At 50.7% G+C, this 57,671-nt stretch carries 53 protein-coding genes (2 of these 53 running past the window's edge); 15 read left to right on the top strand and 38 right to left on the bottom strand.

What is annotated here, in order from left to right; genetic code table 11:
* Positions 1-273, top strand: the 3' portion of a protein-coding gene (locus tag P2W70_RS12465) for an outer membrane protein assembly factor BamB family protein (RefSeq protein ID WP_276481795.1). It extends 48 nt beyond the left edge of the window; the window shows 273 of its 321 coding nt (coding positions 49-321); its start codon lies off the left edge, out of view; it ends in the stop codon at positions 271-273.
* A 21-nt stretch (positions 274-294) separates the two neighbouring features.
* Here P2W70_RS12465 and P2W70_RS12460 read toward each other — a convergent pair whose 3' ends face one another.
* The 16 genes from P2W70_RS12460 to P2W70_RS12385 all read right to left on the bottom strand — a co-directional run bounded on the left by P2W70_RS12460 (position 295) and on the right by P2W70_RS12385 (position 21,712).
* Positions 295-537 (bottom strand): hypothetical protein, encoded by a 243-nt coding sequence (locus P2W70_RS12460; protein WP_276481794.1) that lies wholly within the window; start codon positions 535-537, stop codon positions 295-297.
* Between the two features lie 839 nt (positions 538-1,376).
* The gene (locus P2W70_RS12455; RefSeq protein ID WP_276481793.1) at positions 1,377-2,480 is read right to left on the bottom strand and encodes a TlpA disulfide reductase family protein; all 1,104 of its coding nucleotides are present in this window, start codon (positions 2,478-2,480) and stop codon (positions 1,377-1,379) included.
* A 20-nt stretch (positions 2,481-2,500) separates the two neighbouring features.
* The gene (locus tag P2W70_RS12450) at positions 2,501-3,922 is read right to left on the bottom strand and encodes a PKD-like family lipoprotein (RefSeq protein WP_276481792.1); all 1,422 of its coding nucleotides are present in this window, start codon (positions 3,920-3,922) and stop codon (positions 2,501-2,503) included.
* Between the two features lie 18 nt (positions 3,923-3,940).
* Positions 3,941-4,744: a DUF4843 domain-containing protein gene (locus P2W70_RS12445; RefSeq protein WP_276481791.1), complete on the bottom strand. Its 804-nt coding sequence runs from the start codon at positions 4,742-4,744 to the stop codon at positions 3,941-3,943.
* Between the two features lie 11 nt (positions 4,745-4,755).
* The gene (locus P2W70_RS12440) at positions 4,756-6,216 is read right to left on the bottom strand and encodes a RagB/SusD family nutrient uptake outer membrane protein (RefSeq protein WP_276481790.1); all 1,461 of its coding nucleotides are present in this window, start codon (positions 6,214-6,216) and stop codon (positions 4,756-4,758) included.
* A 10-nt stretch (positions 6,217-6,226) separates the two neighbouring features.
* Entirely contained in the window at positions 6,227-9,583 is a 3,357-nt protein-coding gene (locus P2W70_RS12435) for a SusC/RagA family TonB-linked outer membrane protein (RefSeq protein WP_276481789.1), read from the bottom strand.
* A gap of 317 nt (positions 9,584-9,900) precedes the next feature.
* A complete protein-coding gene (locus P2W70_RS12430) occupies positions 9,901-11,094 on the bottom strand; it encodes a FecR family protein (protein ID WP_276481788.1) in 1,194 nt (397 codons plus the stop codon).
* Between the two features lie 78 nt (positions 11,095-11,172).
* A complete protein-coding gene (locus P2W70_RS12425) occupies positions 11,173-11,796 on the bottom strand; it encodes an RNA polymerase sigma-70 factor (protein WP_276481787.1) in 624 nt (207 codons plus the stop codon).
* Between the two features lie 188 nt (positions 11,797-11,984).
* Positions 11,985-13,082, bottom strand: a complete 1,098-nt coding sequence (gene ychF / locus P2W70_RS12420; RefSeq protein ID WP_276481786.1) for a redox-regulated ATPase YchF — start codon at positions 13,080-13,082, stop codon at positions 11,985-11,987.
* Positions 13,083-13,372: 290 nt separating this feature from the next.
* Positions 13,373-13,822, bottom strand: coding sequence for a hypothetical protein (locus P2W70_RS12415; RefSeq protein WP_276481785.1), 450 nt, complete (start codon positions 13,820-13,822; stop codon positions 13,373-13,375).
* A gap of 90 nt (positions 13,823-13,912) precedes the next feature.
* A complete protein-coding gene (locus tag P2W70_RS12410) occupies positions 13,913-14,254 on the bottom strand; it encodes a hypothetical protein (protein ID WP_276481784.1) in 342 nt (113 codons plus the stop codon).
* 120 nt (positions 14,255-14,374) lie between these two features.
* The gene (locus P2W70_RS12405) at positions 14,375-15,304 is read right to left on the bottom strand and encodes a M28 family peptidase (protein WP_276481783.1); all 930 of its coding nucleotides are present in this window, start codon (positions 15,302-15,304) and stop codon (positions 14,375-14,377) included.
* A gap of 23 nt (positions 15,305-15,327) precedes the next feature.
* Positions 15,328-15,903 carry a peptide deformylase gene (gene def, locus P2W70_RS12400; protein WP_276481782.1) on the bottom strand — a complete coding sequence of 192 codons (576 nt, stop codon included), beginning with the start codon at positions 15,901-15,903 and terminating at the stop codon, positions 15,328-15,330.
* A gap of 112 nt (positions 15,904-16,015) precedes the next feature.
* Positions 16,016-16,681, bottom strand: coding sequence for a gluconate 2-dehydrogenase subunit 3 family protein (locus P2W70_RS12395; RefSeq protein ID WP_276481781.1), 666 nt, complete (start codon positions 16,679-16,681; stop codon positions 16,016-16,018).
* 58 nt (positions 16,682-16,739) lie between these two features.
* On the bottom strand, positions 16,740-18,488 hold the full coding sequence (locus P2W70_RS12390; RefSeq protein WP_276481780.1) for a GMC oxidoreductase: 1,749 nt from the start codon (positions 18,486-18,488) through the stop codon (positions 16,740-16,742).
* A 332-nt stretch (positions 18,489-18,820) separates the two neighbouring features.
* Positions 18,821-21,712: a cation-translocating P-type ATPase gene (locus P2W70_RS12385; RefSeq protein ID WP_276481779.1), complete on the bottom strand. Its 2,892-nt coding sequence runs from the start codon at positions 21,710-21,712 to the stop codon at positions 18,821-18,823.
* A 176-nt stretch (positions 21,713-21,888) separates the two neighbouring features.
* On the opposite strand from P2W70_RS12385, the gene P2W70_RS12380 reads away from it, so the two are divergent.
* On the top strand, positions 21,889-22,143 hold the full coding sequence (locus P2W70_RS12380) for a hypothetical protein (protein WP_276481778.1): 255 nt from the start codon (positions 21,889-21,891) through the stop codon (positions 22,141-22,143).
* A 63-nt stretch (positions 22,144-22,206) separates the two neighbouring features.
* On the opposite strand, the gene P2W70_RS12375 is transcribed toward P2W70_RS12380, so the two are convergent.
* The 3 genes from P2W70_RS12375 to P2W70_RS12365 all read right to left on the bottom strand — a co-directional run bounded on the left by P2W70_RS12375 (position 22,207) and on the right by P2W70_RS12365 (position 23,856).
* Positions 22,207-22,473 carry a hypothetical protein gene (locus P2W70_RS12375; RefSeq protein ID WP_276481777.1) on the bottom strand — a complete coding sequence of 89 codons (267 nt, stop codon included), beginning with the start codon at positions 22,471-22,473 and terminating at the stop codon, positions 22,207-22,209.
* Positions 22,474-22,581: 108 nt separating this feature from the next.
* On the bottom strand, positions 22,582-23,610 hold the full coding sequence (locus tag P2W70_RS12370; RefSeq protein WP_276481776.1) for a S41 family peptidase: 1,029 nt from the start codon (positions 23,608-23,610) through the stop codon (positions 22,582-22,584).
* Positions 23,611-23,694: 84 nt separating this feature from the next.
* Entirely contained in the window at positions 23,695-23,856 is a 162-nt protein-coding gene (locus tag P2W70_RS12365; RefSeq protein ID WP_276481775.1) for a hypothetical protein, read from the bottom strand.
* Between the two features lie 132 nt (positions 23,857-23,988).
* Between P2W70_RS12365 and P2W70_RS12360 the strand changes: the two genes are divergently transcribed.
* From P2W70_RS12360 to P2W70_RS12350, 3 genes are all read left to right on the top strand, one after another.
* A complete protein-coding gene (locus P2W70_RS12360) occupies positions 23,989-24,726 on the top strand; it encodes an SRPBCC family protein (protein WP_276481774.1) in 738 nt (245 codons plus the stop codon).
* A gap of 431 nt (positions 24,727-25,157) precedes the next feature.
* Positions 25,158-26,339 carry an acetyl-CoA C-acyltransferase gene (locus P2W70_RS12355; RefSeq protein WP_276481773.1) on the top strand — a complete coding sequence of 394 codons (1,182 nt, stop codon included), beginning with the start codon at positions 25,158-25,160 and terminating at the stop codon, positions 26,337-26,339.
* Positions 26,336-26,854, top strand: coding sequence for a GNAT family N-acetyltransferase (locus P2W70_RS12350; RefSeq protein ID WP_276481772.1), 519 nt, complete (start codon positions 26,336-26,338; stop codon positions 26,852-26,854). The genes P2W70_RS12355 and P2W70_RS12350 overlap by 4 nt, the downstream gene beginning before the upstream one ends.
* An 8-nt stretch (positions 26,855-26,862) precedes the next feature.
* Here the strand turns inward: P2W70_RS12350 and P2W70_RS12345 are convergent, their stop codons facing one another.
* Positions 26,863-28,281: a PA2928 family protein gene (locus P2W70_RS12345; protein ID WP_276481771.1), complete on the bottom strand. Its 1,419-nt coding sequence runs from the start codon at positions 28,279-28,281 to the stop codon at positions 26,863-26,865.
* 421 nt (positions 28,282-28,702) lie between these two features.
* A complete protein-coding gene (locus P2W70_RS12340) occupies positions 28,703-29,098 on the bottom strand; it encodes a single-stranded DNA-binding protein (RefSeq protein ID WP_276481770.1) in 396 nt (131 codons plus the stop codon).
* Between the two features lie 234 nt (positions 29,099-29,332).
* Between P2W70_RS12340 and P2W70_RS12335 the strand changes: the two genes are divergently transcribed.
* The gene (locus P2W70_RS12335) at positions 29,333-29,725 is read left to right on the top strand and encodes a hypothetical protein (protein ID WP_276481769.1); all 393 of its coding nucleotides are present in this window, start codon (positions 29,333-29,335) and stop codon (positions 29,723-29,725) included.
* Between the two features lie 512 nt (positions 29,726-30,237).
* Here P2W70_RS12335 and P2W70_RS12330 read toward each other — a convergent pair.
* The 5 genes from P2W70_RS12330 to P2W70_RS12310 all read right to left on the bottom strand — a co-directional run bounded on the left by P2W70_RS12330 (position 30,238) and on the right by P2W70_RS12310 (position 35,064).
* Positions 30,238-30,954 carry a LytR/AlgR family response regulator transcription factor gene (locus tag P2W70_RS12330; RefSeq protein ID WP_276481768.1) on the bottom strand — a complete coding sequence of 239 codons (717 nt, stop codon included), beginning with the start codon at positions 30,952-30,954 and terminating at the stop codon, positions 30,238-30,240.
* Positions 30,926-32,002: a sensor histidine kinase gene (locus tag P2W70_RS12325; protein WP_276481767.1), complete on the bottom strand. Its 1,077-nt coding sequence runs from the start codon at positions 32,000-32,002 to the stop codon at positions 30,926-30,928. Before P2W70_RS12325 ends, P2W70_RS12330 begins: the two co-directional genes overlap by 29 nt.
* A gap of 107 nt (positions 32,003-32,109) precedes the next feature.
* Entirely contained in the window at positions 32,110-32,805 is a 696-nt protein-coding gene (locus P2W70_RS12320; protein WP_276481766.1) for a LytR/AlgR family response regulator transcription factor, read from the bottom strand.
* Positions 32,802-33,830: a sensor histidine kinase gene (locus tag P2W70_RS12315; RefSeq protein ID WP_276481765.1), complete on the bottom strand. Its 1,029-nt coding sequence runs from the start codon at positions 33,828-33,830 to the stop codon at positions 32,802-32,804. The genes P2W70_RS12320 and P2W70_RS12315 overlap by 4 nt, the downstream gene beginning before the upstream one ends.
* A gap of 16 nt (positions 33,831-33,846) precedes the next feature.
* Entirely contained in the window at positions 33,847-35,064 is a 1,218-nt protein-coding gene (locus P2W70_RS12310) for an acyltransferase family protein (protein ID WP_276481764.1), read from the bottom strand.
* Positions 35,065-35,255: 191 nt separating this feature from the next.
* Between P2W70_RS12310 and P2W70_RS12305 the strand changes: the two genes are divergently transcribed.
* Complete coding sequence (locus P2W70_RS12305; RefSeq protein WP_276481763.1) at positions 35,256-36,242, top strand: pyruvate dehydrogenase complex E1 component subunit beta; 987 nt, start codon at positions 35,256-35,258, stop codon at positions 36,240-36,242.
* Positions 36,243-36,562: 320 nt separating this feature from the next.
* Entirely contained in the window at positions 36,563-37,891 is a 1,329-nt protein-coding gene (locus tag P2W70_RS12300; RefSeq protein ID WP_276481762.1) for an alpha-L-fucosidase, read from the top strand.
* Positions 37,892-38,215: 324 nt separating this feature from the next.
* Here P2W70_RS12300 and P2W70_RS12295 read toward each other — a convergent pair whose 3' ends face one another.
* On the bottom strand, positions 38,216-38,944 hold the full coding sequence (locus P2W70_RS12295; RefSeq protein WP_276481761.1) for a DUF4846 domain-containing protein: 729 nt from the start codon (positions 38,942-38,944) through the stop codon (positions 38,216-38,218).
* 179 nt (positions 38,945-39,123) lie between these two features.
* On the opposite strand from P2W70_RS12295, the gene P2W70_RS12290 reads away from it, so the two are divergent.
* Positions 39,124-40,287: a sigma-54-dependent transcriptional regulator gene (locus P2W70_RS12290; RefSeq protein WP_276481760.1), complete on the top strand. Its 1,164-nt coding sequence runs from the start codon at positions 39,124-39,126 to the stop codon at positions 40,285-40,287.
* Between the two features lie 180 nt (positions 40,288-40,467).
* Positions 40,468-40,935 carry a CYTH domain-containing protein gene (locus P2W70_RS12285; RefSeq protein ID WP_276481759.1) on the top strand — a complete coding sequence of 156 codons (468 nt, stop codon included), beginning with the start codon at positions 40,468-40,470 and terminating at the stop codon, positions 40,933-40,935.
* 42 nt (positions 40,936-40,977) lie between these two features.
* Here the strand turns inward: P2W70_RS12285 and P2W70_RS12280 are convergent, their stop codons facing one another.
* From P2W70_RS12280 to P2W70_RS12265, 4 genes are all read right to left on the bottom strand, one after another.
* On the bottom strand, positions 40,978-42,003 hold the full coding sequence (locus tag P2W70_RS12280; protein WP_276481758.1) for a hypothetical protein: 1,026 nt from the start codon (positions 42,001-42,003) through the stop codon (positions 40,978-40,980).
* Positions 42,004-42,164: 161 nt separating this feature from the next.
* Entirely contained in the window at positions 42,165-42,677 is a 513-nt protein-coding gene (locus P2W70_RS12275) for a hypothetical protein (protein ID WP_276481757.1), read from the bottom strand.
* Positions 42,667-44,043 (bottom strand): oligosaccharide flippase family protein, encoded by a 1,377-nt coding sequence (locus P2W70_RS12270; RefSeq protein WP_276481756.1) that lies wholly within the window; start codon positions 44,041-44,043, stop codon positions 42,667-42,669. The genes P2W70_RS12275 and P2W70_RS12270 overlap by 11 nt, the downstream gene beginning before the upstream one ends.
* Positions 44,044-44,126: 83 nt before the next feature.
* Positions 44,127-44,435, bottom strand: a complete 309-nt coding sequence (locus P2W70_RS12265; protein ID WP_276481755.1) for a hypothetical protein — start codon at positions 44,433-44,435, stop codon at positions 44,127-44,129.
* A 51-nt stretch (positions 44,436-44,486) separates the two neighbouring features.
* On the opposite strand from P2W70_RS12265, the gene P2W70_RS12260 reads away from it, so the two are divergent.
* From P2W70_RS12260 to P2W70_RS12240, 5 genes are all read left to right on the top strand, one after another.
* Positions 44,487-45,404: an SAM hydrolase/SAM-dependent halogenase family protein gene (locus tag P2W70_RS12260; RefSeq protein ID WP_276481754.1), complete on the top strand. Its 918-nt coding sequence runs from the start codon at positions 44,487-44,489 to the stop codon at positions 45,402-45,404.
* 172 nt (positions 45,405-45,576) lie between these two features.
* Positions 45,577-48,240, top strand: a complete 2,664-nt coding sequence (gene gyrA, locus P2W70_RS12255) for a DNA gyrase subunit A (protein ID WP_276481753.1) — start codon at positions 45,577-45,579, stop codon at positions 48,238-48,240.
* A gap of 32 nt (positions 48,241-48,272) precedes the next feature.
* Positions 48,273-49,655: a hypothetical protein gene (locus tag P2W70_RS12250; protein WP_276481752.1), complete on the top strand. Its 1,383-nt coding sequence runs from the start codon at positions 48,273-48,275 to the stop codon at positions 49,653-49,655.
* A 136-nt stretch (positions 49,656-49,791) separates the two neighbouring features.
* Complete coding sequence (locus P2W70_RS12245) at positions 49,792-49,971, top strand: hypothetical protein (protein WP_276481751.1); 180 nt, start codon at positions 49,792-49,794, stop codon at positions 49,969-49,971.
* 520 nt (positions 49,972-50,491) lie between these two features.
* Positions 50,492-50,653 carry a hypothetical protein gene (locus P2W70_RS12240; RefSeq protein ID WP_276481750.1) on the top strand — a complete coding sequence of 54 codons (162 nt, stop codon included), beginning with the start codon at positions 50,492-50,494 and terminating at the stop codon, positions 50,651-50,653.
* 159 nt (positions 50,654-50,812) lie between these two features.
* Here the strand turns inward: P2W70_RS12240 and P2W70_RS12235 are convergent, their stop codons facing one another.
* The 7 genes from P2W70_RS12235 to P2W70_RS12205 form a co-directional block, all read right to left on the bottom strand.
* The gene (locus P2W70_RS12235) at positions 50,813-51,658 is read right to left on the bottom strand and encodes a hypothetical protein (RefSeq protein ID WP_276481749.1); all 846 of its coding nucleotides are present in this window, start codon (positions 51,656-51,658) and stop codon (positions 50,813-50,815) included.
* Between the two features lie 238 nt (positions 51,659-51,896).
* On the bottom strand, positions 51,897-52,817 hold the full coding sequence (locus P2W70_RS12230) for a bestrophin family protein (protein WP_276481748.1): 921 nt from the start codon (positions 52,815-52,817) through the stop codon (positions 51,897-51,899).
* Positions 52,762-53,325 carry a universal stress protein gene (locus P2W70_RS12225; protein WP_276481747.1) on the bottom strand — a complete coding sequence of 188 codons (564 nt, stop codon included), beginning with the start codon at positions 53,323-53,325 and terminating at the stop codon, positions 52,762-52,764. Before P2W70_RS12225 ends, P2W70_RS12230 begins: the two co-directional genes overlap by 56 nt.
* A gap of 468 nt (positions 53,326-53,793) precedes the next feature.
* On the bottom strand, positions 53,794-55,167 hold the full coding sequence (locus P2W70_RS12220) for a HAMP domain-containing sensor histidine kinase (RefSeq protein WP_276481746.1): 1,374 nt from the start codon (positions 55,165-55,167) through the stop codon (positions 53,794-53,796).
* A 6-nt stretch (positions 55,168-55,173) separates the two neighbouring features.
* The gene (locus tag P2W70_RS12215) at positions 55,174-55,848 is read right to left on the bottom strand and encodes a response regulator transcription factor (protein WP_276481745.1); all 675 of its coding nucleotides are present in this window, start codon (positions 55,846-55,848) and stop codon (positions 55,174-55,176) included.
* Positions 55,849-56,032: 184 nt separating this feature from the next.
* Positions 56,033-56,608 (bottom strand): hypothetical protein, encoded by a 576-nt coding sequence (locus tag P2W70_RS12210; RefSeq protein ID WP_276481744.1) that lies wholly within the window; start codon positions 56,606-56,608, stop codon positions 56,033-56,035.
* A gap of 274 nt (positions 56,609-56,882) precedes the next feature.
* Positions 56,883-57,671, bottom strand: partial view of a TonB-dependent receptor gene (locus tag P2W70_RS12205; RefSeq protein ID WP_276481743.1) — the 3' end only. The gene runs 1,581 nt beyond the window's last position; 789 of the gene's 2,370 nt are visible here — the last part of the coding sequence; its start codon lies beyond the right edge, outside the window; its stop codon occupies positions 56,883-56,885.

Below are 57,671 nucleotides of genomic sequence, written 5' to 3'. Positions count from 1 at the left end.
GTTAGGGCCAATTCAGGAGAAGAAATTTGGCGTACCAAGTTAAGAGAAGGCACTTTTGGAGGCTCCCGCGGCAACGATGTCAGTGTACTGATGGACGGTGACAAGATTTTCGCCGGCTGCTTTGGGCGAATCTACTGCCTCCGTGTGTCCGACGGAGAGATACAATGGTCTAACGATCTCAAGGGAATGGGCTACAACGAAGTGGCGCTTGCCCGCCAGGGTAACAATACGCAGTTCATCACCCGGGTAGAACATAGCCAATCCAATACCTGATCAGGTCAATAACGCCTGATACTAGTCACCCAACACCAAAAAGGCGAATAAAAATACCAGTGCGGTATTCAAGGCAAAAAGCGCTGTGATCGATAGCCTATACAAAACAGGGGTTGTGGCCTTGCTATTCTTCATCCATTGATCGACAGACGATACCTGGTGCAAGACATAGAGCACGACAAAATGAAAAGCAACAGATAACAATAGCAGGGCCGCCAGTATAAGGCATACTACAGCTCCCAAATTGCCTGTGAGTAACAACATACCTGCACAAGATACGACCTATCCAGGTAGATCGGAAGCGTGCCGACGAAAGGGTGAACCACAGATAAACGATTACCAGCAAGACAATGGTCGCAACAATCGCCCCTATCCCCGTAGGAAGCTTGTTTCCAGTCGTAAGAAATCATGAAAAAAAATTTGTGAAGAAGAAGCCTGCTCGAGTGTATAGTAGGGTGTTTCACACGCACTTCAACCACAAAGGACGGCTATGCGAAAGTTGCGCTATAAACGGGTTTATATAACTTTTATTGTCAGGCACTCCGCTTATTTCCCTCCTTTTTGACGTATATCAAAGAAAATCACCTGAACGTGAAAACCACGCCTGTATTGTGGTTCCCCGTGGAACACTCAATATTTACAGGTTTCACAGACATTCCACGCACAGCACACGCTAAAAATCCCGGTGCACATGGCATACATAAATATCTCTCCATGAAGGAACTTATCCGTTAGTAATCCCTAACCTATAAAGGAGTTAGTGGGAGGCTGGCAAGCTTCTCTCAGCCAGATGCTTCCAGCAGGTCGGCTTTGGGGCGACGGTGTCGCAGTGAACGCGCCATTCCCATAGGAAGCCTATTTTACAACCACTTGACTGCGGGGGGATATGCAGAAGGCAGTGGCCGCTTTAAAGTCAACAAGGAGGCCGTCAGCGCTCCAAACAGCCGATCGCAACCAAAGAGCCAGCAGCCCCAGCAAAGCTATTTATGGGGCATTTACGCACTTCAGAACAGCAAGCCAGTCCATCCCCCCAACAAAAAGGCCCGCCGCAGCTATCGCTTTGGTAGGCCTGAACGGGGAAGGGGGAAAAACTATCTTAAAGGCTATTTGAAGATCTCAGCCAGTTTCTTATTGAGTGCCTCACCACGCAGGTCCTGCGCAATGATCTTGCCCGAAGGGTCGACGAGGAAGTTCGCCGGTACGGCCTTGACGCCATACAATACAGCGATCTCGTTGTTCCAGCCTTTCAGGTCAGATACCTGGGGCCAGGTCAGGCCGTCTTTTTCGATCGCCTGTACCCAGGGCGCCTTGGCTTTGTCAAGCGAAATGCCCAGTACATTGAAACCCTTCGCACCGAAGATCTCTACCTGTTTGCGCAGGTTGGGATTCTCTGCCCGGCAGGGACCGCACCAGGAAGCCCAGAATTCGAGCAATACATACTTGCCCTTGTAATTGGCCAGACTGATCTTTTTGCCGTCTACATTGGCCTGAGAAAAGGGCAGGGCAGGTTTGCCGGTAACGATCGTGTTCAGCAACGCCATGCGTTTCGTCAGCTCCTGACCTTGTGCCGAAGCCTTCACCTCCGCCGTCAGCGCTTCATACATCGGGGTGCATTCTGCCAGCGTCTTGTTATTTACATACATCAGCAATTCGCGCGCAGCAATGGGGCTGGAAGGGTGATTGCGGATATAAGCCTTGCGGATATCGTACTCGTAGGCATACCACTTGTTGCCATCTGCTTCCAGCAGTCGCGCACGGGTTGTATCGCCCGCCTGCTTGGCATTGTACGCCTCCTGGAAGATACCGTTTACCCATTTGCGGTTGCCCATCACCTGGCGGTTGAATACCTCGTACTCGTTCACCACGGGGGTCCCAGTCACTTTCATATCATCGATGGTACCGGCTACATTCACCGCTCCTTTATCTACAAAGAGATCGAGGCGCAGGCGGTAGTTGCGGGAAAACAACATGCCCTGCACGGGTTCGGACACCAGCCCTTTGAACACAAATTTGCCATCAAGCACCTTCGCACTGTCGATCTTCGTATCATCGAAGGTGCCATAGGTCAGGAATACAATGCTGTCTTTGAAATCGCTGACATTGCCATTGACCGTGAAGGTCTCCGGAGCTGTTGGCTGTTGCCAGCCGATTGCGGTAGCGGCGCCTGCCAGCAGCAGGGCGAAAACGGAATTTCTCTTGGTTATCATTATTGTGGTTTAATAAGTTATTATCGGTCGTTACGGATCACGGCATCGATGGTATTACCTGGAATGCCGTCTTGTTTCTTGATGATCTCGCCAAATTTGCCGGTGCTGACATCGAGTTGATATAAACTGCCAGCCGTGCCTGCCAGCAGGGTATTGCCGCCATCGATAAACTTGAGCATCGTTACTGCTTTGCCACCAAAATCGGTGACCAGCGCACGGATATCCTGGTTCAGCGGGTTGTAGCGGTAGATCTTGTCACCCGAGGTGAAGTAGAAGATCTCCGCTGGTGCAAAAGCCCATTTGGTGTCAGGTTTGATCAGCGCCGGCTGGGCAAACGTGCGGATGTATTCGGCACGCAATTGAATAAAGCCCATGAAAGCGGCGCCAAACTTGATCTCCTTCAGCGTTCCGGAAGCATCTTTGCCCAACGCAAAGCAGTTGCCATTGTTGACTTGTGTAAAGTACAAGAGGTCGAGGCCCACTTTACGCAGATCGAAGGTGTCACCCACCGCTGTATAAGTGGTACCGATATAAGCCGGTGTACCAAAATTGGTAAACGCTACCACCTGCTTACGCACCTTATCGTAGCCCAGGAAATAGGGCATCACCGAATTAAACGCTGCCTGGTCAAACAGGTTGTAATCACCTTCTGCCGGCAATCCAAACATGTTGTACAGCGGGTTCAGGTTCCAGGTCTGCGTAGTACCTGCGTAGAGCTTTCCGCTGATCACGCCATTCAACGATTCCATCGACGTGCCGATGAGATCACCAGGCGTAATAGTCGCGGGTGGTGTAAAGAAGTTGCCAGCGAGGTCCTTCTTTTTCTTCATCGTATTGGAGCTGATCTGCACACCCTTGTTGCCACCATCGGTAAACACCCAATAGCTGGATATGTGCTTGGGGGCAATGTTGTCGTGGCGCAGGCCGATCAGTTGACGCGGATGGTCGCCCAGCTTTTCGCCGGGATTGGCCGCTTCGTAAATATTAGGAACCACCGTACCGTCTGCCTTGATAAAAGAGAGGATGGTAGCGCGTTTGTCTTCGCTCAGCACGGTCGTACCCTGGAAGAAATCGGTCTTGCCACTCACAATGAACGTATAAAAATACTTCATGCCATTGCTGCTGTCGGTGATCGTCAGGCGCGCATTGTAGCGATTGGCGCCAATACCGAATACGGTACGGATTGCAGGGCCTTTGAACGTCAGGTCGGATAAGATCTCCGGCACGGCGATCTTCCAATCGTAGCGAAGCGCTTCCGGATGACTGTAATTCACCGTTGGCTTTACAATCAGGCTATCCCCTACAAATACCGAGTAAACAGTATCGAGGTTGGTGACCAACGGCGCTTCGGGCACACTATACTCATAGTTGCCTTTGTCTTTGTAACAGCCTGCCAGGATCAACAGGCCGGCAGCTACTATCATGATGAATATCTTACGCATGAGAAATAAGTTGGTTGGTTAGTTGATGTCGAGCCCGGCTTCGTCTACGAAGTAAAACCGGCCCGTCGTATTGTTCTTGCGCACCAGGATCGTTTTGGCAGGGTTGGAGGGATGGTAGAAATCGTAATTACCATCCGCCTTCTGCGTGGCCACATACCCTTTTTCCGGGTTGTTCTTTACCCAGGCCAGCGGATCGGCCAGCATTACGGTCAGCCTGCCCGTGAGGTACAGGTTGCGTGGCGCATCAAGTCCCTCGGTGGTCATCGAGGTAACACCGGTAGCGATCATAAACAGCTGGTGCTTGGTTTGCGAATACGCACCCAATGGCCAGGTACCCCACCAGGATGGCTTCTCCAGTTTGTTACTGAGCAAGATCTTCACTTTGATCAGTTTATTCATCGCCGTGTCGATACCGTTACCCGGTCTCAGTTGCAACGTGAGTTTCACGGACTCACGTTCCAGCAACGGATCGGTGTTGAGCAGGATCACCGGCAGGCGAAACAGGCCGGTATCGGCCGGCAGGTCGTACCAGTTTTTGAAAGCCTCGTAATGCAACCCTGCTTTGGCCGTGGTATTGCTGTCGACCACCGTGATGCCGAACTGACGGGCACCATTCGACCGCAGGCCGTTCAACTTTACAGGCAGATAGATCGTGTCTTTGGCCAGCGTTGGCTCATAGGCAAAGGTGAACACCACGCTATCCTTCGGGTTCAGGTCGAAATACACATTTTGTTTGGCCGCCTGGTACGTGAAATCAGGCGTCTTTTTGCAGGCAATCAGTGCCAGTGCACATATCGTAGAAAAGACAAATACTTGTTTCATGTTCGGAGCTTTTAGCGTTGACCGTATTCTAATTCATCGTTGGGCAGCGGCAGTACAAACACCTTATTGGATGGCGTCAGCACGGCGCCCGATTCCTGCACGATACCGCGGTTGAGGCGCTTGTACAGGTAGAAGATTTGTCCTTCGGCATAGGTTTCTTTCCGTACTTCCTTTACCAGTTCATTCACGAATACCTGTTTATCGGCCGTATTGATATCGGAGATGATACCACGTTGCCTGCGTACGGTATTCAGGTAGGAAAGGGCTTTGGCAGGATCGGTATCCCAGGTCGTTTCTGCCGCGATATAATACATCTCGCTCAGGCGGATGGCCGGCAATACCAGCGGATGCCGGTTGGTCTCCTTATCGCGTTTGTATTTCACCAGTTCGTACCGGGAGATGGAGTTGTCTTTGACCATCGTGAACCAGTGTTTGAGGCGCAGGTCCTCACCACCCACACCACCTGTTTCATACAGGTTGTCGCCGGCAGCCAGGGCGATAAACAAACCCGCTGCGCCGGATTCAAACCGCGACAGGTAGGAGTTTTCGTACCGATCGGCAAACCAGCCGAATAAGATCTCCGGATAAAGAATCCTGTCTTTGAGCGTTATATCCGATTGGATAAAATCTGCCGCTTTGGTCCAGGGAAATTTGCCGGCTGTGATCACTTCCTGTGCATTCGCCAGGGCTTCGGCCTTTTTATCGAGGTACAGGTAAACCCGGGCCAGCGTACCACAAACGGCGTAGTAATTCAAGCGGTGCCTTCTGTTCTGCTGGAACAATACCTGCGATTGCTGCTCTTTGGAAGCCGTATCGCCGGGATAGCCTACTTTATACCCTTCGGTAAGGATCGGGTCGTATCGTTTCAGGATCTCCTTGGCCTTGATGAGGTCCGTCACCATGAGGTTCAGGGCTTCTGTGACCGTCGACAAAGGGGTTACCTTGTTGGAGTAGGAGGTAACGTAAGGAATGGATTTGCCGGCAGGTGCGGTGGCAAAGGATGGGCCGAATAAACGTAACATATCGAAATGCAGGTAGGCCCGCAATGCCAGCGCTTCCCCTTCTACGAGTGCCTTGTTCACCGGCAGCATCGGCGTACTGTTGTTGATGTTCTCCAGGATCAGATTACAATTGGCGATGGCATTGTAGGTCTTGCCCCAGATGCTGGAAATACGGGACATCGCATGCCCATCCTGGTAGTTGTACTGGGCTGCCTGGTAGTACCCATTCCGGTCATTGGGCTCCAGGTGGAAGCTTTGCGCCAGCGCATCCGGCAGTCCGGCAGAAAGCTCTACGCCGTACAGTTGCTCGTTTGCCGCAGCGGTATACACGCCATTGATCGCTTCCAGGAAGCCGGATTCCGTTTTAAACAACTCTTCCTTGCTAATCGCGTCTTCCGGCTTTACGTCCAGCCATTTGTTACAGGAACCGGAGAACGCGGCAAGTGTTATGATGAATAAGTATTTTTTCATACCTAAGTAATTAAAAGCTTGTTTGAAGAGAGAGTGTGAAGGCACGGGCAAATGGATAGTCGAGACCTCTTTCTATCGCCATCGAAGAGGACCTGAACACATCGTTCATCGTGAAAGAAGCGCGCAGCATATTCATGCCCAAACGTTTTACCAGCGACTTGTTGAAGTCGTATGAGGCGTACACCGAGCGCAACTCCAGTACATTGTCTCGCTGTACAAAGCGATCAGAAACCCGTGTGGAACCAATATCGGAGATGTCCTTGTATTTGGCAATATCACCTGGTTGCTTCCAGCGCTCGGCCAGTACCCGGCGGTCTACGTTGTAGCGAGGATCTGCATTCTCTACCCGGTCAACCAGCGTCTGGTTGTAATCTTCTCCACCAAACCTGGTGTAGAATTGCACCTGTACCTGGAATCCTTTGTATTGCGCAGAAGCGCCAAAGAAGCCATCGGCGAAAGGTGTGTTATCGCCCACAGCAACGATGTCTTTCACATCCCAGTCATAGGTATACGTGCCATCTTTCTTCAGAAATACCTCGCGGCCATTCTCCGGGTCGATACCCAGCGAACGTACGGCATAGATCGTATTGAGCGACTGGCCCTCGTTGTAGCGTACCAGGGGCTGCGATGCAAAACTGTTGTTTTGCGCATCATCCACCTTATCGTTATAAGCTTTCAGCGCATTGGAGATACGCACGATCTTGTTGGTATTACGCGCCATATTCGCGAACACGTTTACAAACCAGTCTTTCCGCTTCACGATTACCGCCTTCAGGTTCAGCTCAAAACCTTCATTGAGCATGTCACCCAGGTTGTCCTTGTAAAACCCAAAGCCGGTAGAAGGCGCGAGGGTGATATCAGACAACAAATCGGTGGTGAGCTTGTGGTAATAGCGGGGCGAGATCATGATCCGGTCGTTAAAGAGGCCCAGATCGACGCCTGCATCGTAGTTACGCGTTTGCTGCCATTTGAGGGCAGGATTGCCGTAACTAGATACAATAGCGCCCACACCCGTGGAATACCAACTGGCGTAGTAGCTAAAGAGCGTCTTAGCCATATGCTGACCGAAGTTGACGGCGCCGGTGATACCGGTACTACCACGCAGCCTCAGTTGACTGATGATCTTGCTCTTGAAGTTGGCTTCCTTGTGTACATTCCAGCCAACACCCAGTGACCAGAAGGTCGCCATCTTGTTGTCGGTGCCAAATAGGGAAGAGCCATCGGTGCGAACGGTACCGTCGAACAGGTACTTGTTCTTGTACGTATAGTTGCCACTCAGGAAGCTACCGAACAAACGCGAGCGGGAGAAAGAACCACCAGGCGTAGCGCCTTCCAGGTATCCTTGTGCAAAACCAATATTGGTAAAGCGGTCGTTGGGGAATCCTACTGCCGTAAACGAGTTCTGGTCGAGCGTGGAAGTACGGATATTGGCACCCAGCGTGGCGTTGAAGAAGTGATCGCCTAGCTGTTTGTTGTAACCCAACGTCAGGTTACCATCAACTGTTGTTTCATCAACATTGGTATAAGAGTAACTGCCGCGTTCATCCATTTTATCTGCCGGCTGGAAGAAGTAATAGTTGGCCAGTGGCGACGTGTACACATCATAGGTCGTCTTCCTTTTGAAGAGGCTGACAAGGCCACGGGCACGCAGACCTGGCGCAATGTTCCATTCACCGGAAAACACATCGAGGATCTCCAGGTATTTGTTCTTGTTGAAAGAGCTCAGTGTGCTATTGTACATCGGGTTCAGTACATAATTCGTCACAAACTGATCGGGCCCCGAGCGGCCGGTATTGATCAACCAATCATCAACATTCTGAATGATATTGCCCAAAGAATCTGTTTTCGGATAGTAGGGGTTCATCCTGGAATAATCGCCAAAACTACCCCAGGGAGACTCCGTAGCATTTACCTGGGTAAAGGTCAGTTCGTTCTTGAACAGGAAGGTGGTGCTGGGATTATAATTCAGGTTTACGCCGAGGCTATACCGGTCGCGGGTAGATCCTTTCATCACCCCGGGCTGTGCCTGGTAGCGCATGTCTACCCCATAACGGATACCGTTGCCACCACCTTCCAGGTACAGGGAGTGTTTTTGCCCGAGCGATACACGAAGCGGCTGTGAGAGCCAATAGGTATTGATACCCGACAGCACACTTCGTTTCTTTTGGTAGTAGAGAGCTTCCTGCATGTCGGAACTACGGGAGCCCACAGTGGTATACAGGCCGGCAAGTCTTTCATATTCCAGCTTTTCTGCAGCATCGAGCAGGTTATAATCGGTAAGATCGGGCGCGTTGACGGTGTAGTCGCCATTGTAGAAAACCTGCAGCTTGCCCGACTTGGGTTGTTTGGTAGTAATTACCACTACGCCGTTGGCAGCGCGGGAGCCATACACGGCGGTCGCTGCTGCATCTTTCAAGAGCGTGATGCTGGCGATACGGGAGTTGTCGAGGTCAACGATCTTCTGCACCGACACTTCATAGCCATCGAGGATGAAGGTGGGCATATTGGCGCTGCTCTGGAGGTTGGCGCGGCTGATCACATCGCCCGTACCAGTGGGCAGGGCAGTGGTACCACGCAGGTTGATATTGGGTAACTGATTGGGATTGGACCCCATCAGGTTGTTATCGGCAATACGGAAGGAAGGGTCGAATGCCTGAATGCTTTGCAGCACATTCACCGGGTTTACCTTGCGCAACTCTTCGCCGGTTACGACGACGGCATTACCCGTGAAACTCTCTTTGTTAATGAGTGAATAACCGGTTACAACGATATTGGCCAGGGGATCTTTGCTGGCACCCTGCCGGAGGCGGATGGTAATGGGGTTGCCATTACGGATCACGAACGTCTGTCCTTCATAACCCACAAAGCTGATCAACACCGTAGCACCTTTTTTTCCGGTGATGGAGAAGTAACCACCGGCGCTGGTAGGCACACCGTTCTTGGTACCTTTTACCATGACGCTGGCGCCTTCGATGGCACGGCCGGTACTGTCATCGATGACGGTGCCCTTGATGGTGTACTCACCGGGAATGGTGTCGACGGCCAACGGAGCCACTTTGTTGTCGATGACCACGGGGCGGGGACTCACCACGATGGTTTTATTGACGATCCGGTAGATCAATGATTGATTGCTGAAGATCTTGTCGAGCACTTCTTTCATGTCGACGTTTTTCGCCGAAACGGAAACTGGCGCTGCATTGTCGAGCAGCCGGGCATTGTAAAAAAAGGTGTAGCCGGTCTGCTTACGGATGTCGGCAAAGACTTTCTTCAGCGAAGCATTTTCGCGGGAGATATTCACTTGCTGGGCATTGCCCGTAGCGGAAACCTGCAAACAGCCAATCAAAAGCAATACAGCTGTCAATCTCATAACCAGGATGGTTTTGGGCTTCACAAAACGCCGTAGGTGCGCGCTTTTGCGAAGAATGATAAAAATCATACTTTTAATCAATTGGGTTAAACAATTTGGTTCCATTAGCCTGAGAACTGGTTTTGCCCATCATTGGCCGTCAACGTTGGCGCGTTGGCGGCTTTTTATTGGGTAAACCTTCGTACTGATACGTTCAGTACAACGATGACATCGGTTTTGGTGCTTTCATGCAGGATAGCGGTTAGCTTGGTTGAGCGTCTGCTTTCGCAGGATAAGGTTGGGAGGCAGGAAAGGTTTATACAATCAATGGCGATACATCAGGGCATTACGGTGACCTTACGGCCCTCGACCTTGAAATGCACCGCACTTAATTCCAGGATTTTGAATACTTCGGTCAGTGTACTGTTCCGTGGTATCTCCCCTTCAAACAATTCGTTGGAGAGCGGTCCTTCATACACCACTTCTACATTGTACCAGCGTGCCAGCTGGCGCATAACCGTTCTGATATCGGCATGGTTAAAATTGAAAATGCCGTTCTTCCAGGCAATCACTTCATCGGCATCCACCGTATTGACAGTGATGGACGCAGGGCGGCCAACGCCATAGGCAAAGGCCGCCTGCTTGCCGGGTGCGAGGGTGACAGGTGTACCGGGAGCCGCCATGGCAGCTACTGTCACCTTGCCTTCGAGTAACGTGGTCTTCACCAGCGGCTCGTCTTCGTAGGCATTTACATTGAAGTGTGTACCCAATACTTCCACGACGCCGTTGTCCTGGTGCTGCCGGTCGGCTGTATACACACGGAAAGGCATGGCGGCATTTTTGGCCACTTCAAAATAAGCCTCACCGGTGAGCTGAACTTTTCGTTCACCACCGGTGAAGGCTGTAGGAAAGCGCAGGGAGGAAGCTGCATTCAACCACACATGGCTTCCGTCGGGTAAAATGATTTCGTATTGACCTCCATTGGGCGTAGCAATGGTATTGAACAGCGGTTGGGCACCAGCCGTTGCTTTGTTCGCATCCTGGTAGGCCAGTTGACCATTGTTGAGTTTGATGATCCTGGTGGTACCCTGTTGAGCGAGGGTGGTATTGCCAGCGGTATCCAATATGATCTGCTGTCCATTGGCCAAGGTGAGTACCGCTTTGTTGCCACCAGGCAGGAGTGGAGCGGCTTCGTTGGCAGTTACAGTGGGCGCGGTTGTCGACGTGTTGTTGCCATTGAACCAGATGGCGGCTCCAATGCCCATCAACACCAGCACGGCTGCTGCGACCTGCAAACCGCGTCGGCGATAAAAGGGCACGACACGCGCCTGGGCGGCCGGATGAATAGCTTGCTGCATATTGCGCAGCATTCGATCTTTCAATGCGGTCACTTCTTCGGCATTGGCCACTGGCCATTCCACGCTGCGCTCATTGGTGGCATTGTACCAGGCGGTCAATTCCTGTTCTTCTTCGGGAGAAGCTGTATTACTGAGGTATTTATCGATAAGTTGCTGGAGCCTTTCGGGGGTCATGCGTTAGTTTTTGGCAGGAGCTGATGGGCAGCCCCTATAACTATGTACCCACGAACCAACGAGTACCCTGAGTGCTCGTTATATTTTTTTTAAGAAAATATTAATAAAAAGTGAAGCGAGGGTGAAAAAACGATAGTTGCCCAGCAGGTGGCGTAGGGTTTTGAGGGCTTTGGTGAGGTGAGATTCGACCGTTTTGGGCGATAGGTTGAGGGTTTCTGCGATCTCCCTGGTAGAAAGCTGGTGATCGCGGCTATAGACAAATACGAGGCGGCATTGCTCGGGCAATCCTGCCACTAAGCCATCAACATATTCTTTCAGGAATTTGGCCTGGATGAGCTCTTCGTCGAAAGTAGCGACGGGCAAATCGGTGTTGGTGGCGGTATGATCCTGGAGCAGGTCTTTGCGGCGATTCTCGCGGGAGATGGATTTGAAGACGGAAAACTTCACGGCAGTGGCCAGCCAGGCGGCCAGGCGGTCGATCTCCATATCGTGCCTGCGATTCCACAGACTGAGCAGTACATCCTGTACAATTTCTTCAGCGACTTCCTTATTACGGGCGTGGTTGTACCCGATCGCCAGTAGCTTGTCCCAGTAACGATGGTAGATCTCCACAAAAGCTTCCTCATCATTATCCCGCAACAAGGCTACCAATCGTTCGTCACTGAAATCCCCGTACAAAGCAGTTCGCGTAGTCTGTGACACGGCCTCAAGATAACAAAAAAAACGTTTTAGCGGGGTAGATTTACCCGCTACCCCGCGAGAAATATTTGCTGTAGTAGTAATTGCTTAGCAGGGCCGGTGGCCAGAGAATAGCCAACAAAAAAAGGGAAACACTGGTAGTGCTTCCCTTATAATGTGGTGTATTGACCCAGGTCAATAGTGTAAAATACTTATACGTTAAAACGGAAGTGCATGATGTCGCCATCTTTCACGACATACTCTTTGCCCTCGATGCGCAGCTTACCTACTTCACGGGCAGCCGCTTCAGAACCGAGCGCCACGTAATCCCCGTAGCCAATCACTTCCGCCTTGATGAATCCTTTTTCGAAATCGGTATGGATCACGCCAGCAGCTTGTGGCGCCTTCCAGCCCTGGTGAATAGTCCAGGCACGTACTTCCTGTACGCCGGCGGTAAAATAAGTAAACAGGTTCAGCAACTTGTAAGCGCTGGTGATCAGACGGTTCAGAGCAGGCTCCGTCATTTTGTATTCCTCCATGAACAGCTCCCGGTCGGCGGGATCTTCCATTTCGGCGATCTGCGCTTCGATGTTGTTGTTCATCACGATGATCTCGGCGCCTTCTTCTTTGGCAGCCTTGGCCAGCGCTTCGGAAAACTTGTTGCCGGTATGCATGGAAGGCTCATCTACGTTGGCTACATACAACACGGGCTTTTCAGTCAGCAGGAACATATCGGCGATGGCTGCCTTGTCTTCTTTCGACAGGTTCAGTCCACGAATGCTTTTACCTTGCTCCAGGTGCGCTTTGCAACGCTGCAGAACGTCGAGTTCCAATTTCATCTTGGGATCCGTACGGGCAGCCTTCTCTACGCGACCGATCTTGCGGTCTACGCTATCGAGGTCTTTCAGTTGCAGTTCGGTATCGATGATCTCTTTATCACTTACAGGGTTGATGGCGCCTTCGTCACGCAGTACATTCTCATCTTCGAAACAACGGATTACGTGGATGATGGCGTCTACTTCCCGGATATTACCCAGGAACTGGTTGCCCAATCCTTCGCCTTTGCTGGCGCCACGCACCAGGCCGGCGATGTCCACGATCTCGATCTGTGTAGGCACTACCCGGTTGGGCACTACCAGTTCGGCCAGTTTACTCAGGCGGGCATCCGGTACATCTACCAGGCCAACATTGGGCTCGATGGTACAGAAACGGTAATTGCTGGCCTGCGCCTTGGCGCTGTTGCTCACAGCGTTGAACAAAGTTGATTTTCCTACATTCGGCAATCCTACGATGCCTGCTTGTAAAGCCATAATAGATTAGTTTTCATTGATGGTGGCAACCTGCCACCGCCCTTTTCAGGCGCGCAAAGATACGCCGAAACACGGAATTTGGCGTGATGAAATAAGTCTTTGGCAGTCAATTCGTGGGATGTATAAGCCCCATTTTTGAAAATCGGGTCCGCAACCGGTTGGACGCGGGGAAATGACACCTCGGAAGACGGGCAGAATGGGCTTAAAATAACGAGCCCCCAGGTACTGATGCAGCAGCACAAGGGGGACCCGTACAAGCAGACCTTCGTGGTCTCGCCAACCGTCTGCTATTATTTAACAGCCGCTACAGGCTTCTTCAGTTCCTGCAGCTCTTTTTTCAATTGTTCGATCTCCTGTTGTTGTTCTTTGATGGAGGCCACCAATAACGGGATCAGGCTTTCCATGTCTACCGTTTTCACTGTGGCGGTACGATAGGTGTTCTTACCATACATATAGGTGCGGGTGGTATGCTTGATCAGCTGCGGAAAAACAGCTTCTACTTCGGCTACGGTAAAACCATAGCGCTTGCCCTGGGGCAATTGCAGGGTTTTCGATTGCTGCTGATCATATTCAAATACGCCGGGCTCCAGTTTCTCCAGGCTTTGCACGGGGTGATCGATGGTACCCACTTTCTTCTGCACTACACCATCCTTGCTCTCCTGAGCTATCGACACGGCCGTTACCAACATGAAAAGAGCAATAAAAAACGATTTTACGATATATTGATTTTTAGTAAGCATTGTGTATTATTTATATTGAAAAAAAGAACCCCAGGATAGTATCACTACTACCTGCAAAAAGCAAATCGGATCAAATTCCTGACGGATCGATTACAGGATCGTTATATCGGGCGGGGGAGTAGGTACCGGAATGCACACGGCATCAGTAAAGGAAATATTCCTGGGAATGATGTGATCGGCCGAAAAGAAGGCCATCACCGGATCAATATAAAAAGTGGAAGGAGCGTCTGGCAGGTTTTCAGCACGGGGATCGGCTTGTTTCTCTTCCGTATTGCGTTCAGATTTTGTTTTATCCTGCCCGGTCATGGTTTCTTCCACCAGTTGCTGGTTGACATGTCCCGACAGAATCATCACATCCGGCACAATTCCATTGAACAGGAACGCGACGATCAAAAAACAGCCAATGATATATTTAGTCCAGCTTCTCTTCATAACCAATAATATACACTTCGTCTGATCTTTTGTTCTGCGGTGCAAATGTACGACGCATTGGTTATTTGATAAAATGCATCGGGTATTATTAACATACGTATAAGTCAAAAATGTTAAAAATTAACCAGTCGCCATGGCCAGCATGGCCGACAATACACCATCTACCACCTTCGACAGGCGTGTGATATCCAGTGTTTCCAGTTTGTCGCCTGCCTGGTGATAATGATGATTGCGAAAGAAAGACGTATCCGTAATCATTAAAGCGGAAATGCCCATTTGCCAATAGTTCATATGATCCGAATAATCGACACCGGTCACCGCCGCAGGAGCGGCAAAGGGAACGGAGCGGATCGTATTGGCAGCCTGGAAATGCTGCGTAAAGCCATCCACAAAAGCATCCTGGCGCGACAGTCGCACCAGTGAGATGAAATCACCTTTGTCTCCATACTGATCTTTCAGCGCGGGATGAGGATATTGCTGACTACCTGGCTCATCCCGGAAATAGCCGATCATTTCCAGGCTGATCATGCCCACCACATCGGCCTTCATGGATTTCAGCGATTGCGCGTGCACATAACTTCCCATCTGTTTGGTACGAAAGAAAGGAGGCTCTTCCAGTGTATAGGCCACCAGGTCGATCCGTTTGTGGAGCGGCCTGCCCTTGAACTGGCGCGCCAATTCCAATAGCCCCGCCACACCACTGGCATTGTCATCGGCCCCCTCCTGCTTGCCACATACATCGTAGTGGGCGCCCACGATGATGCGTTTGGCATGCCTGACGCCAAAGGACGCAATCACGTTCCTGTACGTACGACCTTCCACCTGGTAGGTCTGTTCGTACACCGTATCAGCATGTTGAAGCAATACCTGCCGGATATAACCGGCCGTTTTGTTGAGGGCTTGTGTATCCTCGTAATTCCGGTAGCCGTTTTGCTTTGTCAAGGCGACCAGGTGCTGGCGCACGAGCATCGTGTCGGTGACCGTATGGCCGGCTGTAGCAGCCTGCATCACAACAATCAGCGAAGAGAGCAGTAAAAAATGTTTCAGCATAAGGGATGCGTGTGAGTCAAGGGTTAGAACTTCATGGGGTATTTTACGGTCACTTTGCCGTCCCTGATCTTCTGCAATTTGCTCTTGAGCAAAGTGCGTTTCAGTGGCTTGAGGTAATCGAGGTACAGGATGCCTTCCGTATGGTCGTATTCATGCTGTATCATACGTGCGGTGGTACCGCTGAACGTCTGTTCCCGTGGCGTAAAATTGCGGTCGAGGTACTCGACGGTGACCGACCAGGAACGCTCTACGGCACCCTCGATGGAGGGAATGCTGAGGCAGCCTTCTTCCTCTACCCAGGTGGTCGCCGAGCGGCTGGTGATCCGGGCATTGATAAAAGTTTCCTGTATACCCCCATGGGTATCGAAATAACGCTTGCGATCGCGCTGGTCCATTTTGCTATAGGTCTGCGCACTGTCTACGATAAACAATCGCCAGGGTTTGTCGACCTGTGGTGCTGCCAATCCGCAGCCACTGGCCACGTACATCGTTTGCCACATATTTTCAATGAAGGTATCGATACCGGGAAGATCCGGGGGCACTTCGGCGCAGGATTGCCGCAGGATATCATGGCCGTAGGCAACAATAGGTATGATCATGGCTGTACAGGTTTTCTGAAGCGTTGCGTTGGGGTAAAATACAAAGATCCCGGCAACTGCGCAAAGCAGCAGGCCGGGATCTCCTTAGTATTTTGTTAAAGAGGTACGCTGACTAGGTGTAGCTCGCGCACTCCTTATTTTCCTTGTCTGTATACGCGAGGTTGTACTGTTTCAGCACATCGTCGGGCACCCCATTCCATTTGTTGGGGGTGTTGCCTTTGTAGCCGATGTCTTTTACCCCGATCTCGGAGGTATAGAAACCAGTCACCGTCAGGTTACGGATCAGGTTGAAGAACGCTACGCCCTGCGCCATTTCAGGCTTGGCCTTGGCGGGCCAGGCGATCTCGTCTACCATTTCCATCTGTTGTTGCTGGGTGCAACCCTTGAACGCCTTTTCGTAACGGCGCAGGCATTGCATATCGAGCCAGCGCAGGCCGCCACGCATGGGCACCTGGTGCTCGGGCATATCCTTCACAATGAATTCGATCCACTCGGGCACTTTCGCATCGGAGGCACTGCCGCTCACATCGTCCTTGGGGATGATGATATCGCCCAGGATGGTGATGGTGGCCAGTTCTTCGGGGGTAAAGAAGGTGCTGGAAGTAACTTGTTTATAGTGTGCCTCTTCTTCCTTCATACGGTCGATGGTACCGGCAGGCTGCGAAGCTTTCGCGGCATCATCGGCTGCCTTTTTATCGCCGTCGCCACAGGCTTCGAGCAATACACCGGCAGAAAGGGTTCCTAAGGCTAATGCTTTAAGGGATTTTCTCCTGTCCATAATAGTTGTTTGTATGGATGATCCTAAATATTGTTACGACAAAAGCGTGGTACGCGGTTTAGAGATTCTGTTTCTTCATCTCATCGATGATGTACTCACTCGCACGCATCGATAAAGCAAGAATGGTCCAGGTGATGTTCTTATCAGCTTGTGATACGAACTGACCACCGTCCACATTGAACAGGTTCGGACAATCATGCGCCTGGCTCCATTTGTTGAGTGCCGACTTTTTGGAATCGTCACCCATCCGGATGGTGCCTGCTTCGTGAATGATCTTACCGGGTGTATCGATACCGTAGTTGTTCTCTTTGGTACCGTCATCGCCCCAGGTAATGATCGCGCCCATATTGTGCATGATCTCGCGGAAGGTTTCCTTCATGTGCTTGGCCTGGTTGATCTCATGCTCGGACCACTTCACATTGAACTTCAATACAGGAATACCGTATTTGTCGACAACGTTCGGATCGATCGCGCAGTAGTTGCTTTCGAGCGAGAGGGCTTCACCACGGCCGGCCATACCCACGCTGGCGCCGTAGAAGTAACGAACGTCCTCTTTCAGCGAAGCACCGTAACCACCGGCTTCTTTCTTCTGGCCATTCACGGTGTATTTACCGTTCATGCCTTCGGTACCCCAACCTACACCGTAGGCTGGCTGGCCCATGCCACCCCAATACTCGATGTGGTAACCGCGGGGGAAGTCGAGCTTCTTGTTGTCGCCCCACCAGGGTGAATATACGTGCATACCGCCTACACCGTCTTCGTTGTAGCGTTTGCGGCCAAAAAGTTGTGGCAATACACCACCCATGGCAGTACCGGTCGAGTCGTGCAGGTATTTACCTACGACATTGCTGCTGTTGGCCAGGCCGTTGGGGTGACGTTGAGATTTGGAGTTGAGCAGGATACGGGCGCTTTCGCAGGCACTGGCAGCGAGGATCACCACACGGCCATTCACCTGGTATTCGTTCATATCGTCTTTGCTCACATAAGATACGCCGGTTGCCTTTCCTTCGCGATCGGTCATTACTTCACGCACCATGGCATTCACCACGAGGTCTACGTTGCCGGTTTTGAGGGCAGGATTCACCAATACGGAAGAAGAAGAGAAATCCGCATAAGCGTACGAACAGGCACGTCCGCACTGGGCGCAGAACATACACTCGCCACGGTCTTTATTGCCAGGTAATGCTTTTGTCAGGATCGACAGGCGGGAAGGGATCACGGGTACGCCGGAAGCGATGCCCGCTTTCTTGATCATCAATTCATGCAAACGGGGCTTGGGGGGAGGCAGGAAGAATCCATCGGGATCATTTTCCAGGCCTTCATTGGTACCAAACACACCGATCATTTTATCTACGCGATCGTAAAAAGGCTTGATATCATCATAACCGATGGGCCAGTTTTCACCCAGACCATCGATGCTTCTGCGTTTGAAGTCTTTGGGTCCAAAACGGAGCGAGATACGGCCCCAGTGGTTGGTACGGCCACCGAGCATACGGGCGCGCCACCAATCCCATTGCGTACCGGATTCCTTGGTATACGGCTCACCATCGATCTCCCAGCCCCAGTAGCAGGCATCAAAATCGCCAAATGGACGGTACTTGGTGCTCGCACCACGACGGGGCGACTCCCAGGGATTCTTAAATTGGGTAACGTTTGTCCTTGGGTCATACATAGGTCCTGCTTCTACCAGGCACACTTTCAATCCTGCATTGGCCAGGATATAAGCTGCCATGCCGCCGCCGGCTCCGGAACCTACAATTACCGCGTCATACTGCTTTGCACTTTTTTTGATTTGCAGATCGCCCATATGGCAAGTTTAATATTTAAGGTAAAAAGGTGGCGTAAATGTAAAAGATTTAAAGCGTACGCCATAAATCCGATCCCGTTTTTTTATAAGTGGAAGGACGTGGGTAACTTTCTAATCTTATTTTCCAATAAGGGGCCAAGATAGCCAACTAAAAGCATTTAGCAAAAAATCAACTTTTAATCATAATACTTTTTTAACCCGCGGTGGTGGATTTTGAACCGGGTAGCAGAATTGTACCCGCTGCAGTAGGTGTGCGGTGAGAAATACGCCACGGGAGGCGTATGACGAAGGGGCGGCAGGCTAAAAAAACTGTCCGGTCTTGCTGGCGTGCGTCAGGCCGTTTTCCGTGTACGCAGTTGGCGCCGCTTGAAGAACTTGAAAACTTCCATCACGAGCACAATGGTGCAAGAGAGGCCTAATAAGACCAGCCATTCGTTCATCCGCACCGGTTCCAGCTGCAGGGTATCATTGAGCCCGGGAATATAGGCGGCCAGGATATGAATACCCTGCGCCAGCAGCACGCCCACCACGATGAGTTTGTTGTTGGAGAAAGGCATTTTGAACAGGGAGCGGGTTTCAGACCGGCAGTTGAGCACATGAAAATTTTGCAACAGCACCATCAGCATCATGATATCTGTACGCGCGTGGCGTGCTTCCATACCCATGATCTCGATGAGGTAATACCAGGCACCAAAGGTGATGACCGTCATCACCGCCGCCGAAATGAATACCTCCTGCAACATCAGGGGATCGAAGATGCTTTCTTCGGGCTTACGGGGCGGCTTTTTCATCACGGCCATATCACCTTTTTCGAAGGCGAGGGCGATCTCCTGGATGCCGTTGGTGACCAGGTTGAGCCACAACAGCTGTACCGGCACAAAGGGGATGGGCATACCAAGGATCAGCGGAATGGCCACCAGTAATATCTCGGCCACGCCGGTAGAGATTAGCAGGTAAATGATCTTGCGCAGGTTGTCGTACGTAAAACGACCTTCTTCCACCCCCGCGGCGATCGAAGCAAAATTGTTGTCGGTAACGATGATGGAGGCGGTCTCTTTGGTGAGGTCGGTGCCGCTGCCCATGGCAATACCGATATGGGCCGAGCGCAGGGCAGGCGCGTCGTTGGCGCCGTCGCCTGTCACGGCCACGAAATGACCTTCCCGTTTCAGTCCTTCCACGATCAGTTTTTTCTGCAAAGGGGTTACGCGGGCAAATACTTTTTTACCTGCCAGCCGCTCGTCGAACCCGGCGTCTACGGGCGTTGGCTCCGGCTCAGTTGATTTGTCTTCTTTGGAAGCGCTGTCGCGCTTGCTTGTTGCCCGGGGAGCTGGGCTGGACGTTTCCCCGGTGGTGGGGTTATTGTTCGTATCCGCAGTGGTTGATGCTGCCTGATCACTTTTCGTTTTCTGAACTACCGGTGTCGCCGCTTTATCGGCTAGGGGAGTGGCGGCCTTTTCTTGCTGCTCGCCCCGTTGCTCCTTGCTTTCTTTGGCGCCGCCGAGTTCGCGGCCCGTGATCACTTCCTTTTTATCGCTGGCAATGCCCAGCTCTTTGGCGATGAACAAGGCAGTGGCAGGGTGATCGCCAGTTACCATCACGACCGAAACACCGGCTTCCTGGCATTCTTTCACTGATTTGATAGCCTCGGGTCTCAGCGGATCGATCAGTCCGGCCAGGCCTGCCCATGTCAAGGTTGGCAGCTGATCCAGTTTCGTATCGTTCACTTGCTCCCTGGCAAAGGCCAGCACGCGGTATCCATCGGCAGCGAGTTTCTCCGACTCTTCATGGGCCTGCTTGCGCTGGTCTTCCGGCAATTTTTCAGCAATGATCTCCAGCGCTCCTTTCATCGCGAAGTGCAACGTGCCGTCTTGCTTGAAGAACACGCCCGAGAATTTGTTTTCCGACTCGTACGGAACCATCTGCACGACCTCTACTGCTTCCTTGAATGCATCAGGCGTTTTGCCACTTTTATGCGCCATGGCGAGCAGTGCCACGTCCATGGCATCGCCGGTATGCTCCCAGTGATCACCTTCCTGTCGCAGTTCGCCTTCATTCGACAATACCGCTATTTGTATAAACGATTGCAGGGCAGGTGGCAATTCAGACAGTTCCTGATCGCCTTGTTTAATCTTGCCCTCTCCATCATATCCTTCGCCATCTACGGCGAACGTCTGATTGTCGGGCAACACAATTTTCTTCACCGATTGCTGGTCCATGGTAAGCGTGCCTGTTTTGTCGGAAGCGATCATTGTGCAGCTACCCAGGCCTTCTACGGCCGGCAGCCGCCTGACGATCACGTTGCGTTTTGCCATGCGGCGTGTTCCGATCGATAGCCCAACTGTTAAGGCTACCGGCAACCCTTCGGGAATGGCGGATACCCCCACAGCGATCATCAGGAAAAAGATCTCCATGATGGGCATGCCCCGGTACCAGCCAATGAGTCCCAGCAATACGCATACGATCAACACGGCAATGCTGATCTTCTTCGAGAATACGTCCATACGACGGATGAGTGGTGGCTTTTCCGCTTTGCCTTCCGTCAGTGATCCGGCGATGCGTCCGATCTCTGTTTCTTTCGCAGTTGCTACCACATACCCCCATCCGCGGCCTTTTACGACAGTAGTCGCTGTAAAAGCCATGTTAATTTGGTCGCCGGGTGGCAGTTCCGTATCGGATAAAACATCCGTTGATTTGGTCACCGGTTGTGACTCACCTGTCAACAGAGCTTCTTCAACATGAAGATCTTGCGCCTCCGCCAGTCGCAGATCAGCAGGCACCTTCACACCTGATTCAAGTAGTACCACGTCGCCTGGCACCAGTTCGGTTGCATCCTTTTCTATTACTTTGCCGTCTCTTTTAATACGCGCTTTTACGGTAACCAGGTTCTTGAGCGCTGCTGCACTGTTTTCCGCCTGCCATTCCTGCCAGGCACCCAACACCGCATTGATCACAATGATGGCAGCTATAAAGATCGCGTCGCTGATCTCCCTGGCTACTACAGACAGGATGGCTGCACCGATCAGGACATAGATCAGCGGACTGAGGAATTGGGAAAAGAAGATGGCCCAAAGACTTTTCACTGTGGGTGGCGGTAACGCATTAGGTCCATGTTCCTGTCGTCGCTTATCCGCTTCAGCCGATGATAAGCCATTGGGATCTACAGAAAAATGGGTCGCTATTTCTTCTTTCGATTGATTGTACCAGGCTGTGGAAACTTTGTTCATATGAATGGGTTACTGATAACAATAAATACAATGCCTGCCTATGTAAAAAAGCCGCGGAAACCTGCTATGATGGCGGGTGGTTTCTGCATCGTAAATTTCTTGTAGAACAACACAATTTCCGAATTACCCCATCGTTAATTAAACACAAGTCTATTGACTAAAAGCAATTATCCCCTATGAACCCCAATATCCAGAATGACCAGGATTACCTGGCCGAGAAATTCAAGCTGATGGAAAATCATACCATCCATGCGAGTAAGATTGCAATTCTGAAGATACAAAGCTGGAAATTCGCTTTGAAGACACCGGAAGTAGGCACCCGCTACCAGCAGGCTGCCGAGGACATGGTGCGGGAATCGTTGTTGCGCTTTATACCCAATGAACATGTACTGAGTGAAGAAGGTTTCTTCTTCTCGGCATTAGATAACTAAACGTTTGCTTGCCCTGCTTTGTTAATGTTTGAGTGATACCTTGTGAAGGGGGTGTCACTTTTTTTATTTGGTAGCCGCCCTGGTTGCCCGGTCCATACTTCTTCCCACAAAATAGCCGCCTACCACGCCCAACAGTGCACCTGCGATGAGCCATAGCAGCTCGGGCCCTGCAGAAATATAAGCTACAAAAACACCCAATGTACCGAGGAAGATCATCATGATCCGTGAACCCTTGCCGCGTGCAGCCTGACGACGAACCTGATGGTTTGAAGGAGGGTGGGGATGTGCATGGTGATGCCCATGTTTGTGCCGGTGCCTGCTTTGTGCCATATGGAAAGATTTTACCATAAGGTACGAATAAAACAGCGGTCTGGATCGACCGGTTTTGCAGGCCCCCGCGTGCCTGCCAAGGCACCGGACGGAGCAACTATGGGATGCCTACAGACTCTGGAGCCACATGAGGGCGCGCCCCTTGACGGTATCTTCCGACGGATTGCCGGCGCGCACCAATTCATCGGGAGCGATCTTCCCCTCATAAATGCGGCCTGTGCGATCGGCCTCCTGGCTAATCGACATCACCAGGGTGGAGCCATCCAGCAGGCTATAGGTGGTATTGGCAGTAGTAAAACCCGCAGTGGGTTCTCCGATGTGTTTGGCGTTGGGCATTCCTTTAAACGCGAGGGCAAGAATTTCGCCTGAGCTCGACGTTTTGGGGCCGGTCAGGACGACGATCTGTTTGCGCTGTACGGCGGTCAAAGCGATGGGCTGACTCACCCGGCACATCAGGTTGGTACCATAGAGTGCGGCGCCCGCTTCATACTTAAATCCTGTTGCTTTACCACTGCGTACAAAAAATCCGCAAACGCCGTCACCCAGCAGCGGTCCCATACCTGCCAGCATGGGCCAGCAATTACCGCCCGAATTACGACGTAGGTCTATTACCCAGCGGGTAGCGCCGCGGTCGGCCAGCTGACCAATGAGCGTTTGCAGGCTATCGGCGATGCGTGTACAAATGGCTTTGTCGGTAGTACTGATCCAGGGCACTTCGAGGTAGCCGATATTGCCGTCTTCGAGACGGGCCGTAATGGTACCCATCACTTCGTGCAGGGCAGATGAGCGTTTGAGCGAAGTGGTATCGTTGTGGTACAAGGCCGCGCGTTTGGCGGGCATCAGGAAACTATGTCCACCGCGCACCTGTTGCAGGCATTGGTTGATCGCGGCATAAGCGTCGCGTACCGTGCTGGCATCCGACAATTGTTCCCGGGCATTGCAGACGAGCGAGTCCCAGGCCAGTTCTTTTTTGAAGGGATTGCGTTGAATGTAGGTGAGTGCCTGTTCGAAAAGCTGCAGGGCACTGTCTTGCCCGGAAAGCAGGGTAGTCGTCATGCCGGCAGCAGACGCACGGCCAGACTGACCATTCGCGAAGGAACCCATTAAAAGCAAACCAAACAGTAGATAACGCTGCATATCGGTCTTTGAAAGTTTTGAATGTCACCGGCTATACTTCCCCGGAGGGTATAGATGCAAACCGGGTAAAATTCCATAATCCAATCAGGATTTGATACCTTTTTTCTTCATTTCCTCCGCCAGTTTAGCTGGGATGGGCCGGCAGGAACAATGTTGCTGGTGCCCCAGGTGCCATTTAACCCGTTGCTCAAAGCTGGGATTTTTAGGCATGCGGTGTTGTTCGTGCCAGGCTTTGTTGATTTTCATCCATCTAAATATACCGAAACAAACTGGCTTGCTGAAATCGGGAAATTGTTGCCCATCTTCCACACAACGATCTAGCGACGGCATACGGGAGCAGAGGCAGGATTTTGGTAGTCAATCACTAAAACAAGGACTATGCAAGACTATGATGCAATGGAAAGCTGGATGGACGATCCGGTTTTGCCCAATATAAAAACCAATAATGTGATCAATGTCGGCTGGCCCGAAAGGCTGTTGTCGGCAACGACCGGCGTGGCACTCATTGGAAGTGGGGTCCGCAATTTTACCAAACATCCTGTCAGAAGTTTTATGCAGAGTGTGATCGGTGGTTTCCTGTTGTACAGAGGTGCATCGGGTAGCTGTCCGGCCTATGCAGCGATGGGAAAAACGAATAATGTACACCGGACACCGGCGATCAACGTACGGGAGACGATCGTTGTCAATAAACCGAGACATGAGGTATACCGCTTCTGGCGTAACCTCGAAAACCTGCCATCATTCATGCACCACCTGGCGAAAGTAAGGGAGGTAGATCCGGTGCACTCGCGTTGGGAAGCGATCGTGCCCGCTAACCTGGGCCGTGTACGCTGGAATGCAGAGATCGTAAAAGATGAATACGGAGTCCTGATCGGCTGGCAGTCGATTGCCGGGTCGGCCATCGAGAATGCGGGGAAAGTAGAGTTTCGCGATTACGACGATGGTACGGAGGTGCGCGTGGTGATCACCTATCGTCCACCTGCGGGCGATATCGGTGTGGTACTGGCGAAGTTGTTGAATCCCGCCTTCGCGCGCATCGTATCAAACGACATCAAACAGTTTAAGGAATACATTGAAGGCATCACGCCTGCCGAATATGAACTGACCACCAGATAGCTATCTTCAATCCGTACGCTATGAGTAGAAGCTGATCACGCAAGTGGTCAGCTTTTTTGATTAGTCGAAAGGAATGAGCTAAAACAGGGAGTTTTCTGTTGTAAATCCATCGGGTAGGGATTACGTTCATTGCTATACCAAAACTGGCAATGAATGAATTTGGACAGGAAAAATAGCAACTGCAACAGCATATCGACCCGCATCGACCATGCGGGTTTTCTTTTGCCCGTATATCGATTTGCCCTGATATACGTCGCCTACAGGAAACTCCGCAAAGTTCCCGAAACACTATGATCGCACAGCTAACCAAGCATAATTATTGAGGCTGCTTTCCCAATCAAGCATACCCCACTTCCAAATCAAACTAACAATCGTTATCTTTACGAACCCAAATTTAGCACTAAAGCCATAATCCATTAAAGATCAGCTGTATGAATAAACGTGAGGTCTATATTATATCCGCCGTCCGTACCCCCCTCGGCAGTTTTGGCGGTGCGCTGAAAGACTTCAGCGCCACCCAACTGGGCGCCATTGCCATCAAAGGTGCAGTAGAAAAAGCAGGCATCAAACCCGAACAGGTTCAGGACGTACTCATGGGCTGTGTGATACAGGCCAACCTCGGCCAGGCACCCGCCCGCCAGGCCGCGAAATTCGCTGGTCTGCCCAATGAAGTGAATTGCACGACGGTCAATAAAGTATGCGCCAGCGGTATGAAAGCCATCGCCCAGGCAGCACAAAGTATTGCGCTTGGCGACGCCGATATTGTCGTAGCTGGTGGTATGGAAAGCATGAGCAATGTGCCTTTTTATGTTGATCAGCTACGCTGGGGCAACAAATACGGCAATACCAACCTCATCGATGGATTGGCTAAAGACGGTCTCACCGATGTGTACGACGGCAAGGCCATGGGCAATGCTGCCGAGCTGTGTGCGAAGGAATGTGGCATCAGCCGCGAGGACCAGGACGCATTTGCCATCGAAAGTTACAAGCGCAGCCAGGCTGCTTGGGCAGGCAGTAAGTTCGATGACGAAATCGTTCCCGTTTCGATCCCCCAACGCAAAGGCGATCCCATACTTTTTGCCAAAGACGAAGAACCTTTCAACGTTAAGTTTGATAAGATCCCCGAGTTGAAGCCTGCCTTCCAGAAGGACGGCACCGTTACAGCTGCCAATGCTTCCACCATGAATGACGGCGCCGCGGCACTCGTACTCATGAGCAAAGAGAAGGCGGATGAACTTGGCCTGAAACCAATTGCGAAAGTGGTATCGTATGCAGATGCCGAACAGGCGCCCGAGTGGTTCACCACTACACCGGCGATAGCCCTGCCCAAAGCGGTAGCCAAGGCAGGTCTTTCGATCGACCAGATCGATTATTTCGAACTCAATGAAGCGTTTTCCGTAGTGGGTATCGAAAATACGCGCCGCATGAAACTCGACCCTGCGAAAGTGAATGCCCACGGCGGCGCGGTGAGTATCGGCCACCCATTGGGAGCCAGTGGTGCCCGTATCATCGTTACGCTGATCAATATCCTGCAACAAAACAACGGAAAATATGGAGCTGCCGGTATTTGCAACGGTGGCGGAGGAGCCAGCGCCATGGTCATCAGTCTATGAGTACCGTTACCATAAGATTAGCGTCTACGGCTGATGCGGCCCTTGTTGCCGATATCAGCCGTGCTACTTTTTATGAAACCTTTGCTGCCGACAATACTCCGGAGAACATGGAGAAATTCATGAACGATCAGTTCTCCCGGGAAAAGCTGATGGCAGAGTTATACGATCCCAATAGCATTTTTTTATTGGCCGAAATCGAAGGCGAAGTGGTCGGTTATACACGCCTGCGCGAATCGCCCAACCCAACCGCCCTTGGCGAAGCGCCTTCCATCGAAATCGCCCGCATTTATACCATCAGCAAAATGATCGGCAGGGGAGTGGGTAGTATCCTGATCGAACATTGCATCGAAGTGGCCCGCAAACTGGGCATGCAAATCATCTGGCTGGGCGTATGGGAACACAACCAACGCGCCATCGACTTCTATACCAAATGGGGCTTTACCAAATTCGACGACCATATCTTCGCCCTCGGAGATGACCCGCAAACGGATTGGCTGATGAAGAAAGAACTATAAATGCCAATCTATTTCCCCCGATCCTCGAAGTAATCATAACTACTCACCTTGCCGGTCGCCAGATCGACCACCTGCAACAGATTCGCCTGCGTGCCCGACAGCTCCGGATTACTCACGCCCAGGAGAAATAATTGCCGGCCCGTGTAGAGCCAATCTACCCAATCAGCAAGCCCCGAAGATAATTTCCAGATCGCCTTCCCATCCAGCCCAATCCGCGTCACCTGGATCAACCCTTCGCGACCGATCTTATCCTTGTGTATTACCAGGTAACCCGCAGGTCCGGATAACCGGATGGGCAATGCCGTCTTTTTGTCGACCAGAAAACCAGCCTCCAGGAAATAGACATCAGGCACCTGTACACGTGCCTTCTCTTTATCAATCAGCAAGTCGCCATTCCGCCCCGTCGACCATTCTCCCACATACAACTGTCGGCGTGCCGCCTCTTCATACGCCGGTCGCCACGCCACCCGGTCATACAATTGCTCAAACTCCTCACGATCATATAATCCCATCCATCGTCCGTCGATGGTGTCCTGGTTCACCTTGATCTGCGAAAAAGAAGGGTGCGATCGTTGCAGAGACGCAATGGCCGACTCCAGTTGCCTCGACTGCGACTCCTCGGTGCGCAGCACCGATTGCACCTGGTACAGGCTATCCCGTTCCCGGTAAAGCGCTTTTTGATGGGCCGCAAAAGCTATCTGGCGACGCTGGTATTCCGACGCGCTGATCTTACCCTGGCTATATAATTTGCCAGGGTATTCGTTTTTATACAGCGAATCCTGCTGGCCGCGATTCAATACGATCGCTTGCTCTACCGACTCTTTGGCTGCAGTAAAAGCGTTTTTATCGGGATCACGGTCACTGGCAACTGCCGCCAGCGTTGTGGTATTCAATTGCCATTTCGAGCCATCACTGGCTGTAAAATAGAGCTGCCCATCAGCCGGATCAAATTGATAGTACCGCCGCTCGGCGGGAAACTTTCCTTTCAGCGATGGGTTACTGCGCTCCAGTATCGATACATCGGCTTTTACCTTCAGCGTAAAGGGATCGAAAGCCATCAATTCACCCATAAATACCCAGGCCAATTGCCCCGACGCACCCAGCACATCCACCGGGAAATTCTTAATATCACGGTGTTCTTTTATTTCCCGCATTGCCTGCCGCGCACCTGTTACGCCATCCTGCTGTTGTACCAGGTAGCTGGTGGTGACCGATTTATTGACCATGCCACCATTCCGCGAATAATTATTCGTTTCATCATATTGCACCAGGCTAAACAATACACTACGGCCATCCCGCTCGAAATACAATACGGGCGCCAGTGCAAAACGTTCGTCAAACTGGGCCAGGCAACTCCTGAGTAACAGGATGAACCCGGCGATCAACAACCCCAGAAAAAGAAACCCGCCTATAAATAGCTTGCTCAAACGCATCAGCAAAAAGTTTAATTAAAAATAGAATAGTCAATGATCTCCGGCAAATCAAGCCATTCATGTACGCCTGATCTCTCCTTGAAACGTGGCAAAACAATGACCAGGCGTGATGGCAGGATCGATCATGGGCCCAACCCGCAAGCCTTATCTGCCGCTGAACAACATCAAAAAGCAAAGTACACAAGCCGTGTTGCCTTTACCCAGGGCACCGGTTGCGCACTTTGCCAGTTTTCAAGCGTACGGATGCGCCGCCTGGCGCCGCTATGTTGAACCATGAAACAAACCAACAAGGGGAGTATACAGTCGGCTTCAATTGATTACCCAAGAGCTAACTAATCAGGCCTCAACCACCCAACCTACCCATGGCCACCGGAACTAACCCCGCCACGTAGTAATACATTTATCAAGTAACTGATCAGGCTGTAACCTCCATCAACTGCACCTCGGCAGGTACAGCCCGCTCCGAGTCGCCTGGCCGGGCACTGCCCAGCAGCAACAGCTCGCTGACCAATATCTCCGTGGTGTACCGTTTGATGCCTTCTTTATCAGTATAGCTCCGGTTCACCAGTTTTCCCTCGATGGCAATCTCTTTGCCCTTCGTCAGAAACTTCTCGACAATATCAGCCACCTTACCCCAGGCCACCAATTGGTGCCATTGCGTTTCTGTGACCTTCTCACCCAGCATATTTTTATAACGCTCGTGTGTCGCCAAAGAAATACGCGCCCATTTTTTACCCTTTTCTGTAGTCCTTATTTCAGGCATATTACCCAGGTGACCGATCAACTGAACTTTGTTTCTTAAAGCGTACATAATTGACATGTTTAATTTATGATGGAAACTTTTTGATACCGCCGTTCACAACCTCCCGGCGACACCACAAATGTGCACCCCGCCGAAATCCGTAGTCGGTTATTTGTCGTTTATAGTCGGATGTAAGTGTTTGTAAACGTTTGTAAGCGCTTACAAACGGCTACTCCCCACCCCAATTCCTGAAAAGCTGGCGTATTGCCAGGAAGAACCCATTCTGTGCATAAAAAATTAATCATGAACGAAGAAACCAGGACCTGCCTTGCTTGTGGAAGAAATATCAAAGGAAGGATCGATAAGAAGTTTTGCGACGACGCCTGCCGCAACCAGTACAATAACCAGCTCAACAGCGACTCCATCAATTACGTACGCAATGTCAACAACATACTCCGGCGCAACAGGCGTATCCTGGAGGAGGCCATGACTGGTGTAGAAAAAGCGACTGCCCGCTCAAAATCCGAGCTGGCCAAAATGGGATACCGGTTCGATTTCTTCACCAGCTCGTTTACCAATAAAGACAAGGAAACTTACTACTACTGCTATGAGTACGGGCTGAAAGAAGTAGGCGAAGATAAATGCATCATCGTGCGAAACAGGACACAAAAGTTGGCGGGCAGCGCCAATCAATAACGACGCCACAAAACCGGCCCGTCACCAGTAGACGGCCGGTTTCCATGAACAGGTCCCGAGACCTGTTCCCCGTACACCAACAAAACCCGGTGCTTCGCCGGCCGCAATGGCTTTACAAAGCGCCGGAACGCCACCACAACAGCTCGACCGGCAAGGGTTCCCGCTCTGGTGGCTGGTGCCTGTGTGCACAAGGCAACGTCCAGTGCCCCACATGCCCTCGTACCGGGGCCAGGCACAACATGCCCGTCACCAGCACGAGGGGGGATCATCATTTTTTTCATGGCTATACTGCTATACTTTGATAAGATACTTGAACCCATCTTGTTGTTGCACGGCCTTCGGCACTAATCAACGAGTATCGCTGATCCGTCCACCAGACACCTTTTCCGTTTGCATTATGTCACCGGGTATTGCGCGACCGTCATTCATCCGCCCCAATCCGTCATTCAGAGCAACTACCTGCTGCTGTACCAGCAACCCACAACGCGGCCGCCACAGTCCTTCACACACCCTCATCCCGTGCTTTTCTCCAGCACCGCCTGCACCAATTCTTTATAGCTGCGGCCAATCGGGATCTGCTTGCCATTGATCTCCACATCCGTGGCAGTAAACGCATCCACCTTGTCCTTGGCCACGATAAACGACCGGTGGATCCGTACGAAATTGTTTTTCGCCAGCATCTCTTCGATCTGGCCCAACTGAAACTTGGTTAGGATATTCTTGGTCTTCGTGTAAATACGGATATACTCCTTCAGGCTCTCGATGTACAGGATCTCATCCAGGTAGACCTTCACCTTTTTCTTGCTCACATTGAAGAACAGGTAAGCACGTTCAGCCGGTGCCAGCAGCGTATGAATGCTGACCGCCGGTACAGGCGATTGCTTCAGCTTGTTGACTGCCATCAGAAAACGGCTGAACTCGATCGGCTTCAGCAGGTAATCCACCACATTGTATTCATAGCCCTGTAATGCATACTCGTGGTAAGCCGAGGTGATGATGATATGAGGCGGCTGCTTCAGCGTACGGATAAAATCGAACCCTTTCAGCTTCGGTAAATGAATATCGAGGAAGATCAGGTCCACCGGTTGCTGCTGCATGAGTTCCATGGCATAGATTGCATCACTGGCCACGCCCTTCAATTCCAGGAAAGGTACCTGCCGGATATAATCCTGCAGCACCTCCGCTGCCAGCGGCTCGTCTTCAATAATGAGACAATGATATCGTTGCATCGTTGTTAAGGTTAATGGTTAAGTGAACCCGGAATTCCTCCCGGTGATTCGCTACCTGCAGGTCGTGCTCCTGGTACATCAGTTCCAACTGCCGCCGCACATTGCTCAACCCGATGTTTTCCGTCACCGAAGTATCCCCATTTTCTTCCTTCGAGTTATCGATACTAAAATCCAGCACTCCTTCCTGCAAAGCCACTTTGATATGGATAAAGGAATCGAAGCGCGTTTCACTCGCCCCATGCTTGAAAGCATTCTCGATAAAGGGCAGCAACAGCAATGGTGCAATAGGGTGGGAGGCATCGTCGATCTCTTTTTCGAACCGGATCGTCAGCCGGTCGCTGTACCGGATCTTTTCCAATTCCAGGTAATCTTCGATCATCCGGATCTCCACACTCAACGGTATCCGTTGCTTACGCGACTCGTACAGCATAAACCGCAGCAACTTTGCCAGTTTCATCACCACATCTGCTGTATCGTCCGATTTCTTACGCGCCAGCGCATAAATATTGTTCAGCGTATTGAACAGAAAATGGGGGTTCGTTTGCGTGCGCAGAAACTTCAGTTCCGCCTCTAGCTTTTCCTGCATCAGCTTCTTTTCCCGCATGCGACTTAGCCAGCTCAACCGGAGAAACTTCATCGCCACCGCACAGGCAGCTACCAGGCTGATATCGATAAAGGCATTCAGCACCCTGCCGAGCGCAAACAGACTGATCTCCTTCCACGCATTGTTCAACATCAACGGCACCGCATAGTAATATAAGATCGCCCGGTAAAAGGTCACGGCAGCGGCCAGCGCCAGGGTGGTGGCGGGAATCAACCACGGTATATCCCTGCTGCGGTTGAGACCACGTCCTACCGCCCACAACAGAAAATAAGCAAATAAGACCTTCGGCGGCAGAATACATAAGACCGTTTTAAAGGCCAACCAGGCGCGCGCTCCCGGTTCCAGCGAAGGAAAATAAGATTGGAACCAGGCATACTCGAGGATATTCTCGTGCACGATGTAAGCCAGCCAAAAAAGCAAGTGTAATCGCAGTCTGTTCTTCACTGTATAAAAATCGTAAAAAAGCCGATCACAACCGGTAAAATTGTACTAACCGCAGCTTGGTCCCCATGAACAACCAATTACCTGCCAACCTACTCGCTACCAATCGCTTACTTACGATACCCGATCTTTCCCATCACCTCATCCTTCTGGTATTTTGAGATCGGGACCTGGTAACGGCCCACATGCAGGATATTTCCTTCCACGGCACCAATGGCCTCCAGATTGACCAGGTACGACTTATGCGGCTGGATAAACCGCCCCGGCGGCAGGCTATCCTGCAAACCCTTTAAGGTAGAATGGGTGATCAGCTTTTTATCGCCCACGTAGATGGCGACATAGTTTTCCATGGCCTCCACCAACAGGATGTCGGCAAAACGAACCTTTTCCAACCGGCTATCGGTCTTCACAAACAGGTGGTCCCGCTCACCCGACGTCGATGGCTGGAAATAATCATACGCTTTATTGGCCGCCTTCAAAAACCGTTCAAAGGGGATGGGTTTCAGCAGGTAATCCAGTACATCCAATTCATACCCCCGGATGGCATACTGCTCATACGCTGTCGTGAAGATGACTTTCGGTGGATGGGAGGTTTGCTGCAAAAATTCAATGCCTGTGATATAAGGCATTTCAATATCGAGGAACAGCAGGTCGACCGGTTGCTGACGTAACAGGCTATTCAATTGCAGGGCATCTTCGCAAACACCCGCCAGCTGCAGGAAATCGATCTTCTCCACATAACCCTGCAGCCCTTTACGGGCCAGTGGTTCGTCGTCAGTAATGATACAACTGATTGTTCTTGTCATCGTTCCAGGTTTATGTGCAATTCAGCATGAAAAACATCGCCTTTTTTTGCTGTCGTCAAGGTACTCTTACCCGCATACAACAGTTCCAGCCTGCGCTTCAAGTTTTCGAGGCCTATGCCGCTATCCACTTTCACCGGTATATGTTCCGGCACATTGTTCTCCACGGCAAACACCAGTTTGTCGTGGACCAACCGGGCATCGATGCGCAACTGGTAACGGCCACCTACATATTTAAAAGCATTTTCTACCAGGGGCAACAACAGCAGGGGATAGATCTGCTGACCATTCAGCCCGCTGTCGAAGTGAACATTCAGCTGCAGTTTATCCGACGTACGTACCTGTTGTAGTTCGATGAAGTTCTGCAGGTATTGTATTTCCTGGCTCAGGGGCACCGTTTGCTGCTGGTCGTACAGCTGGTAACGCAGCAACCCTGAGAATTTTTCAATGCTGCGCTTCGCCGCCTGGATATCGTCATCCATTTGAAAATACACGGTATTGAGCGCATTGAACAGGAAATGCGGATGGTATTGGGCCTTCAGGAATTTCAGTTCGGTTTGCAATTGGTCATTGGTGATCTTCTCCAGCTGCATTTGCTTGTCGATATAAGCCTTCAGCAGCTTGTTGGCCCGCACGACAGTATAGTAGATCAGGTTGTACATTACCGGGATGACATTGATGATCGCCGCGTCGCCGATCGATAACCCATCGTCTGTCAGCGCAGCCATCGGCGTCATCAACAGGTTGACGCTCACCTCCGTCACGATAAACACCCACAGCAATTCATGCAGCACCGTTTTGTAGCCCACGCCGGTAGCCAATGACCGGTCGAAATACCGGAACAGCCGTTGCAGGGCATACACCATGATATACGCCATAACTACGCTGCAAAACATTTCAAAGGCATTCAGCTTCCACGAACGATCCCAAAACGGATCATATGACAAGGTATCATTGATGAGCCGGATGGTGAAGTAGATCAACAATCCATACAAAGCGGGAAACAGGTATTTCCAGAACCATTTCATCAATAGAAAATTAGCATTAATTTACTAAAACCGGGTCAGGCGTTACAGAAGGAGCAGGTCGGCTTTCCTGCCGCTTGGGTTGCTTGTCCGCCGGCTTCATGCCAAACAGAAAGCGCATCACCCCAAATGGCCTGATCAATACCTGGTAGATCAGCATGGACACAAAGAAGGTGGCGCCAATGGTAAACACATACTTCATACCGATCGTTTCCTCGATCTGCACGAAATAGTATACGAAAACCAGCATCACCGTCTGGTGCAAGATATAGAAAGGATACACCGCCTGATTAAGATAGTCCATTGCCCGATGACGGCGGTTCAGGTAGCGTTTGCCGTAACCGATGGCCGTCAACACCCAGCTCCAGGCCATGATGGGCGTCAGGGCCAGAAAGGCATACGTGCGCCAGTCTTGCCCCCAGTTAGGGATCGTATCCCAGGGCTCCAGGCTGTTCCACCGGAAATAGTTGATCGCTACCATGCTGAGGAAAGCGAAGGTCAGCGAGATACGCCGGTTGCGCTCCAGGCTCTCCACCAGCGTAGGAATGGCCATGCACCCGAAACCTACCAGTAAAAACTGTAACCAGTAAAATACATTACACCAATCGTGAATAAGATCATTAGTGCCGGGGAATTGCAGCACCAGGCTGGTATAGAGAACAATACCTGGCACGATCAGCCAGTATACCCGCTGGCCCCGGCCCAGCACCGACAGTTTTTGCATAACCCGCTGGCCACGTTCGCTGAAGGTCCATTTGAATACTGGCGTAAACAACACATCGTAAATAAAGAGATATAAGATAAACCACAGGTGATGCCAGCTGAAGCTGCCACCGATGGGGTAGGGCTTGAATTCGAACACAGTGGCCCAAAACTGCCAGTAATTGCCCTGGTAGCCCTGTGTTAGCCGCTCTACATAGATCTGGGGCGGTACCACCACCAGCATCCCGAAAAGGAGCGGAATGAGCAGGCGGCGGAAACGGAGGCCGATAAAGGTCTTGGCCGACTTGTTTTTAAGCATGAAAAATGCCACCGTACCGGAAATGAAGAACAGGAGGGGCATCCGGAACCGGCTGAGCCAGTAGTTGAACTCCAGCAGCAGGTGGCTGGTTTCCTTATTTTTGATATGCCAGGATTCTTCGGCTACATAGGCCATACCTGAATGGAAGACCAGCACGCCCAAAATGGCCAGGATCCGCAGCCAGTCGAGGTAGGTTTGACGATTTGCAGGTTGCATAGTTGGTTATTTTTCACAAACCTAGCCGGTGTGGCAGGGAGGGGGAAAAGCGTTTGACGTATGGGCAGATTTTGGTGGTCTGAGGATTTTTGCACCAAGTTTGTTTATCTGCCTCTCAACCAATAATTTTGCGTCGCCCGAAGGACCATTTGATGCACTCGGGAACAAAGAACAATTAAACCAATTACCGGATGGCAAGATTAATAGCATTTCGTGAAGCGCTGCGCGAAGCGATGAGCGAAGAAATGAGAAGAGATCCTAATGTATTCCTGATGGGTGAAGAAGTGGCAGAATACAATGGCGCTTATAAAGTTAGCCAGGGTATGCTCGACGAATTCGGCCCCAAGCGGATCATCGATACCCCCATCGCTGAGTTGGGTTTTACCGGTATCGCAGTAGGCGCCGCCCAGAACGGTTTGCGTCCGATTGTAGAGTTCATGACCTGGAACTTCGCCGTACTGGCCCTGGACCAGATCCTGAATACCGCTTCCAAGATGCTGGCAATGAGTGGTGGACAGATCAGCTGTCCCATCGTATTCCGTGGCCCCAACGGCTCTGCCGGTCAATTGGGTGCACAACACTCTACCGCTTTCGAGAGCTATTATGCCAACATTCCCGGCATTAAAGTTATATCTCCCTCCAACCCATACGACGCGAAAGGTTTGATGAAGGCGGCCATCCGCGACAACGACCCCGTCATGTTCATGGAGAGTGAGGTGATGTACGGCGACAAAGGTGAAGTACCTGAGGAAGAATACATCATTCCCATCGGTAAAGCCGATGTGAAAAGACAAGGTCGTGACGTGACCATCGTTTCCTACAACAAGATGATGAAGGTGGCCCTCGGTGCTGCTGCTGAGCTGGAAAAAGAAGGCATCAGCGCAGAAGTGATCGACCTCCGTACCATCCGTCCCCTCGACTGGATGACCATCGTAGAGAGCGTGAAGAAAACCAACCGCCTGGTGATCGTAGAAGAGCAGTGGCCTATGTGTTCTGTATCTTCGGAGATCGCTTACCGCATCCAGAAAGAAGCTTTCGATTACCTCGACGCGCCGATCCGCCGTATTACGGCTGCAGACGCGCCCCTGCACTATGCGCCCAACCTCGTAGCAGCCGCGCTGCCCGACGTTCCCCGCACCGTGAAGCTGGTAAAAGAAGTGATGTACGTGAAGAAATAAGTTTCGAACAATTGCATACGATCCCGGAGAATTTCTCCGGGATTTTTTATTTTGGGGTATGCAAACCTTCCTGTTGTTTACACTCGGACTGGCCGCCCTGATAGGTGGCATGGTCATGCTGGTACGTCGTACGATACGATCCGGCTAATCCCGCTGACTTTCACCTCCCGACGAATTAAAGCCGCATAGCCTTACACAGAATGGCCACCCAATTGGACGCTGAATCGCGTTCAAGGTCTATGCAATCCGTTGCGCTAAATTGGCTGACACCGCACCGAAGCCGGATTTCTTCCTATCTTCCTTTCTCCAAATTTCCAGCTATGAGATCATTAACGATTGCCATCCTGTTCCTCATCACGACCATCGCCTCTTTCAGTCAGACCAGCTACACGCCCTCACCGCAAAACCTGGAAGCACGGAAGTGGTTTGAAGATGCCCGCTTTGGTATGTTCATTCACTGGGGCGCCTCCAGTGTACTCGGTCACGGCGAATGGGTCATGAACCAACGCAATATCCAGGTAAAAGAATATCGTCGCCTCATCGATATTTTCAATCCCACCGCTTTCGACGCAAAAACCTGGGTCAGCACCGCTAAGAACGCCGGGATGCAATACATCACCCTCATCACCCGCCACCACGATGGATTCAGCCTCTGGGATACCAAACAATCCGACTGGAGCATCATGGGTACGCCCTACCACAAAGACATCGTCAAACAAATCGCCGACGAATGCCATCGCCAGGGCATGAAGCTGATGTTCTATTACTCCCTGCTCGACTGGTATCGGACCGACTACCAATACGAAACCGGCCGTACCGGCAAAGGCACTGGCCGCACCGAGAAAAGCAATTGGCCCAGCTATATCAATTTCATGAAAGCCCAACTCACCGAACTACTCACCAACTATGGTGAAGTAGCCGGCATCTGGTTCGATGGTCATTGGGACCAACTCGAAAACGACCACAACAAACAGGCGGTATCGAAAGTCGACTGGAAATACGAGGAGATCTATAGCCTCATCCATAAATTGCAGCCACAGTGCCTCATCAGCAATAACCACCACCTGAGCCCCATTCCCGGCGAAGATTTCCAGGCTTTCGAGAAAGACCTCCCCGGAGCCAATACCAGTGGCTTTGGCGGTGCTTCTGTGTCGCAACTGCCACTCGAAACCTGTGAAACCATCAACGACAGCTGGGGCTTCAACATCACCGACCGCAACTACAAATCGACTAAAGCACTGATCCATTACCTGGTAAAAGCAGCTGGCCACAATGCCAATTTCCTGCTCAACATCGGGCCAATGCCCAATGGAGCTATTCAGCCGGAATTTACCGAACGCCTGGCCGCAATGGGAACCTGGCTCAAAACTTACGGCAGTACGATCTATGGCACGAAGGGAGGATTTGTTGCTCCGCAGGAGTGGGGGGCAGTCACGGAAAAGGACAATACCGTGTACCTGCACCTGCTCAAGGCGCCCGAAGAAAAGCTCCTCCTGAAGATTCCCTACAAGATCAAATCGCTGAAGACATTCACCGGCAAATCACCCGTGAAATACCAGGTGCTCGCCGACGGCTATGTGGTAATCGATACCAAAGCCATTCCAAAAGAAGAATATGATACAGTGCTGGAGATGGAGATTGTGAGGTGATCGGCACTGAACATCCATGATACCAAACAAAAATGCCGGCTTACGCCGGCATTGCCTTTATTGCTTGCCAATAGAATCTTCCGACCTATTGAATGACTTGAATAGCTGACGAACAAAGCATGAGGAAAGCATACACGGCGGCTAAGAGAATGCCACCCACAAACGTAAGACGCATAACAGTTTTGCTGACAGACGGATTCTGAATTTGGAGCTGAGCCTTCATAGGGACCTTTTTAGATTATAAAATTGTTTTCAAAGGATGATGATGACACTAAAGTAGCAAGTTGCGCCAACTTGTGCAATAGGACTTTTACGAACTTTTAACTACCACCGACGCAATTGCTGTTGCGTAAAATTCCACTCCGGCGTCACTATAACCGACTCATTTCCTGCTCTGTACCATGGACTCAGCGCTCCATCCATCGGGTTTTTCAAAATATGTATGCTTTGCGCTGGCATATAACTCTGCGCCAGCAGGTAGATCTTTTCCCCGGCTGCATTGGCTGCCACATCCATCACGATCACGGCATGCCCCGGTGAGCCACCTTTGATCAGCACATCACCCGGTTGAATAGCACCGAACACCTGTACTTTCTTCAGTTGCTTCTCCAGCGACAAAGTACCACACCACGCATAGACCGTTTCCAGGTACTTTTCAAACCGGGCGCGATCGGCTCCGGCCGGACAAGCATATTTCTTTCCGTTGTTATCAGCAAACCAGATCCGGTCATATTTCCGTTGCCCGTAAAAGAACTCAGCCCGTAACCGCATGACCGCATCTGCACACTGTTGCAGGTCCTTGTTGCCAATGGGAATATCCAGCACCGCATATTGGGCCGACTGATTGTACTTCAACCGTCCGTCGTAGAGATATACCTTCGTATCCGACTTCAGCTCCACCCGCCGCAGCCAGCGCGCAAAAGCTGTATCGCCGCCGTCGATCCGTTTGTAACCGGCTGGCAAAGCTATGTCACCTACTTTTTGCAATGCGTCCAGTCCCGGCACTACGGTACCAACCGCTTCTACAGGAGTGGCCTTTTCGTCAGTTGGCATTGGTTTTGAATAGGGTTGAGCCATCGTACCTCCGCAACTACCCAAAAACGGCAGGATAATTGACCATAGGAGGAAATAAAAATTAGCCGGCCGGCGGTCAACACATATCATTATTTTTGGTTTTACTTTTGGCGAGATGCAAAATGGCTTTTTTTCCATAGATAAAGATTTATAAGCTTATGTCAAACATCCTAATTATCGACGACGAAAAGGCAATCCGGAAAACGCTCAGCGAGATCCTTTCTTATGAAGGATACAAGATCGACGAGGCAGGCGATGGGGAAGAAGGACTGAAGAAATTCAAGGAGAAAAGCTATGATGTCGTATTGTGCGACATCAAGATGCCCAAACTCGATGGCATTGAATTCCTCGACAAAGCCCGGGAAGCCAACCCCGATGTGCCGGTGATCATGATCTCCGGACACGGCACCATCGAAACAGCCGTAGAGGCCGTTAAAAAGGGTGCTTACGACTATATATCCAAACCACCAGACCTCAACCGCCTGCTCATCACCATTCGCAACGCGATGGACAAGACCAACCTGGTCGCAGAAACCAAAGTGCTCAAACGCAAGGTGAGCAAGGTAGAAGAGATGATCGGCGAGTCGGGCCCCATTGGCCGCATCAAAGAAACCATCGAAAAGGTAGCACCTACCGATGCGCGTATCCTGGTGACTGGCGAAAATGGGGTAGGTAAGGAGCTGGTGGCCCGCTGGGTACACGAGAAAAGCAACCGGGTAACTGGTCCGCTGGTGGAAGTGAACTGTGCCGCCATTCCCAGTGAGCTGATCGAAAGCGAGCTCTTTGGCCATGAAAAAGGGTCGTTTACTTCTGCCGTAAAACAACGTATTGGCAAGTTCGAGCAAGCCCATGGGGGTACGCTCTTCCTCGACGAGATCGGCGATATGAGCCTCAGCGCACAAGCCAAAGTGCTGCGCGCTCTCCAGGAAGGTAAGATAACTCGCGTAGGTGGCGACAAAGACATCAGCGTGGACGTACGTGTGATTGCGGCCACCAATAAAGACCTGCTGCAGGAAGTGGAAGACAAGAATTTCCGTCTTGACTTATACCACCGCCTGAGCGTGATCATCATTCACGTACCGTCGCTCAATGATCGTCGCGATGATATTCCCTTGCTGGTCGATAAGTTCCTGGGCGATATCTGCGCCGATTACGGCATTGCCAAAAAGGCCATCGAACCCGATGCCCTCGAAGCCCTGAAAGAGCACAACTGGACGGGCAATATCCGCGAACTACGCAACGTGGTGGAGCGCCTGATCATCCTGTCGGGTAAAACCATCGTCAAGGAAGACGTCGAAACCTACGTACTCCCCAAGAAATAACACCACGGATTGATATACGAACGGGTTCGCAGCTACGCTGCGAACCCGTTTGCTTTTACAACCTCAGGGATCATGTTCGATCTATCCTGCAAACACTGCATGCTTAAGGATTGTAAACAAATTTCACAATGGCAAATCACCCACAAACAGTAATTTGCCGTCCAATTAACGTACAGACAAATGGCCATCGAGATCGAAAGAAAATTCCTGGTGAAGCAGGACCTATGGACAGCAGTGGAAAAAGGAACCGGGAAGTATTATGTGCAGGGATACATCCCTACTGAACCAGGCGCCACCGTACGGGTACGCGTGGCCGGCGATAAAGCATTCCTGACCATCAAGGGCCCGTCGAAAGGCATTGCCAAAAGCGAGTTTGAGTACGAGATACCGGTCAATGATGCCAATCAATTACTCGGCGAATTGTGCGCACAGCCAATTATCAAATACCGCTTTGAAGTCGATTACAACGGTAAACGATGGGAAGTGGATGAGTTCCTGGGCGATAATGCCGGACTGATCGTAGCCGAGATCGAATTGACCCACGAAGCCGAAACCTTCGACCTGCCACACTGGATTGACCAGGAAGTATCCGACGATAAACGTTACTCCAATGCCAGCCTGGCCCGACGTCCCTATCAGAGCTGGTAACTGGCGTCCTTCAACATCCTGCAGCAGGCAGACGACAAGTCGCTATCCGCCCACCAGTCCGCCCAGCGCCTTCTTCATTTTCGCCCGGAAGCTTTTCGGCACATTGTTCTTCACCCACAGCTTCAGACGCCCCTTCAAGGTTTTGCGTGCTTCCGCATGATGGTAAGTGGCATGCACCTGGGCATAATAGCAAGGCTTCTTGATCACCTGCTCGTAGCCTTCTTCGAAAGACATACGACGATAATCTGCCAGCAGCTCCATCAGCAGCGGGAAATCGGCTTCCGTCCAGCGGTTTTGCTGTGTATCGAACAGCTTTTGCTGCCTGATGTTGATATTGCTGAAGTGATAGATCACCAAGGGGAAATCGTTGTTTACAACCAGCTCGCCATTCACCCGCGCCACTTTGCGCTCGTGCAGGTTCCAGTACCCGATGTTGTAGCCAGGGTGCTTTACATTGGCCACCTTGTCGAAAAATACCGGTGCCAGGTTCACCCATTTCTGATCAGAAAACAGGCCGGCCTTCCAATCGAATACACAGTATTCCCGCAACCGATCGCGCCACCAGGCAATGAACTGACGGCCATTCTCCGTAGGTTTTACGGAAATGAGGCCGAGGTTGTACGTTCCGGTCGACAGGTAGGAGATCTCGTTGGGTGTTTTCCCGTCAAATGGTTGCGGCTGCAACAGGTGGGGGAACAACAACACATCCGCAGTCTGGTGCAAGCGCTCGATCTCCGTTAACTTATTATAGATCACCATATCCGGATCGATGAAGAAGATATGTTCAGCATCCGGGTATTTTTGGGCGAAATAATCGAAGTAAAAAGGCTTCAGGGCATTCTTGATATTGATGCCATAACGCAGCACCATATCATCCAGTCCATGGGCGCCGATCTCCTCACAGGGTACCACCTCATAGCCTTCATAGTAAGGCTCCATATCCGCTGTGCGCTTATCGGTGATACAGATAAAAAACTTGTACTCGGGATTGTGCTGCAACAAGGTTTTGGCAACTACCCGGGTAAAAGGTACCCAACTATTGGTACAGGTTGTAAAAGCGATCTTCATATTAAAACTATTCTACAATTCGGCCGAAAGATAATAGAAAAACGATGGCGATAAAAGTCTGGTGTCTGTCAATCGGTTCCTCTCCACCAACCCGGCTTATTTCGTCCGGTTAGCAAACCTGGCGTACGCTATAACAGCTCCATCGCCGGTATCCGTCCAGCTCAGGCAAATTTCTTCAGGATCTTCCGGGCCCGTGAATGAAAAGCCGGTGTTTCAGTAGCCCAACGCTCCTCGATAATCAGCTTCAGTTCAGGCACAATATCGGGATAAGCCGCTGCCAGGTGTTCCAGCACGGTCAGCGAAAAAGCTTTGACCGCCGCTGCCTGCGCCGGATCGGCCACAAACTCAAAACAGGCGTTCATCACCTCACCCTGGTACAGCTCCGGGATCGTCACATGCTGCAGGGCGCGCACCGTATTCCGCAGTACAGCATTGTGTACATCCTTCCGCTCCAGCAGCTTTACCAGGCGGCCAAGATGGGGGAGTACCCAACCCGGTTGATCCTCTGCCACTGCACTCATCGGCCAGCCCGCCCGTTGCTGCAAGACCGGGTCGTCCGACAAAAACAGCAGCATCAATGCGTCAAACCGTGCCTGGTTTCGGCCTATGTATTGCACAATGCGATCGGCCTGCTCCTTGGAATGTTCTGCTAATATGGCTTTCTTAAGATCCACTGGTGCGCAGTAGTTTTTTGCGGGCAAAACCAAACAGGTCGCGATAGGCCTGCATCATGTATACCCAGATATTCTTCACCTCGATGTGTACGTACTTTTTCAGCACGGCAAGAATTACAATCGCAGAAATAACATTGTACACGATGGTGCCATAAGCAGCGCCCGGGCCCCCGAAATGGTATAAGCCAAACGAAGTCGTCGCCAGGTTCACCAGCATCAGGCACACGCTTACATAGAAATTGATCTGTGGTTTACCGATCGCATCCAAGGTATTGCCAAACTGGAAACCCAGGGGCCGAACGAGGCTGAACAGGATGGTCAGCTGCAGGATCGGCACCGCATCCATCAGCGTAGGCGCCAGGATGGTAATGATGAGTTTGGGAAAAATGAAAATGACCAGCGAGATCGGCACAATGATGGCCATGATGGTACCCGTCATCCGCTCGAAATAGTATTTCACTTTCGCCAACCCGTCCGTTTCCACCGACTCCACGTTCTTGGGAAACAGCACATCGGCGGCAGCCAGCGACGGCACATCCACCATGTTGTTGATCCGCCCAACCGTATTGTAGTAAGAAACAAAGCGCTTGCCGACCTCAGGTGCCAGCAGAGAGGCGGTGATATAGTGATCGAAGGAACGGGCAATATTTGAAAACACGTTGGTGCCGAAAATGTACTTGCCAAAATGGAACATGGCTCGCATGGTCTTGCCATCGTAATGAAAACCGCGCAGGCGGTAAGGCTTGGTTGCCACAAACAAGATCACCGAGCCCACGAACAAAGCCCCGATCTGCAGCAACACCAGGTTGGTCAGCGACAGGTAGGCGGGCCACACGAAGCTCAGCAGGATCACCCCCACAAAGAAAATACCCTGCCTTACAAAGTACGCCCAGAAAATCTGAGGGAACTGGTAATGCGCCTGCAGTAGCACTTCATAATGATTGTAAGGGATAAGCAATACCACAAACAATACACTCCAGGTTAGCATCGGGATCAGCTCCACGCTCTTTAATATCTCAGCCAGAAATCTACCGCCAGCAGTAAATAATAAAATAGCAAGTATCGAGCAAAAAATATTCAAAATCAATGCAGAAGTCTGAACTTCCTTTTTCTTATCTGTGTACTCCGACGAGCCCAGAAACTTGATCGTAGGGTTGCGGAGCAGGCCCTGTTTGATGGTTTCAAACAGCGAAAGGGTAGTGAGGTAGATGGCCCACACCCCATAGGTTTCCACCCCATGATCCTGCTTGCCAAAACCGCGAACCAGGATCATGAACGATACCGCACCGAAAAAGAACAGGGAAAAACGTTGTAACAGGGTATAGAAGATCGAGTGTAACCAAAAGGAAGATTTCAACAGCTTCAAAGTGTAGGCTTTGGGCGTGAAATTAATATAATAATCGATAGGTGGTTAATCGGAAAGTACGCAACGTGGGCCAAGGGGGCATTTTACCCATAAGCCAGCGGGTACAGGTGGGATAGGTGATAAATGCTCAAAAGCCATGGGTCGACTGCTACGCTCATGCAGGTCCCCTCATTCAGAATCAGCCGGGTTTGATTCGAGGCTTCTTCGCCTCTTATTCGTGTCTTCTTCGGGAAATACCGGGGGATTACCAATGGAAACACGAAGAATTCCCGAAGAAATCCGGACGCAAGCCCTGAGTAAACAGGAAAAGCAGTAATGCCGCTCAGCATCAGCAATACCAGGAACAGAATGATCATGCGGCGGATACGCTGTTGGAGTTTTTGAGGGGTCATGTGTTGTACATTTACAAGTAGGCCATCGCTGGCCGCCAAGATTATAACCTTATGCAGCAAATACAATCGTCCTGTTTCCTGTTGCTTGTCACCTGCCTGTTGGCACCCGCCTGCAAGCAACAGCCAGTCCATAAACCGGCCCTCGTATTCCAAACAGACTTTGGCCTGCGTGATGGTGCCGTCAGCGCCATGAAAGGGGTCGCCACGGGCGTCGATCCCGACCTCAAGCTCTATGACCTCACCCACGAGATCCCCGCCTACAACATCTGGGAAGCCGCCTACCGCTTGCAACAAACCGTCCCTTACTGGCCGGCTGGTACCGTCTTCGTGTCGGTGGTCGATCCAGGAGTAGGTACGAACAGAAAGTCGGTAGTGGCCAAAACGCGCGCCGGCCAGTACATTGTAACACCCGACAACGGGACACTCACGTTAATCAGCGAATCAATTGGTATAGAATCAATCAGAGAGATTGATGAAGCAACAAATAGAAGACTAAACAGTCAACAATCCTATACTTTTCACGGAAGGGATGTGTATGCTTACACCGGTGCCCGCCTGGCGGGCGGCGTGATCGGCTTTGAGCAGGTCGGCAAGCCGATCGGCGACTCGGTGGTGAAAATTGCTTACGAGAAACCGGTCTTAAAAGACGATACGATCACCGGTGGGATACCGGTATTAGACATTCAATATGGGAATATCTGGACAAACATCAACGATTCGATTTTCAATCAGTTGAAGCTATCATCTGCCAAAAAAGTAAAAGTAAAGATCAGCAGGGGAGGGGTCGATTTCTTTGACCAGGAGCTGCCCGTCGCTCATACTTTTGGCGAGGTACCCGAGGGCCAGGTATTGGGATACCTGAACAGCCTGATGAACTTTTCGCTCGCGATCAATATGGGTAGTTTTGCCGACTCGTTTCACATCCGTTCGGGACCGGGCTGGAAGGTGCAGATCGTACCGGTAAAATGATGGCAAAGACTTTCGTATTCAGCGGCTTGTAATTCTCCACAAAAGTGGAAAAGTGAAGTCAAAAAACACAGATCGTTAACGGGTTTATAGGTCCAAATAAGGTAGATTTGCCCCCCATCACGGACTGTCATCCCGACGGCCATAAAATGGATTAAATCAGCTCAATACAGCTATGGAAGAGAATCTCACACCATCAGAAACGAATGATCAGAACAGGATCGTTCCCGTGAACATTGAAGAACAGATGAAAACAGCCTACATCGACTATTCCATGTCGGTGATCGTGGGGCGTGCCTTACCCGACGTACGGGACGGTTTGAAGCCGGTACACCGGCGCATCCTGTATGCGATGAATGAAATGGGGGTTACTTACAACAAGCCGTATAAAAAGTCGGCCCGTATTGTGGGTGACGTACTCGGTAAGTATCACCCACACGGTGATAGCTCCGTATACGACGCCATGGTGCGTATGGCGCAGGAATGGAGCATGCGCTATACACTCGTAGACAGCCAGGGTAACTTTGGTAGCCAGGACGGTGACGGACCGGCGGCCATGCGTTATACTGAGGTGCGTCTGGAGAAAATGGCTGAAGCCATGTTGGAAGACATCGACAAGGACACCGTCGACTTCCAGCTCAACTTCGACGACTCGCTGAAAGAACCAACCGTACTGCCTTCCCGTCTGCCCAACCTGTTGCTCAACGGTTCCAGCGGTATCGCGGTGGGTATGGCCACGAACATCATGCCGCACAACCTCACCGAAGTCATCGATGGTTGTATCGCCTATATCGACAACCGCGAGATCACCATCGAAGAGATGATGAACTACGTGAAAGCGCCCGACTTCCCCACCGGTGGTATCATCTACGGTATGGAAGGGGTGAAAGCCGGTATGGCTACAGGCCGTGGCCGGGTGGTATTGCGCGGTCGCGTCATGCTGGACGCCAAGCCCAGCGGCCGCGAACAGATCATCATCACCGAAGTGCCTTACCAGGTAAACCGTGACGCGCTCTGCGACCGCATCGGCCAGCTGGTAAACGAAAAGATCGTGGAAGGTATCGCCCACGTGAACAACGAATCGAACGAAAAAGAAGGTACCCGTATCGTAGTTGACCTCAAGCGTGACGCCATCGCCAACGTAGTGGTCAATCAGCTGTACAAATTCACCGAACTGCAAACCTCCTACGGTATCAACAACGTAGCCCTGGTAAAAGGCCGTCCGAAGATCCTGAGCGTTCGGGAGATGATTGCCGAGTTTGTAGAGTTCCGCCACGAAGTGGTGGTACGCCGTACCGAATTCGAACTGAGAGAAGCTCAAAAGAAAGCACACATACTGCAAGGCTACCTGATCGCACTCGATCACCTCGATGAAGTGATCGCGATGATCCGTGCCTCAGCTACCCCCGAGATCGCCAAAGAAAACCTGGTCAACGCAGGTTGGGGCCTCGATGAGATCCAGGCCAAAGCGATCCTCGAACTACGTCTCCAACGCTTGACCGGCATGGAGCGCGAAAAGATCAAGGAAGAATACGACGAGCTGATGAAACTGATTGCGCACCTGCAGGAACTGCTCGCCAACGAAGGCATGCGGTACGACCTGATCAAGACCGAGCTGATCGAGATCAAGGAAAAGTTTGGCGACGCCCGCAAAACCGAGATCACCTACCTCGACGATGAAGTAAGCATCAAGGACCTGATCAAGGAAGAAGACGTGGTGATCACGATCTCGCACCTGGGTTATATCAAACGTACGCCTGCTGCTGAATACCGTGCACAGAAGAGAGGTGGCCGTGGTGTGATCGGCGGTCGTACCCGGGAAGAGGATTTTATTGAGCACCTGTTCGTAGCTTCTACCCACCACACCATGTTGTTCTTTACCGAAAAAGGACGTTGTTTCTGGCTCAATGTGTACCAGATCCCCGACGGTGAAAAGACCGGCAAAGGCCGCGCCATTCAGAATATGATCCAAATACCGCCTGACGATAAGGTTCGCGCCATCATCGACGTAAGGGACCTGGACGACAAAGACTTTGTGACCAGCCATAATATCGTACTTTGCACTAAGAAGGGCATCCTGAAAAAGACCGAACTGCTCGACTTCAGCAATCCCCGCAGAACTGGTGTGAACGCCATCAATATCCTCGAAGGCGATGAACTGCTCGAAGCCCGGATGACCGACGGCAACAGTGAGATCATGCTGGCTATCAAGAGCGGACGTGCCATCCGTTTCCCCGAAGACAAAGTAAGAACAACGGGCCGTGGCGCCACTGGTGTTACCGGTGTAGAGTTGGATGACGCCACTGATGAGGTTATTGGCATGATATGTGTCAACAAGGACGACAAATCCCGTACAGTACTGGTAGTGAGTGAGAAAGGTTACGGAAAACGTACGGCGATCGACGAATACCGCATCACCAACAGGGGTGGTAAGGGCGTGAAAACCATCAGTGTAACAGATAAGACCGGCCCGCTGGTAGGTATTCTCGACGTTACCGAAAAAGAAGATCTGATGATCACTTGTAAGAGTGGGGTTACCATCCGGATGCCGATCAAGGGCGTCAGCGAGCAGGGCCGTGCTACACAAGGGGTGAAACTGATCCGCCTGAATGAAGGTGACGAGATCGCCGCCATCACCAAACTCGACGAGGATGAAGAAGAAAATGCTGAAAATCAGGCATTAGCTGCTATGCCTGCGGAAGATGTAACAGGAGAAACCGGTGAAGCAGTCGTTGAAACAGGAGAGGTCGCCGCCGAAGGATTAAATACTGATGAGCAGGCAACCGGCGATGACGAATCCGCATCTGGTGAAAGTACTGAGACAGAAAACCCATCATAAAACCAACTATCACTTTAAACTATAAGCAAACAATGAAAAAAGTATTGCTGACCGTATTGCTGGGAGCCACAGGATTTGGCCTCTATGCCCAAAAACTGGATAAGGCGAAAGACCTGCTCGGAAAGAAAAAGTTGAACGATGCAAAGACAGAGATCGACGGCGTTGTAGCTGCTGAAAAGACAGCCAGCAACTCCGATGCCTGGTACACCCGGGCAAAGATCTATGCAGAGATCAGCAAAGATTCTTCGCTGAAAGGAAGCGTACCGGATGCCCGTGAGCAAGTACTGGCTTCCCTGAAAAAGTATACTGAGCTGGAAGACGCCAGGGAGAAAGATCCTGCGAAAAGGTATATGGCCGCCACCCTCGATGGTAATGCCGCCCTGATCGATGTCTATTCCGGTTATTCCAAAGATGGTGCTTCTTTTTACAACGCCAGCAACTACAACGACGCGTTGACCAACTTCAAGAAGACCCTCGAAACCTTCGACATCCTGTACGCCAAGAAGATCGTTCCTATGGCGCTCGATACCACCACCACTTTGTACGCTGGTATCTCTGCAGAAAAGGCCAACAAGCCTGAAGAAGCAGCGGTTTACTACGGCAAGATCGCCGAAGCAAAAGCGAAAAGCGATGGCTTCGTAGAGATCTACAAATGGCTGGCTGACCACTACCGCCAAAAAGGCGATGTGGCCACTTCGCAGAAGTTCTCCGCCCTTGGTAAAGAAGTATATCCCCAGGATCCTTTCTGGACTGGTTTTGACCTGGAAATGCTGAGCGAAAAAGGCACCAAGGCTGACCTGTTCAAGAAATACGAAGACGTGATCAAGGAAAATCCCGACAACCACATCTTCCTGTTCAACTACGCAGTAGAGCTCTACAAAGAAGGATATAACGAAGACGTCACCAAGCGCCCGGCCAACTCCAAAGAGCTGATCAACAAGGCTGCTGAAATGATGAAACGTACCCTGGAAAAGAAGCCTGACTACGCGAACGCCAATATGGTAATGGGTCAGATCCTGTACAACCAGGGGGTTGATGTCAATACAGAAAACAAGGCGATCCGTCCCCAAGGTGGCACCAAACTGACGCCCGACCAACTGAAAAAGAAGGAAGAGCTGCGTTTGGAAGTGGTTAAGAAGTTTGACGAAGCAACTCCTTACTTCCAAAAAGTAGTGGACCTGCTCGACAAGCAAGCGAAGCTGAAGATGGACGAAAAAGAGATCCTGAAGAATGCATTGGATCTGATGATCACCGTCAACGAAGAAAAGACCGCACAACTGGAAAGCAAACGTAATGCTGCTGAGCTGGCCAAGAAGGCAGCAGAAGTAAAGCAGTACGAAGCTGATATCAAGAAGCTGCAGGATCAGACCACAGCTTTCACCGAGAAGTTCAACAACGTAGATCGCAAGCACTAAGCGGAAACCCATAGCAGCCTGAAATAGGGCCCGGGAAGCCGGTATTGCGATCAGAATATAGTAAGGAAACCCTCGTTAATACGAGGGTTTTTTTTGTACTTTTAAAGCAGTTCCTAACCTTTAAACAACCTGCGTCATGTCAACCTACAACGATTTGCTGCTAATCGTGTTTATTCTCGTTACAGTACCAGCTTTTACGTATTGGATGGGCTACCGAAGCGGTGAAAAATCGGGCGAATTGAGGGTGTACAAGGACATTAAAGACAAAGGCCAGGAGACCACACCTGGCTTATCCGATGCGGCGGCTTCGGCATAGCCGTAACCCAATTGTACAACCAACCGACGAGCAACTACACCAAAAACATTGAAAGGCAGAGCAACCAGCTTTGCCTTTTTCCTTTTGTCTGACAGCAATGATGGGCAGGGAGGATGCCCAACACTTATCTGATGGATCGGACATGAGTTTTTCTTGAAAAATGTCTGTTGAGCTTGTACGGAAAAGTCGAAGACAGCTTTTGTTGTTAAATGGAGGGGGAGATGATGATACTTGTTCATCTTTTTGGAAATGAATGTTAGAGGCTCAGCACAAATTCAACAATCAGCTATTTATCAAATACTTACAAATATGCTACTTAACATAATATCAATTATAACCAAATAGCGCCAGTAGTTTTTAAGGGCTTAAATAACTACTGGCGCTTGGGTTTATTTACGTAAACCCAAACTTACTGGATGCAGGTTTATACGATTTATTATTGGCCGACAGCCTTACGCCATTTGCGAGTCTAAGTTTTGATGTTTGCCGGAGCTGAGATACATTTACACAAACCAACCGCATGTCGCTTTTACAACCGCAATTGGGTCCTTTGTTTTTTTTCTTGCTTTTCGGTATTGGTTTGTTGTTGCTGGTGGGATTTATCGGCTACAAGCTCGGATATCGATCTGGTAAACGTGATGGAGAATTGGCCCAACAGCTTGCTCAGCGCCAAAAACCCTAAATAACCGATTCCTGGGGCCTGTTCCAGGTTATTACTGAATGACTCAACAGCTGTTAACAGCCATCCTGGGTCTTCCCTCACTTGACTAACCTGCCAATAAACCTGCAACAGATTGACGTAGGGACGTCTTAAACGTTTCAGAGAACAGCCTGGGGATGGCTACACTCCTTTTTTCGCCAGGTAAATGTCCCAGAGATCGGCCATTGTTTTGCCGGCCGCATTCACCCATAAAACAGGTCCACGAACGAAATCATTATCCTGTTTTGGATCCAGGTCCTTCAGTATTTTGCTGGCCAGGTCACTCATCGAGTACCGGTTGCCATTCCATTTAAGCTGTCCGTCGGCAACCGTCACTTCGTATTGCGGAAATTTGACGCCCCGGTAGTTTTGGAAATAAACCCGCTCATTCTCCTTCACCAGGCCATCTCTGACTAGTTCTGGCAAACTTGTTTTAGGTTTCTTTTTGCCTTTGGCTGTTCCTCCTGAGTTAGAAATATTAGAATACTTTTCCGTAGACGATACTACTGGTTGATTTACAGGAATATTAGAGTCAAATAGGTTAGATGAATGGAGTTTAGAATTAGAACCCTCTAGCGATAACTCTTTAGAATTAGAATGATTTAATTGATTAGAATTAGAGTTGTCCTCTAATAAATGGCTGAGATTAGAGCGGTTTTCTAATGATTTATTAGAATTGTGGTTGTTTAGAGCAGATTCTCTCCCGCTTTCCATTGATTTAGAGTTATGCTTATCTAATATATTAGAATAGAAGTCCCTCAGGCTTTGCCTGCTAGACTGCTGAGTGTTTATGGTCTTTTCTTCGGTCGGTAACTCCCCTTTAAGAGCATTAGAATCATTAGAATTATTGATAGTTGTCTGATTTTCAATAGATTTCTCACCTACCCCCAGGAGTCTTTTAATGGTGTCATCTGGTTGCTCTTCAAAGGGAATTGCTTTAGACTGTAAGAATTTGTAGGTGTCTTCAGCTATCTGAATGGTGCGCATGGGGAGCCGTTTAGACCAAAACTAACTAACATTAGAAAGAGGAATGTTATTACTTATACACAGCGGAGGGCTAATTTGGGGAAATCAGCCAAAAATCCCCCCAAAATGGCTTAAAAATGAAGGCCCTGAGAATCGCGTATACGATTTTTAAACGCCCCTACCTCCGAATATGAAAAGGGTGCTTCAGGCATTTGAAGCACCCTTTTTTAGATAAAACAAAGGATACAATGACAATAATTTATAATACGTAGAAGGCCCTTGCTGGTCGCTCAAACTCCTGGATAGTTGGCCCCTCGTTGTCGCGCATCATCTGTCGCAGGTCACGCTCAATGTTACGGGCAATGGTCGTCATGGGTGTATCCGTGGGCTTGTTTTCGAACGGATCTTGCAGGTGGATGGCCATCTTTTCGATCAGCAGAAAGCTCGCGGAAACCGCCATTACGAGAGGAATTTCCAGAAACCCGAAATATTCGATCACACCGAAAGGCAGCAGGCTGATGAACAGCAATAAGGCAAAATGAATGTACAGGCTGTAGGTGTGCGGGAAAACCGTATTCTTGATCCGTTCACACTTGCCCATCGCATCACAAAGCCGCGTCAGTGTACGGTCCAGTTCAACCTGCTGGTACCGGTTGATCCACCCATTTTCCAGGGCTTTTTTCAACTCCCGACCATGCATTTCCAGGATAGCCGACGGCACATTGGTATAGTTCCCGAGGCTCTCGAGCTCGCGTTTACTGAAGTATTTCTCCAATCCTTGTGTCGGGCTCATCCCCCGCAGACTTTGCCCCAGGCTGTAATTCCAGGCGATCTGCCGGCGGATCATCCGGTCGCGAAAATACTGGACGTCATCGCCCTCTTCCACGACATCCGTGAAGGTCAGGATTTGGCGGGCCAGGGTGCGTGATTCGTTTACGATGGCCCCCCAGATGTGCCGGGCTTCCCACCAGCGGTCATAAGCCTGGTTGCTCCGGAAACCCAGGAGCAAGGAGATCACAGTACCCAATAAGGCCGGAATGGCCAGCGGGATCGATATGGGCAATACCCGGTCAAATTCGTGCAATAGCGCGATAATGGAGGTATAGATGAGTATGACCAGTAGCTCATACTGTATTTTGCCGAATATGTACCGGAACGGGATGTTCTTCTTTAACAGCATAATTTTTTTCTTTGGTGTATTCTTCAAATCTGGGTTCTGCCACAGCTGGTTTGGAGGCCGATTCTTCGGCTGTTTTCCGCTTCAGCTTAAACTCTTTCATCATCGGTACGCCGCCTTTCTGGAACATGGCTACCGGGTTCACACTACCGGTATGGACCGACTGGAATACAAAGAAATCCGGGCACACAATGAGGTCGATATCATTGGCATCAACGAAGTTTCGGAAAACCGCGGCTGTGCTGCCGTATTGATGCCGAATGACGATGCTGCGAATGGTCTTGGGATACTGCAGCTTTGCGCGCTTGCAGGCATTGCGGAAGGGCTCGGTCACCAACTCGGCATAGGGTAATTTTCCGCGGAGATCGAATACATCGCTCACGAAAAAGGGAATCTCAAAAGCATGAAACAGGATAATGTTCAGCGACTCACCTTCCAATGTTTGGGCTGTTTTATCAACCAGTTCAATAGAGGCTACAGAAAAATCTGTAGGGATCAATACATTTCTCATGGTATCTATTTTGTAACGATTATTGGTTTTCGATTACAAAATTGCACCACGGCCATTAGGCTGGCTTAAAGGACCAATTAGAAGATAATGAGATGGCGATTAGAAACAGATAAATGTTATTAAAACGGCATAAGAAATGTGTGGCGATTACCCGGACATTGGCTGCAAACTTAAACACAGGGAGGTTGGTTCAATTTTACCCGTTGATATAAATAGGCCACATATAATTTATAATCAATTATTTATATGAGCACCACATAATGCGACCATTTTCTCATCGCTTTCTTAGATTACTGTGATGGCCGTCTGCAACCAACTCCTTACTTAACATAATAAAACCATTACCAAGCGGCTTTTCTCATTGCCCGGATACCTGAACGGCTGATTATTGCAGAGGCTGGGTGCCTGGTGGCATTCGGCCCAATTGTGAGTTGATAGATTTGAAGAAAATCGCCTGGCGTTGTTTTATCAACAGATCGACGGTAATGTGACAATCACCGTTGTCCCCTTCCCCTCCCGGGATTGGATCCTGATATCGCCTTTGTGCAGCCGGATAATCGTATGGGTCAGCGGCAATCCAATACCATATCCCTCGTATCGATTGGTGTTGGAAGCCCGGAAGAATGGATCAAAAATGTACTTCACCTCGCCCGCCGGAATGCCAATTCCCTCATCCACTATCACGATGATGATCCTATTTTCGGAGGTAGTTAGCGAAAGCAAAACAGATTTATTATCAGAGTATTTACAAGCATTTAATACAATATTACTCAAAGCCTGGTGCAGTAGGTGTTCATTGCCTTGTACGGTCACCAGCTTCTCCAGTTCGGGCATCTGCAAAGAGACCTTGACGCGGTTATTGGGTTCGATCTCATCGGTAGTGCGCTTGACATTCATGATCAGTTCATCGATCCGGATGAAACCCCAATCCTGTTTTTTGCCATCAAAACCTGACTGCGCCAACTGCAGCAACCCCTTGGTCACATGCTGCAGGCGTGACGCTTCCTGCTGTATCACCTGGAGGGTTTGCTGATATTCCTCACACGACCGTTCCCTGGACAAGGCGATTTCGGCTTCCCCGATGATAGACGTCAGTGGTGTTCTGAACTCATGGGAGGCATTGCTCACGAAATTGTTTTGGGTTTCGAAGGAGGCTTCCAGCCGGTCGAGCATGTTGTTGAAGGTGCGGGAGAGTTCCGTCAGCTCATCTTTCCCATCCCCTTCTTTCAACCGCAAATGCAGGTTTTGGACACTGATGTCCTTCACCTGGTTCATGATCTGCCGTACCGGCGCGAAGACCTTATGAGAGAAAAATATACCAACAGTAAAAACAACAATAACCGATGTAATAAATGTGATAACCAATATCTCCCGCAAGTTGCTGATAACGGTTTCGCCGTATAAATTGGTGGCCGAACTGATCACCAGAAAATGATCATTATGCCGGTCGCGATGAAGGATACCGGCGTAGTGCACATGATCTACCAGCTTGAAGGTCGTCTGCCCCTTGTTATCGACAATGGCCTCATAGAACGATTGTGGCAATTGCGGCCCCGTATCATTCTTTACCGATCCGGATACACTGTCGTATCGAAGAATAAAGAATCTTTCATTGGGGAGAGCCGAGAGGTATTGCTCGCGAAGCTCCTGGAAGGCGGCCGTGGTGGACTCGTCACCTTCGAAATGGATGCGGGCGGTAATCCTGGCACGTAGCTCCAGCCGTTTGAGGAAGTCATTGTAAGTAAAACGGCTGGCGAAATAGTAAACGGTCAGACTCAGGAACAGGATGATCCCGGCTGTAATGAAGGTAAAAAGCAAGCTCGTCTTGATCTGTATGCGCATGGGTACTTACTCTTTTATAATATACCCCATGCCGATCACGGTATGTATCAGCTTGCGGTCGTTTTCGTTGCCCAGTTTCTTGCGAAGGTAGTTGACGTATACATCTACGACATTGGTCCCCATATTGAAGTCGATACCCCAAACATTTTCCAGCAACTCGATACGTGACAGAACCCTGCCCCGGTTGCGCACCATGAATTCGAGCAAGCGGTATTCGGTAGAGGTGAGCGCAATCTCTTTGCCGTTGCGGATCACATTCTTGGCGGCGGTATTGACGGTTATATCTCCAATATGAAGGAGGTCGTTGGCTTTGGCGGCCCCAGCTTTGCGACGGCTAAGGGTACGCAGGCGAGCTTCCAATTCGGCAAATTTGAACGGCTTCACCAGGTAATCGTCGGCGCCACTGTCGAGGCCAGCCACGATGTTTTCGGTAGTACCCAGCGCTGTCAGCATGAGAATCGGTGTATCGATACCATCGCGACGCAGCATTTTACACAACTCCAGACCATTGATTCCTGGTAACATAATGTCGAGGATCATGACATCGTAAGAGCTGGAAGTACCCATATCAAGCCCCGATCGACCATCAGGAGCAACTGTTACCGCATACCCACTTTCACTTAAACCCTTTTTCAGCATTGTTGCCACAGCTGCCTCATCTTCAACCAATAATACCTTCATACAGTTCTATTTATTTGTGCCAGCTCCGCAACATTTCGGCAACGGAACATCTACAAAAATAACCCCTAATCGGGAGGGCCTGCATTAGAAACTGATAAGAAATTTATTATGCGTTATAGCGACGAGCAGGGCTATATGCCGCAACTGAACTACATTTTCCAGCCACTACAGGAAATGAACAACACTACCCAGCCACTACCCGCAACTGACTTCTCTGCCATTGCGATTTGGGCACCTGCACATCTGCATAGCGTTCTACTACGATGGCCATTTCGGGCGAACCGTCTTCTCCCGATTCCGCCAAAATACCTGCCTCTTCGCCAAACAGGGTCACCAATATACCACCACTACTCAGCGGCGCCAACGACAGCCCTCTTCCATCCCCCACCGACAGCCGCCCACGAAGCCCTCCACCCAATCCACCTGCCGCCTGCCCGACAGCGCCAGCATGCCTCAACCCTGGCGATGACACCCGGTACCAGGCATTCGCCACGGAGATAAACCTGGTATTGCACATGATCATCTCCACCGCCAGCCGGGATATCGGATCCGAGCCTGCCGGACCACCTACCCAAATCACACTCGCTTCATGACAGATATCTTCTTTGATCGAGTCGTGCAGTATCGCCTGCTCAGCATACAACAAGGCCCCGACACCGTGCCTACTCACCTGCTGAACCGAGCGCTTTGTACCTGCAGAAAAAACATCGACAGACGGCACAATCAACACAAATCCAATTAAAAAAGGAATTGACTTCATATTTCAGTTTGGTTTAAAATAGCCTGGCAAGCACCTCTTCCCATCGACTCAAACCCCTTGCATGAGAGCAGGCATCGGGGCTTGCACAGGCTTTGGTTTTTCTATTTGTAATTCAATGGCTGTATCCTCGGGCATGGTGGCGCCTCTCGACAACTGAGGCATGCTACTTACTAATCCGGTAGACGAACATGCCCCATGGATGTTTTAAAACAGGCCCAACATTTTTTGATACGGGCACTCAGGTCACCACACCTCCCGACCCTGCAACTGCCTATTAAAACTGCAACCTGTAGAGGATATCCGGAAAGAACCCTACCTGGTTTACTACCCCCACCTGCTTCATGACCCGGTTGTATCGCTGTATGAATACATTCTCACGATTGGTTACATTCTGTATATCGAGGTAGAAAGTATGGGAGAGCTTGCGCTTCGCGCTGTTGAGGCGGATTCCGAAACGGGTATCCAACCGGAAGTAACTGCTAAACTGCTGGCTGTTGTACCGGCTTTCATCCAATTGCTCGAATCCGGTGGCCGCTGACCGCTCCACATCGATCGGGGTAAAATAACGGCCGCCCGACTGCGTGGCCTTGATATCGATGGTAAACGCATTGCGTCCGCCGGGTCCCATCTTCCACTCTTTGCCCGCCAGTACATTCACGACCGCCTTGTTGTTGAAAGCTGTATTGCGTTCGATGCCATCACTCCCCTTGTATTTGGCATCGAAGAAGGAAGCGGTCGTCAGCAGGTAGTACCCACGGCTGAAGAACTTTTCCAGGGTCAACTCTATGCCGGTATTAGTGCCGGTACCACCATTCACCAGGCCTGCCTTTTCGGGAAAAGAGAAATCGGCCCCACTGTTCAGCACAGAAAACCCACTGGGCGTGCGCTCTACCGGCACATTGCTGATGTTTTGGTGGTACGCTTCCGCCTTCAGGCGCCAGTCACGTGCAAAAGCCCAATCGTACCCCAACACATAATGCTGCGCCCGGGTGAAGTCGAGGTCGCGGTTGCGCCGATCATAGCTTCCGTCCGGCTTTCTTTCCTGGTACAGGTATACCGGCAA

Origin of the sequence: Paraflavitalea pollutisoli (genome assembly GCF_029360705.1) — a bacterium.
Lineage (GTDB): Bacteria > Bacteroidota > Bacteroidia > Chitinophagales > Chitinophagaceae > Paraflavitalea > Paraflavitalea pollutisoli.
Note: the sequence above shows the minus strand (reverse complement) of the source record. Positions and strands in the feature narration are given on the sequence as shown.

What these genes read in the sequence shown, in the direction of transcription:
- P2W70_RS12380 (WP_276481778.1), top strand. Translation starts at nt 21,889, where the DNA reads ATGAACCCCAATATCCAGAATGACCAGGATTACCTGGCCGAGAAATTC.
- P2W70_RS12225 (WP_276481747.1), bottom strand. Translation starts at nt 53,325, where the DNA reads ATGAGAAATGTATTGATCCCTACAGATTTTTCTGTAGCCTCTATTGAA.
- P2W70_RS12395 (WP_276481781.1), bottom strand. Translation starts at nt 16,681, where the DNA reads ATGGACAGGAGAAAATCCCTTAAAGCATTAGCCTTAGGAACCCTTTCT.
- P2W70_RS12295 (WP_276481761.1), bottom strand. Translation starts at nt 38,944, where the DNA reads ATGCCAACTGACGAAAAGGCCACTCCTGTAGAAGCGGTTGGTACCGTA.
- P2W70_RS12265 (WP_276481755.1), bottom strand. Translation starts at nt 44,435, where the DNA reads ATGACCCCTCAAAAACTCCAACAGCGTATCCGCCGCATGATCATTCTG.
- def (WP_276481782.1), bottom strand. Translation starts at nt 15,903, where the DNA reads ATGATCATACCTATTGTTGCCTACGGCCATGATATCCTGCGGCAATCC.
- P2W70_RS12305 (WP_276481763.1), top strand. Translation starts at nt 35,256, where the DNA reads ATGGCAAGATTAATAGCATTTCGTGAAGCGCTGCGCGAAGCGATGAGC.
- P2W70_RS12310 (WP_276481764.1), bottom strand. Translation starts at nt 35,064, where the DNA reads ATGCAACCTGCAAATCGTCAAACCTACCTCGACTGGCTGCGGATCCTG.
- P2W70_RS12355 (WP_276481773.1), top strand. Translation starts at nt 25,158, where the DNA reads ATGAATAAACGTGAGGTCTATATTATATCCGCCGTCCGTACCCCCCTC.
- P2W70_RS12360 (WP_276481774.1), top strand. Translation starts at nt 23,989, where the DNA reads ATGCAAGACTATGATGCAATGGAAAGCTGGATGGACGATCCGGTTTTG.
- P2W70_RS12375 (WP_276481777.1), bottom strand. Translation starts at nt 22,473, where the DNA reads ATGGCACAAAGCAGGCACCGGCACAAACATGGGCATCACCATGCACAT.
- P2W70_RS12315 (WP_276481765.1), bottom strand. Translation starts at nt 33,830, where the DNA reads ATGAAATGGTTCTGGAAATACCTGTTTCCCGCTTTGTATGGATTGTTG.
- P2W70_RS12235 (WP_276481749.1), bottom strand. Translation starts at nt 51,658, where the DNA reads ATGCGCACCATTCAGATAGCTGAAGACACCTACAAATTCTTACAGTCT.
- ychF (WP_276481786.1), bottom strand. Translation starts at nt 13,082, where the DNA reads ATGGCTTTACAAGCAGGCATCGTAGGATTGCCGAATGTAGGAAAATCA.
- P2W70_RS12245 (WP_276481751.1), top strand. Translation starts at nt 49,792, where the DNA reads ATGTCAACCTACAACGATTTGCTGCTAATCGTGTTTATTCTCGTTACA.
- P2W70_RS12240 (WP_276481750.1), top strand. Translation starts at nt 50,492, where the DNA reads ATGTCGCTTTTACAACCGCAATTGGGTCCTTTGTTTTTTTTCTTGCTT.
- P2W70_RS12250 (WP_276481752.1), top strand. Translation starts at nt 48,273, where the DNA reads ATGAAAAAAGTATTGCTGACCGTATTGCTGGGAGCCACAGGATTTGGC.
- P2W70_RS12415 (WP_276481785.1), bottom strand. Translation starts at nt 13,822, where the DNA reads ATGCTTACTAAAAATCAATATATCGTAAAATCGTTTTTTATTGCTCTT.
- P2W70_RS12385 (WP_276481779.1), bottom strand. Translation starts at nt 21,712, where the DNA reads ATGAACAAAGTTTCCACAGCCTGGTACAATCAATCGAAAGAAGAAATA.
- P2W70_RS12340 (WP_276481770.1), bottom strand. Translation starts at nt 29,098, where the DNA reads ATGTACGCTTTAAGAAACAAAGTTCAGTTGATCGGTCACCTGGGTAAT.
- P2W70_RS12260 (WP_276481754.1), top strand. Translation starts at nt 44,487, where the DNA reads ATGCAGCAAATACAATCGTCCTGTTTCCTGTTGCTTGTCACCTGCCTG.
- P2W70_RS12335 (WP_276481769.1), top strand. Translation starts at nt 29,333, where the DNA reads ATGAACGAAGAAACCAGGACCTGCCTTGCTTGTGGAAGAAATATCAAA.
- P2W70_RS12435 (WP_276481789.1), bottom strand. Translation starts at nt 9,583, where the DNA reads ATGAGATTGACAGCTGTATTGCTTTTGATTGGCTGTTTGCAGGTTTCC.
- P2W70_RS12320 (WP_276481766.1), bottom strand. Translation starts at nt 32,805, where the DNA reads ATGACAAGAACAATCAGTTGTATCATTACTGACGACGAACCACTGGCC.
- P2W70_RS12330 (WP_276481768.1), bottom strand. Translation starts at nt 30,954, where the DNA reads ATGCAACGATATCATTGTCTCATTATTGAAGACGAGCCGCTGGCAGCG.
- gyrA (WP_276481753.1), top strand. Translation starts at nt 45,577, where the DNA reads ATGGAAGAGAATCTCACACCATCAGAAACGAATGATCAGAACAGGATC.
- P2W70_RS12280 (WP_276481758.1), bottom strand. Translation starts at nt 42,003, where the DNA reads ATGAAGATCGCTTTTACAACCTGTACCAATAGTTGGGTACCTTTTACC.
- P2W70_RS12460 (WP_276481794.1), bottom strand. Translation starts at nt 537, where the DNA reads ATGTTGTTACTCACAGGCAATTTGGGAGCTGTAGTATGCCTTATACTG.
- P2W70_RS12220 (WP_276481746.1), bottom strand. Translation starts at nt 55,167, where the DNA reads ATGCGCATACAGATCAAGACGAGCTTGCTTTTTACCTTCATTACAGCC.
- P2W70_RS12405 (WP_276481783.1), bottom strand. Translation starts at nt 15,304, where the DNA reads ATGCTGAAACATTTTTTACTGCTCTCTTCGCTGATTGTTGTGATGCAG.
- P2W70_RS12450 (WP_276481792.1), bottom strand. Translation starts at nt 3,922, where the DNA reads ATGCGTAAGATATTCATCATGATAGTAGCTGCCGGCCTGTTGATCCTG.
- P2W70_RS12390 (WP_276481780.1), bottom strand. Translation starts at nt 18,488, where the DNA reads ATGGGCGATCTGCAAATCAAAAAAAGTGCAAAGCAGTATGACGCGGTA.
- P2W70_RS12410 (WP_276481784.1), bottom strand. Translation starts at nt 14,254, where the DNA reads ATGAAGAGAAGCTGGACTAAATATATCATTGGCTGTTTTTTGATCGTC.
- P2W70_RS12440 (WP_276481790.1), bottom strand. Translation starts at nt 6,216, where the DNA reads ATGAAAAAATACTTATTCATCATAACACTTGCCGCGTTCTCCGGTTCC.
- P2W70_RS12455 (WP_276481793.1), bottom strand. Translation starts at nt 2,480, where the DNA reads ATGATAACCAAGAGAAATTCCGTTTTCGCCCTGCTGCTGGCAGGCGCC.
- P2W70_RS12290 (WP_276481760.1), top strand. Translation starts at nt 39,124, where the DNA reads ATGTCAAACATCCTAATTATCGACGACGAAAAGGCAATCCGGAAAACG.
- P2W70_RS12350 (WP_276481772.1), top strand. Translation starts at nt 26,336, where the DNA reads ATGAGTACCGTTACCATAAGATTAGCGTCTACGGCTGATGCGGCCCTT.
- P2W70_RS12285 (WP_276481759.1), top strand. Translation starts at nt 40,468, where the DNA reads ATGGCCATCGAGATCGAAAGAAAATTCCTGGTGAAGCAGGACCTATGG.
- P2W70_RS12215 (WP_276481745.1), bottom strand. Translation starts at nt 55,848, where the DNA reads ATGAAGGTATTATTGGTTGAAGATGAGGCAGCTGTGGCAACAATGCTG.
- P2W70_RS12445 (WP_276481791.1), bottom strand. Translation starts at nt 4,744, where the DNA reads ATGAAACAAGTATTTGTCTTTTCTACGATATGTGCACTGGCACTGATT.
- P2W70_RS12430 (WP_276481788.1), bottom strand. Translation starts at nt 11,094, where the DNA reads ATGACCCCCGAAAGGCTCCAGCAACTTATCGATAAATACCTCAGTAAT.
- P2W70_RS12300 (WP_276481762.1), top strand. Translation starts at nt 36,563, where the DNA reads ATGAGATCATTAACGATTGCCATCCTGTTCCTCATCACGACCATCGCC.
- P2W70_RS12370 (WP_276481776.1), bottom strand. Translation starts at nt 23,610, where the DNA reads ATGCAGCGTTATCTACTGTTTGGTTTGCTTTTAATGGGTTCCTTCGCG.
- P2W70_RS12230 (WP_276481748.1), bottom strand. Translation starts at nt 52,817, where the DNA reads ATGCTGTTAAAGAAGAACATCCCGTTCCGGTACATATTCGGCAAAATA.
- P2W70_RS12210 (WP_276481744.1), bottom strand. Translation starts at nt 56,608, where the DNA reads ATGAAGTCAATTCCTTTTTTAATTGGATTTGTGTTGATTGTGCCGTCT.
- P2W70_RS12365 (WP_276481775.1), bottom strand. Translation starts at nt 23,856, where the DNA reads ATGAAAATCAACAAAGCCTGGCACGAACAACACCGCATGCCTAAAAAT.